The sequence below is a fragment of the Kitasatospora sp. NPDC057015 genome (assembly GCF_042673745.1).
Taxonomy (GTDB): Bacteria; Actinomycetota; Actinomycetes; order Streptomycetales; family Streptomycetaceae; genus Kitasatospora.
In genome coordinates, this window is record NZ_JBHUSG010000001.1 from 259759 (window position 1) to 316094 (window position 56336).

Here is a 56336-nt window from a genome sequence, read left to right on the forward strand (position 1 = left end):
TCCACCGGGTCCAGCACCCAGTCGAGCCGGCACTCCAGCCCACCGGCGGCGGGCCGGACGCCCAGCGGGAACCGGACCAGGCGGGGCTGCTCCGGGTCCGCCAGTCCGACGAGCTCCTCCCGGCGCCCGCCCGGTTCGGCGGGCGGGCGGCTCAGGGAGGTGATCCGGGCGGAGAACAGCCGCAACGCCAGCACGGGCGCGGGAGCAGTCCCCGGCAGCGCTGCGACGCCCCCGCCCGGCAGGAGGACGAGGGCGTGCCCCCGCAGGACGCCGGCCCGCAGTCGGGGCTGGAAGCTCAGGGTGAGCGCGGCGGATCCGGCACCGCTCATCGCGGACGTCCCTTCGGAGGGCGGCGGAGCTGCAGAGGGGGCGGGCCACTCCCGTCGCCGGACGGCCGGACGCGGACCGGCCGGTGTCGGGAGGCGCCCGTCACCGCACGCGGCGCGGTACCGTGCGGCGGCCGAGCAGCCAGCCGAGCAGGGCGAGGAACCCGGCGAGCGGGCCCAGGAAGGGGGCCGGCGTGGTGCGGAAGACGGTGCTGCCGAGCACACCGAAGAGCTGCCAGGCGCAGCCGAGCACCGCCGGCAGGGCCAGCCAGTGCCAGCGGTCCTCGCGCACCACCGCGAACGGCAGCACCAGCACGGCGATGGTCTGGAGGAGGTAGCCGTACCGGAACCAGCTGATGTAGACGACGTCCGACCACGGCGCCCCCGGGTTCGCCCCGTGCGCGTACTCCTGGCGGAACTCCAGGAAGGTCCGATCGGAGCCGAAGGACCACCACGGCCACACGTAGAGGCCGACCAGGGTGAGGACGACTGCCACGACGGCCAGCCAGACGGCGGGCGCCTTGCTGGGCGGTGCGGGTTCGATCAAGGGCATGCGGGTCCGGTCCTCACCTCGGCGACGTCTGACGGACCGACAGCACGGTTGCCTGCCAGGCCCGGTGGCGCCCGTCAATGATCGGGCCGGGGCGGAGCCCGCGGAAGGGATTCGGCACAATTCCCGGCCGACCGTCGGCCGCCGAAGGGGCGACGGTCGGCCGGTACGACCCGGGCCGCCGGCAGCCGGGCTCAGCGGCCGTTGCGGGGGTGCCGGGCCGCGGTGCGCTCGTTGCCGCGCTTGTAGTTGCCCGTCCAGCGGGCCATCACCAGCTGCGGGTCACCGGCGGCGCTCTCGTCCAGGAACCGCGCCGCGCGCGGACCGCGCAGCCGGGCGGCGGCCTTGCCGTGGTGCCACACCACGACGGTGCCGTCGGGTCGCAGGTCGTAGCTGAATCCGGACGGGCTGGGCATGTGGTCCTCTCGGTGGACGGCGGGGCCTCCACCCTGGCAGCGGCCGGCGGGGCGACGCAACGGATTTGGCCCCACGACGGCCGGCGCCGACGCACGTAGGGTGGTGGGCATGGACTCCGGCACCGCATGGCAGGTCGCCCCCGCACCGGGCGCGTTCGTCCAACCGGTCTGCGGGCACCTGGACGAGCCCCGCGGAGGGCTGCCGCCCGCCGGGCGGCGCGGCTGCGAGGACTGCCTGCGCGTCGGCGGCACCTGGGTCAACCTGCTCCAGTGCCTGGTCTGCGGACACCTGGGCTGCTGCGACAGTTCGAAGGGGAAGCACGCGTACGCCCACGCGCACGCCGAGTCCGGCCACGACCTCGCCCGCTCCCTGAAGCGGGGCGAGGACTGGGCCTGGTGCTACGCCGACGAGGTCTTCCTCCGGCCGGCCGACTGAACCGCCGGGGCGGGCCGGCCCGGTGGTCGTTCGCCGGCCCCGGCAGGACGTGGGCGGGGCCCGCCTCCGACCGGCCGGCGGGCGGGGGATCCGTGCTCACCCTTCCGGGCGATCCCCGGCGTCGAAAGGGGCCCGCAGCCCGTGGCCGGACGTAGTCTTCGCAGATGAGCCCGGTCGAGAAGACACCGCTCCGCCGCCCCCCGGGGGCGAGGGTCCCGGATCGGGCCCGGCGGGGTCGCAGGCCGCCCGTGCGCCGGGCCGCACCGGCGGAGCGCGAGCGATGAGCGCGCCGGACCGGGCGCTGCGCGCGCAGTTGGACACCCTGGCCACCGAGGCGTACCGCCCGGAGCTCGCCGGGATCGACCGGCTCGGCACCCTGGAGATCGTCCGGCTGATGAACGCCGAGGACCGGACCGTCGCCGACGCGGTGGCCGGCCGCCTGCCGGAGATCGCCGCGGCGATCGACGCCGTCGTGGAGCGGCTCGCCCGGGGCGGGCGACTGGTCTACGCCGGCGCCGGCACCGCCGGACGGCTGGGCGCCCTGGACGCGGCCGAGTGTCCGCCCACCTTCCGCACGGACCCTGGCCAGGTGGTCGCCCTGATCGCCGGCGGCCCGGCCGCACTGGTCGGCGCCGTCGAGGGCGCCGAGGACAGCGCCGAGGCGGCCGGGCGGGACCTCGCCGCGCTCGGCCTGGGCCCGGACGACGTGCTCGTCGCCGTCTCGGCGTCCGGCCGCACGCCGTACGCGATCGGCGCGCTCGTCCACGCGCGCGCCGTCGGGGCGCTCACCGTCGGGCTGTCCTGCAACGAGGGCTCCGCCCTGGGCGAGGCCGCCGACCATCCGATCGAGGTCGAGGTCGGCCCCGAACTGATCACCGGCTCCACCCGGCTGAAGGCGGGCACGGCCCAGAAGCTCGTCCTCAACCTGCTGTCGACCGTCACCATGATCAGGCTGGGCAGGACGTACGGGAACCTGATGGTCGACGTCCGCGCCTCCAACGAGAAGCTGCGCGCGCGCTGCCGGCGGATCGTCGCACTGGCCACCGGCGCCGACGAGGACACCGTCGAGCAGGCCCTCGCCGCGACCGGCGGCGAGGCGAAGAACGCGATCCTCGTCATCCTCGGCGGGGTCGACGCGCCCACCGCCGCCCGGCTGCTGGAGGCGGCCCACGGCCACCTCCGCGAGGCGCTCGGCGCCGCCTGACGCTCGTCGGAGCATCCCCCCGCCCCTCTCCCGCAAGGCAGCAGCATGACGGATGACAGCAACCGCGCCATCGCCGCCTCGATCGTTCCGCTGGTCGGGGGCGCGGGCAACATCGCCTCCCTCGCCCACTGCATGACCCGGCTCCGGCTGCGCCTGCGCGACCCCGGCCTCGTCCGGGGCGCCGAACTGAGGGCGCTGCCGGCCGTGTTGGGGGTGGTCGAGGACGACACGTACCAGCTCGTACTGGGCCCGGGGGTGGTCGCCCGGGTCGACGCCGAGCTCCGGGCCCTGCTGGACGCCGGGCCCGCGTCCGTCCCCGGTGACGCCCCGGCCGGCGACCCGGCGGACGGCGACGGACCGGACGTCGACGGTCCGGCCGCCGCTCGGGGCGCCGAGATCAGGACCGCCCTGAAACGGCGCAACGCGACCCCCGGCAAGGTGCTGCTCCGCCGGATCGCCGACGTCTTCGTCCCGCTGATCCCCGCCCTGATCGGCTGCGGAATCATCGCCGGGCTCAACGGCCTGCTGGTCAACCTCGGGTGGGTGCCGGCGCTGGTGCCGGCGCTGACCGCGATCTCCGCCGGCTTCATGTCGCTGATCGCCGTCTTCGTCGGCTTCAACACGGCCAAGGAGTTCGGCGGCACCCCGATCCTCGGCGGCGCGGTCGCCGCCGTGATCGTCTACGCCGGGGTGGCCCGGGTCGAGGTCCTCGGCGAGCACCTCTCCCCCGGCCAGGGCGGGGTGCTCGGCGCGCTCGGCGCGGCCCTGCTCGCCGTCCGGGTGGAGCGCGGGTGCCGCCGCTGGGTGCCGCAGTCGCTGGACGTGCTGGTCACTCCCACAGTGACGGTGCTGGTGAGCGGGCTGGCCACGCTGTTCGCGCTGATGTTCCTGGCCGGCGAGGTGTCCGCCGCCATCGGTGCCTTCGCCACCTGGCTGCTCGCCCACGGCGGTGCTGCGGCCGGCCTCGTCCTCGGCGCCCTGTTCCTGCCGATGGTCATGCTCGGCCTGCACCAGGCACTCATCCCGATCCACACCACCCTGATCGAACAGCAGGGCCACACCGTGCTGCTGCCGATCCTGGCGATGGCCGGAGCCGGGCAGGTCGGCTGCGCCGCGGCCGTCTACCTGCGCCTGCGCACCAACGCCCCGATCCGGGCGACCATCAGGTCCGCCCTCCCCGCGGGGCTGCTGGGCGTCGGCGAACCGCTGATCTACGGGGTCTCGCTCCCGCTCGGCCGGCCGTTCGTCACGGCCTGCGTCGGCGGGGCCTTCGGCGGCGCCTTCGTGGGCCTCTGCAACCAGCTGGGCACGACCGTCGGCTCGACCGCGATCGGCCCGTCCGGCTGGGCGCTGGTCCCGCTGATCCAGGGCAGCCGGGGGTTCGTCGCCACCCTCGCCGTCTACACGGGCGGGCTGCTCGTCGGCTACCTGACCGGCTTCGCGGCCACCTGGTTCTTCGGCTTCAGCAGGGACATGCTGGCCGAACCGGACGGCGCGCCCGCGGCGGCGCCGACAGCCGATCCCGCGGACGAGCCGGCACCCGCCCGGTGAGCCGGTCGCGAAGCGTGACGGCCCGGTCGCGGCGGACGGCGGCGGCCGCGCGGCGGATCCCGTCCTCCCGGACGTCCGGCGGTGCACCGGTCCGGCCGGCTCCGCGGCGTCCGAACTGCTCCGCCCGGTCGCGTACCGGAGCCGCCTGCGCCACCGGCTCCTATCGTGGGACTACGGGACGGCGACGCCGAGGCGGGCAGCACAGATGACGGATGCGGCAATCGACTACGCGGCGGTGTTCCAGGCCATGCCCGGCATGGTGGCGCTGCTGACCCCGCAGCTGGTCTTCGCGGACACCAACGAGGAGTTCCTGCGGATGGCGGGACGCAGCCGCGAGCAGGTGGTGGGCCGCTACCTGTTCGACGTCTTCCCCGACAATCCGAACGACCCGCACGCCGACGGCATGCGCAACCTGGCGGCCTCGCTGCGGCGGGTGCTGGAGACCGGCGAGCGTGACGCCATGGCCCTGCAGCGCTACGACGTGGAGTCCGCGGAGCAGTCGGGCGAGTGGGAGGAGCGGTACTGGAGCCCGGTGAACACCGCGGTGCTCGGTCCGGACGGCGAAGCGGTCCTCCTGGTCCACCGGGTGGAGGAGGTCACCGAGCTGATCCGGGCCCGCGGCGGGTCGGACGGCAGCCGGACACGGGTGCTGGAGGCGGATCTGTACGCCCGGGCCAAGGAGCTGCAGGAGGTCAACGAGCGGCTGCGGCAGGCGCACGCCCGCGAGCGGGAGGTGGCGCTGGCACTGCAGCAGGCGTTGCTGCCTGCCCCGACCCCGGTCGGGCACCACCGGGTCGCCGTCCGCTACCAGCCCGCCGTCGACGCGCTGAACGTCTGCGGGGACTGGTACGACCTGGTCGACCTGCCCGGTGAGCAGCTGGGGGTGGCGGTCGGCGACGTGGTCGGGCACGGGCTGGCGGCGGCGTGCGTCATGGGCCAGCTGCGCAGCGCGCTCAGTGCCGCCTCGCGGGTGGCCGACGGTCCGGCCCAGGCGCTGGAGGTCCTCGGCCTGTACGCCCGGTCGGTCGCGGGCGCCGAGACGACCACGGCGGTGAGCACCCTGATCGACTGGGCGAGCGGTTCCATCACCTACAGCAGTGCCGGCCACCCCCCGCCGGCCCTGGTGCGCGCCGACGAGGTCGAGTTCCTGGACGCGGCCACCGACCCCCCGCTCGGTGCGCGTCCGGAGCACGTCCGGCGGCCGCAGGCGCGGACGGAGTTCGCGGACGGCGACACCCTGGTGCTCTACACCGACGGGCTGATCGAACGCCGTGGCGAGGACATCGACGCCGGGCTGGCCAGGCTCGCCGGCTCGCTCGCGGACCACCGGGGGGCCGAGCCCGAGGCGCTCGCCGACGCGGTGCTGGCCGAGTTGCTGGCGCCGGGCGGCACCACCGACGACACCGCGCTGGTGATCGTGCGGCTGTGAGCCGGCGGCCGGCCGGTCGCCACGTCCGGGAGCCGGCGCGGGCGGACGACCGGTGCGGCGGCGCGGAGGATTCTCCGAAAGAATTTCCCGAGGGCTGTCGATCCGGCCCTCCACCGTTCGACGCAAGGGTGATGAGGCGGGGAGACGCCCCGCCCGACCGACCGAGGAGTCACCATGCCGCGCTTCCTGTCAATGATCCGCATCGACGAGCAGAACGCCACCGTCCAGCAGCCCAGCCCCGAGTTCGAGGAGCGGATGGGCGCGCTGTTCAAGGAGATCACCGAGGCCGGGGTCATGGTGGACACCGCGGGGCTCGCCCCCACCTCCGAGGGCACCCGCCTGACCTGGTCGGACGGCAACCTCAGCAGCATCGACGGGCCCTTCGCCGAGGGCAAGGAGGTCGTCGGCGGCTACGCCATCATCCAGACGAAGGACAAGGCCGAGGCCCTGGAGTGGACCAGGCGCTTCCTGGAGGTCCACGACTCCTACATGACGGTCACCGCCGAGCTCCGGCAGATCGCCGAGGCCTGAGCGCCCGGCCGGTCGGCCCGAACGCCCGCCCCCGGTACGGGCGCCCGCCCCCTCGCGGGTTCCGCGTGCGGGGGCGGGCGTTCGGCCGCTCGCCTCAGGCGGACAGCTTCCGCATCAGGCGCACGCCCTGGGCCGCGGTGAGGTGCGGCAGGTAGGCCTTGCCGATGGCACGGGTGATGCTCGCCAGGGCCGCCGGATCCGGGTAGACCATGTAGAGCGGCCGGTACTCGGGCTGGAACTTGGCCTTGAACGCGAGCAGCGAGCGGAAGCCGTACACCGGCTCCAGGACCTTGCCCATCCAGTCGAGCATCCGCTGCAGCGAGGTCGGGTCCTGACCGCGGTCGGCGCGGGCCAGCGGGGCACCCGACAGCGACACGAAGCGGGCGCCCTCCTCCTTGAAGCCGAGGGCGGCGGAGGCGATCAGGAACTCCATCACGCCGCGGAACCCGTCGGAGCCGCGGCGCATGAAGTCGAGGGTCCAGCCGACCGGTCGGCCGTCCTCGTACACCGGCATCCAGCTGGTCAGCCCGTGCACCCGGCGCTCCGGGTCTACGGCGACCAGCACCCGGACCGCCGGGTCCTCCAGCTCCTCCAGGCCGCCCAGGGTGAAGCCCATCTCCGGCAGGCCCTTGTCACTGACCCACTCCTCGGAGATGGAGCGGATCTGGTCCCGGATCGCGGCGGGCGCCTCGCGGTAGGTCCACCACTCGGCGACGATGCCCTGCTTGCCGGCCTTGTTCAACGAGGTCCTGATGTCCTGCCACTTCTTGCCGGTGAAGGCCAGCTCGGGCAGCGCCACCACGGTGTCCTCGGCGACCTGCAGGGACCGCCAGCCCAGGTCGACGGCGGCCGCCCGGACCTCGGGGGTGACGCTGTAGAAGCACGGGGTCCAGCCGCGCGCGTCGCAGTGGCGCGCGAACCCCGCCACCGCCCGCAGGCGCGCCTCCGGCTCGCCGAAGGGGTCGCCCGTGGTCAGCGCGACCGTGGACAGCACCCGGTAGGGCACCGCCGCCTCGCCGGCCTCGTCGAACCAGTAGTGGTTGCCGTCCCAGGTGCTGATGAAGGACAGCGTGCTCCCGCCGTGCGCCGTGAGCAGCGCCCGGGCCCGGGCGGCGTCCTCGGCGTCCACGTGCACCACCGGCCGGCGCAGGGCCACCAGCAGCGCGGACAGCGTCACCGTCCAGAACAGCAGGCCGCAGTAGGTGACCAGCAGCCGGGCCACCGGGCCGGTGGCGATCGGGTAGTCGGCGAGCAGTTCGCCGTAGGCGGGCGGCAGGTAGGCCGCGGGCAGGCCCGCCACCAGCCGGCCCACGCCGATCTGCGGCTCGTACTGCTCGCGGACCAGGGCGCCCACGCCGACGTAGGCGGTGGCGGTGAGCAGCAGGGTGCCGGTGACCACGGCGGCCAGCCGGCGCACCACCCGGCGTCCCATCCGCAGCTGGAAGCGGTGGCGGGTGCGGACCAGCAGCGCCGTGGTCAGGACGGGCAGCAGCAGGGCCTCGACGAAGAACTCGACGACGGCGGCGGTGTCCGCCGGGTCCTCCAGCATCGCGAGGTCGTCGGCCAGCAGGCGCCCGAGCAGGCAGATCCAGATCAGCTCGGTGAGGACGGTGATCCGCCAGGCGGCCCGCAGCCCCCGGCGCAGGCCCTCGGCGAGGACCAGCAGCAGGGCGGGGACGGCGGCGGCCATCAGGCGGCCGGGCGAGTCGAAGAAGTTCTGCACGGCGTGCGCGCGGGCGCACTCGTGGACGGAGATCGAGCAGAGGTCGGCGATCTCCTCCGGCGCGTAGGAGCGCGAGAGGTAGAGGTCGGACAGGCTGTTGAAGGGGCCGATCGCGTTGTCGTACAGCGAGGCGACGAGCGGCCCGACGGCCGCCGCGACCAGGCACAGCGCCACCAGGACCCGGGTCTCGTTGTGGGAGGACCCGTAGCGGCGCCGCAACCGCCAGCCGCGGCGGCGCGGCGCCTCGGGGAGCCCGGAGCCGGCGGCGCGGGGCGGGCCCTCGCGCTGGAGCAGGGCGCCGGCGGCCAGGCCCGCCAGGGCGGCGGCGAAGCGCTGCACGCCCTGGAGGTGACCGATGTACAGGGTGGAGACCAGCGGCACCAGCACCACGAGCAGGTGCATCCGCCGCCGCCACAGGATGGTCAGGCGGTGGCTCAGGACGGCGGCGAGCGCGAACAGACCCACGCCGGGGCCGGTGGTGACCTGGTCGGAGATGTCCAGGGTCCAGCCCTCGCCGGCGGCGATGCCCAGGCGCACCAGGGCGGTGCCGAGCAGTGTCCCGACGACCTGCCCGGTGACCAGCACCAGCACGCTGCGGCGGCGGCCCAGCCGGCGTTCGGCGGTCGGCACCACCAGCAGGATCAGCACGCTGGTGAACACGTACGAGCTGAGGCCGGAGCACCAGAGCAGGGAGGTGAGGGGCGTCCACCAGCGGCCGGCGTCCAGGGTGGGCAGGCCCACGCCGATCCGGTCCAGGAGCTGGCCGGGCGGGCCGCCGCGCAGGCTGCCGGTGGCCGCGCCGATGATCCACAGCGCGGCCAGCAGTCCGAGGGTCAGTGGTGCGGCGCGCAGCCGGCGGGCCGCGTGCAGCCAGCGGGAGCGGGCCGGTTCGGGTGCCGGCGCCGTGCGGCCCTCGCCCGGTACCGGGACCGGTGCGTCCGGGCCGTCGGCGGCGGCCGGCGCGGGGGCGGGGACGGCGGGTGCGGGGACGGCGGGCGTGGGGTTGCCGGTCGCGGCAGGAGTGCCGGTCGCGGCGTGGGTCTCGGCGGGGCCGTCGGCGGGGGTGGTGGCCGCGGCGCTCATCCGATCAGACCCATGCGCTTGGTGAGCCAGGTCAGGTTGTCGCTGATGGCCGCCCGGAACACCGTCCAGTCGTGCCAACCCGGCTTCACCTGGAGCTCCACCGCCGCGTCCGCCCGGACGGCGGCCGCGTACATCTTCTCCTGCTGCGGGCGGAACTCCTGGTCGTTGGAGCCGACCACGAAGATCCCGGCGGTGTCCGGGAACTTCTTCCGCGCCAGCATGTGCATCGGGTCGACGGCCTCGAAGGCCGCCTCGTTGCCGCCGAAGGCCTCCTTGACGCTCTTCCCGTGGCTGCCGAGGGTGGGTTCCTGCTGGCCCGAGATGTTGATGAAGGAGCCGAAGACCTCGGGGGCGTTCAGGGCCAGCTGCAGCGAGCAGGTACCGCCGAAGGACAGGCCCGCCACCGCCCAGGACTTGCGGCCCGAGGCGGTCTGCAGGGTGTCGCGCACCCAGGCCGGGACGTCGTGGGCGAGGTAGGTCTGCGCCTTGGCGAGCCGGGAGTCCATGCAGAGCTGGTTCACCCAGGGGGAGCCGGTGGGGTCGGCGACGACCACGATCGGCGCCAGGCCCCGGTGGGCGGCGGCGAAGGTGTCCATGATGTCCCGCAGCCCGCCGGAGTTCACCCAGTCCTCGGGCGCGCCCGGCTGGCCCGGCAGCAGGACCAGCACCGGCAGCAGCGGCCGGGGCGTCGCCTCGTAGGCGGGCGGCAGGTAGACGAAGCCCTTGCGGGTCTTGAAGGCCGAGCGCGGGCCGGGGATCCGCACCGTGGCCAGGGTCCCCTTCTGGGGGAGGTCGGCGGGCGGCGTCCACACCTCCTCCATGGTCTTGCCCGGCGGTGCGGTGATCGTCCGGTCGGCCTGGCTGGTGCTCAGCGTCCCGGTGTCACTGATCCACGGCGCGAGCAGCACCCGCGCCGTCGGGTACTGGTCGAACTGCCGGTTGACCTGCGAGGACGCCATCAGGACGGCCAGCGCCGCGGCCAGCGCCGCCAGCGCCCGCCCGGGCCACCAGGTCAGCCTGGGCATCCGGAAGCCGGCCAGGCAGAGGCCCAGGATCGCCGCGCCGATCCAGACCGTCACCTCGTTCGGCAGACCCTCCGGGAACGGCTGCCACCAGTCGTCGACGACGACGTCCAGCAGCACGGTGAGGACCACGGCCAGTCCCACGGCGAGGGGCAGCCGCCGCCCCGCCCAACGCGGCCCGCGGTCCACCGCGAGCAGCAGTACCGCGACCCAGCCCACCGCCAGTACGGCGTAGGCAACGGGCCCGTGCGTCAGCGGCCAGTCCAGCGGGTTCCAGGTGGCGAGCGCCCGGATCATCATGCTCCTTGCTTCGCGATGCAGATGTGCACCGCACTGTCACTACGTCACGGCTTGTGGCCGTGACCGTCCTCCGCCCCCCGCGAGCGGGTGCTCCGGCGCGGGGTCCACGGCCCCGGGCCCGCGCGTCCGCGCGGCATCGGCCGCCACGGACCCCCGTCCACCCGAACCACCCGCCCCGCACCCGCCCCGCCGAACCCCCCTGCTCTGCCCCCGCGGCAGCCGCCGCGGGAACGCGGGGCGATTCCCCGTCTGCTTGTTGACGTGTCCCGCCCACCGGCGGTTGCATCCCCGATCCCCCGAACCCCGACCTCCCCGCCCCGGACCTCCCCGTCCCGGCGGCCCCCGTTCTACCAGCCCCGTTTCTACCAGCCCCCACCGCGGACCCCCGCGACCGGGGGTCACCCGGACCCCTCCGGACGCGCACCGGCCCCGGTCGGGGTGCGGTCCGGCCCGCGCGCCGGCCCGCGGTCCGGCTCACCGCGGTGGTGCCGGCCGCCGAGCCACTCGACGGCGGGAGCCTCGGTGCATAGGGTCGTGGGCGCGGCATCGCGTGTCGGTCACCGACCGGGTGAGGCATGGAGGTGGCCGCGAGTGCCTTACGGAGGCATGTCACCCATGTCAGTCGAGTTGAACCACACCATCGTCCATGCCCGGGACAACCGGGAGTCCGCCGAGTTCCTGGCGGGGATCCTGGGCCTTGAGGTCGGGGACGAGTGGGGTCCGTTCGTTCCCGTCGCCACCGGCAACGGCGTCACGTTGGACTTCGCCGCCGTCCCGGCCGGGTCGATCACCATGCAGCACTACGCCTTCCTCGTCTCCGAGGAGGAGTTCGACGCGGCCTGGGAGCGGATCCGGCGGGCCCGGATCACCTTCTACGCCGACCCGCACATGAAGCAGCCGGAAGAGATCAACCGTCACCACGGCGGACGGGGGCTGTACTTCCTGGACCCGGCCGGACACGGCATGGAGATCATCACCCGCCCCTACGGCAGCCACCCCACGCCGCCGCGGCGCTGAGGCGAGCACCCGGTAGGAGCACCGGGAGGGGCGGCCGCGCGGTGCCGGGTGCACCGGGCGGCCGCCCCGCGGACACGGACCGTCACGGCGCAGGCGCGCAGGCCCGGGTGCCCGCCCACGGGCGGCCGGCGCCGGGCACGGCGTGAGCGCACCGCTGCCGGGCCGGTCAGCCGGCCGGATCCGCCCTCCACTCGCGGCCGAGCATCGCGTAGACGTACTCGCTGCCCCAGCGTTCGCCGTCGAGGTCGTTCTCCACGAGATGTGCCTCCCGCCGCATGCCGAGGCGCTCACAGACGCCCACCGACCCGGTGTTGAGCACGTCGAGGCGGGCGAAGAGCCGGTGGACACCCAGCCCGTCGAAGGCCAGCGCGGCCGTCGCGCGCGCCGCCTCGGTGGCGTAACCACGCCCGCCGTGCTCGGGGTTGAAGACCCAGCCGATCTCGGCCTGGCGGGCCCGCGCGCTCGCCAGCTTCAGCACGACCTCGCCGACGACACCCGCCTCGCCGGCCCGGCAGACCGCGAGCACCAGGTCGTCCCCGTCCTCGGCCCACGCCGTGGCCGCGACGCGCCGCTCCAGGGTCCGAACGCACTGCTCACGGGTGAGCGGCTGCCGGTAGAGGTACCGGGCGACCTCGGGGCGGCCCTGGTAGGCGTACAGGTCGTCGAGGTCGTCCGGCGTGAACCGGCGCATGACCAGCCGCTCGGTGGTGACGGGCAGCGAAAGCGTGGTCATCGGTCGGGTACTCCCCTCCTGTGGGTGGCCGCCAGGGTATCCGGCGTCCGGCACGGCCTCTGATGCGACGTCGGGCAGTCCCCCCCCCCCCCCCCCCCCCCCCCCCGGCGCCGGGGGGGGGGGGGGGCCCCCCCGCCCCCCCCCCCCCGGTGGGGGGGCGCCCGGGTTTCCGGGGGCCGGCCCGGCCTCTGTTGGGCCGGCGGGCCGGCCCCCCCCCCCCCCCCCCCGGAGCCGGCGCTCCGGTCGGGCCCACCCAGCCGTTCCCGAACGGCGGGGTGGGCCCCGGGGGCCGGGTCAGGACGCCGACTGGCCCAGGCGGTCGCGGACGCCGGTGAGGACCTCGGCGACGTCCGCCAGGTCGGGCCCGGCGCAGCGCCCGATGGCCGCGGTGAGACGCCGGCGGGCGGCATCGGTACGGCCGAGGGTGCCGCCCTCGACCAGGGCCGCCACCCGGACCGCCTCGGCCCGGGGGCGTTCGCCGTCCGGGCCGCCCGCCTCGTAGGCGGTGATCGCCAGTTCGGCCGCGGCGAGCGCCTCCTCCGGCCGCTCGGCGACCGCGTAGGCACGGGCGCGCTCGTAGTGCCCGGCGCCGGTCAGGTACCAGGCGGTCACCGGGTGGCCGCCGGCCTCGGCGCGCTCCCGCAGGGTGTCGGCCTCCGCCAGCCGCTCCAGCGCGGAGTCGAGGCCCGCGGGGCCCTCGGCCGCCATGGTGAGGCGCGCGATGTCCCGCAGCATGTCCGCGACCTGGTCGGGGCGGGGCGCCCGCCGGTGGGCGGCGAGGGTCCGCTCGCGGGCGTCGTGGGCGGCCTCCCAGCTGCCGGCCTCCGCCAGTGCGAGGGTGGCTTCGCACGCCACCATCGTGTACGTGTCCCCGTCCTCCCACCCGGCGGTCTCCTCGGCGAGGTGCAGGAACTCCTCGGCCGCCTGCCGGTGTTCGCCGAGGCCCGCCAGGCCGCGGGCCAGGTTCAGCCGCACCTGGGCGACGAACCGCGGGTCGAGCGCCGCCTCGGCGCCCGGCTGCAGCACCGACTCCAGCACCGCGACCGCGTCCGCCGGCTGCCCGCTCCGCTCCAGGACGTCGGCGAGCTGGAGGCGGGCGTCGGCCGCCTCGGTGGCGTCGCCGGCGCGGTCGTACCGGGCGGCGGCCTCGGACAGCGCGCGGACGGCGCCGCCGTGGTCGCCGGAGTGGGCGCACGCGTGCCCGAGCATGGCGTACGTCGCCGCGACCGGGAAGTCGTCGTCGCCCCAGCGGGCCGTCTCCGCCAGCGCCCGGTGGAACAGCGGGACGGCGTCGGCGGGTTCGCCCTGGAACAGCTTGATCTGGCCGAGCAGTCCGAGGGCGCGCGGCGCCCGCCAGGGGCGGCCGCTCCGGTCGAACAGGTCCAAGGCGAGCGCCAGTTCGCTCTCGGCCTGCTCGAACCGGCCCTGGCGGGCCGCCAGGTCGGCGCTGAACTGGAGGGAGCCGGCGACCCGGTGCGGGTGCCCGTAGTCCTCGGCGGTCTTCCGCAGGACGGCGACCTCGGCTTCGAAGCGCGCCGCGCACTCCTGGAGCCGCTCGGCCCCGGCCGCCGACGGCTCACCCGAGGGTCCGGCCTCGGGGAGGGCGGACGACACCTCGTGGTGCCGGCCGAAGACCCGGATCTGCAGGACGGTCAGGTGGTCGTCGGGGTCCAGCCGGCCGTCGGCGAGCAGCTCCTCGGCCTGCCGCAGGTACGCGTCCAGCAGCGCCCAGTCCACCCGCCGCCGGTCGCCACCGTCCTCGCCACCGTCCTCGGTACCGGACTCGGTACCGGACTCGGTACCGACCTCGGTTCCGTCCTCCGGGCCGTTCTCGGTACGGTCGTCGCCACCGCGGCTGCCCAGGTGGGCGACGGCCTCGCGGGTGCGTGCGGCCAGCGCCCGGCCGGGCAGGCCCTCCTCCTCGAACAGCCGGGCGGCGGTCCCCAGGGCGCTGCGGAGCGCCGCGACGTCCTCGCCGTCGGAGTCCACGGCCGCGTGGTCGGCGAGCTCCGCCCGGATCAGGCGCTCGCTCCCCGCCCCGGCGGCGTCGGGGCTCTCGCCGGCCGCCAGCCGCTCCTCGACCCGTCGCCACAGTCCGGCGGCGTGCGGGTGGCCCTGCCGGGTCAGTTCCCGGACCCGGGCGAGCAGGTCGCCGAACCCCTCCGGCTCGGGTTCCGTCGCCCGGTGGGCCGCGGCCTCGCCGGCCGGCGCCGGACCGGGCCCGGCGGTGGCGGTGGCGGGGCCGGTGGCGCGTACCCCGAGGGCGAGCGGCTCGGTGAGCAGCGGCAGCCGGGCGAGGCGGGCCCGGCGGCGCGCGCCGACGGCGTCGGTGCCGTTGCGGGCGTCGAAGCGGGCGGCCAGGGCGTCGCCCTCGGCGCGGACGTGGGCGAGCAGGGCGTCCGCGGTCCAGGCGGTTCCGGGCGGTCCGCCGACGGCGAGCCCGCCGTGGCCGAGCTCGACGAGCCGGGCGGCGAGGATCTGCACGCCGGTCAGGAACTGCAGTCGGGCGTACGGGTCGCCCTGCCCGTCGAACAGGTCCCGGTTGTCGGCGAGGACCTCCAGGCCGCGCGGCTCGTTGCCGGACAGCGCGCAGAACTCCAGGTGCAGGCCGATCTGGGTCGCGGTGCTGCTCTTGCCGCGGGCCCAGCGGTAGCCGGTCAGGTGGGCGGAGCGCGCCTCGTCGGCGCGGCCCTCGCGGAGCAGCGGCAGCAGGGCGTGGGCCTGGCTGGTGTAGGGCTCCTCGCTGCACGAGCTGCGGCCCTCGAAGACCGGCTGCCAGACCTCCAGCGCCCGGGCGTCGTCCCCCGAGCGGATGTGGTGCAGCGCCTGGGCGCGGATCTCGCAGGCCGCGCAGTCGCTGAGCCGGCTGCGCGGCCGGGTCGCCCAGAGGTCGAACTCCTGGTCGGCGCCCAGGCCGGTGTGCGCGGCCAGGTGGTGGCGCTGCGCGTAGTACGGCTGGAGGTCGAACTCGGCGGCGCGGTAACGGTCGCGCATCTCGGTGTGCCAGCGGTGGATCGCCGTCAGCGGCACGTCGGGGGTGCCGCGCAGGGCGGCGGCGACCCACTTGAAGCGCCAGAAGACCTGGTGGCGCGCCCAGTCGCTGAAGACGTCGGGGTGGGTGTCCCAGAGCTTGAGGACGCGGGCGAAGACGACGGGTGACTTGCGGGCCTCGCCGTCGTACTCGTAGGCCTCCATCAGCTCCAGCAGGGCCGTCGCGGACAGGCCCGGGTCGTCGAACTGGTCGGCGGCCTCGACGAGTTCCTCGGCGGTCACGGTCCGCTGCCGGCCGTAGGGGAGGCCGTCGTTCTCGCGCAGGGCCTCGGTGACGGCCTCCTTGCTGTCCAGCATTACGCGTCCTTCCCCGGAGCGGCCGTCTCGTGGCCGAGCATGGCGTGGTCGAGCAGGCTGATGAACGACCGGTTGATCAGGGCGCTCTCGCTGGCCAGCAGCGGGCGGCGGGTGAGCAGCACGGCCTGGCCGTAGAGCGCCTCGACGGCCGTCACCACGAGGTCCCGGTGGGTGATCGAGGAGGCGCGGCGCACCAGCGGGTTCAGGTGGTTGAGCACGAGTTGCGCGCGCGGTGCCTCGGCGCGCAGCGAGCCGAGGATGTCGGCCCACAGGCCGTCCGCCTCGTCGGCGAGCCGGGCGCGGGTGCGTTCGTGGCGCGCCTCCCGGTTGTCGAGCAGCAGGGCCGGGGCGCTGGTGGGGTGGAAGCTGCGCAGGGCGACGTCGCAGTCGAAGCGGCCCACCACCTCGCGGGCGACGGTGAGGAAGGCGGCGGCGGCGAGTTCGGCGGCGGGGTCGACGGTGTCGAGGTGGGCGGTGACGGTGCCCGGGTCGAGGTCGGCGACGGAGCTGCCGGGGCGTATCTCGGGCAGGCGGTGGACGAGGTCCCGGTCGTAGGTGTAGCCGCCGTTGACGACGCCGAGGCCCGCGGCGCCGGCGATCGGTGCGACCTGGCGGAACTCCTCCACCGTGCGGGCCACCAGGATCACCGGGTGGGAGCGGGCGAACTCGTCGAGGGTGACGTTGCCGTCGGTGGTCTCGAACGGGAGCCACGGGAGCAGCATCCGCAGCAGCTCGTCGTCGTAGCGGGCGAGCGCCTTGACCGCGAGGTGGTGCACGCCGAGGAACCGGTGGAGCAGCGCCGGGTCGCTGGCGGACAGGCCGGTGAGCCAGTCGCGGATGCGGACGCCGAGGGCGTCGCGGACGGCGGCGAGGGTCTCGTCGGCGTACAGGGCCTCGCGGGAGGCGGTCGGGCGCAGGCCGTCCGTGTCGACCACGCAGCGGACGAAGAACGCCCATTCGGGCAGGAGTTCGTCGGCCTGCTCGGAGAGCAGCATGCCCTTGAGGTGCACCCGGTGGCCGGCCCGGCGGGACGTCGGGGCGGCGTCCGGCAGCACGTAGGCGACGCCGCGCAGGCCCACCAGCGGCAGGTCGAGCTCGATGCTGTCCAGCGGGGTGAAGTCGAAGGTGCTGCGGCAGTGGTCGGCGAGGGCCTCGCGGCGGGCCTGCGGGGAGGCGTGTCGCTGCTCCCACGGCGGGGTGGCGTTGACCCTGGTCCGGTTGCCGGCGGCGTCGACCACGGTCACCTCGTGGCGCAGCAGGCTGCCGTAGTTGCGGGCCAGTTCGAGGACCTGGCCGGCGCGGGTCCACTCGGCGGCGTCCGCGCGGGGTGTCAGCGTGACGGTGGTGCCGGGCTCGGGCTTCGCCGCGGCGGGCAGCGTCCTGATGGTGTAGCGCCCGTCGGAGCCGCCGCGCCATTCGATGACGGGCGCCCCGGGGGTGGCGGCGGAGCGGGTGACGACGGTGATCTCGTCCGCCACGACGAAGCAGGCGAGCAGGCCGATGCCGAACTGTCCGATGAAGTCGCCGCGGGCGGCGGCCAGGCCGGTGCCGTCCAGGCGGCCGTCGGCGTCGCGCTTGGAGCTGCGGCCGATGGTGGCGAGGAAGGTGTGGACGTCGGCCTCGGTGAGCCCGACGCCGGTGTCGGTGACGGTGAGTTCGTCGTCGGCGTGGACGGTGATGGCCGCCGGCGCGGTCGGGTCGAGTGCCCGGCGGGCGGAGATCGCGTCCACCGAGTTCTGCAGGAGTTCCCGCAGGTAGACCCGCGGGCTGGAGTAGAGGTGGTGGGAGAGCAGGTCGACCAGGCCGCGGAGGTCGACCTGGAAGGTGTGTGCGCTCGTCGTGGGGTCGGGTTCGGACACCGTGGATTCTTTCGCTACGAGGGGTACGGGGTGGCGGGCGCGGGCCGGCCGCGGGGCGCCGGACGGTCGGGCACCGGACGATCCGGCGCCGGACGGTCGGACGCGGATCGCTCCGGGGCCGGGTCGGCCGGGTGCAGGTCAGCGGGCGCAGGCGTCCCGGGCGGTCCGGTACGCCTGCACCGGATCCCGGTCCAGGTAGTGCCACGGCGCCTCGGTGACGGTGCCGCCGAGTTCGCGGAACAGCAGGTCGGCCGCCTTCGGCTGCCCGGCGACGTAGAACGCCATCGCGAAGGTGTTGTAGGCCGACTTCCAGCCGCGCGGGCGCTGGTAGTCCGGGTGGCGGATCGAGCGGTCGGCCGCCTCGTGCAGCTGATCGCGCACGGCCTGGCCGGCCATGTGGGCGCGGTCGGCCCCGGAGTCCAGGTCGAGCCAGTGCTCCAGGTGGGCCAGCGCGACGAGCTCGCCCAGGGGGCTGCCCTCCGGGGCGGAGAGCATGGCCGTACGGGCGAAGTCGTGCATCTGCTCGTGCGATCCGCCCCACTTGGCACACACCTGCTGGAGCCGCTGGCGGTGCGAGCCGAGGTGTCCGGGCCGGCGGCGCACCGCCGCGTCGAAGCGGTAGCGGCCGACGTCGGGTCCGAGCGAGGCACCACGGGCGCTGATCTGGAGGAAGTACCAGGGGGCCAGCCACTGCGGCTCCCGCTCGGCCACCTCGTACAGCTGCTCCTCGGCCACCGCCAGCCGCTCCCCGAAGGTCTTCCACTGCTCCTCGGACACGTACTTGGCCCGTGCCCCCGTACGCGCCTCCCAGGCCCAGGCGATCTGGCGGGCGCCGGAGAGCAGCAGGGGCAGCGCCGAGTCGGGTTCGGCGGCGACCGCGTCGGGGATCCACCGCTCGATGCCGGGCACCTCGGAGAGGACGGCGAGGAGCCAGGTGAGGTCGGCCTCGTCGGGCACCTCGGACAGTCCGTCACGGACGGCCGCCCAGTCGCCCACCGCCGCCCGGGCGCGCAGCCCGGCCAGCTCCTGGTCGCCGTACGCCGGGTCGAGCGCGGACGCGTCGGATCCGGCCCGTCCGCGGAACAGGCCGCGGAGTCCGCCGTCACCGCCGGCGGACTCGCCGTCGGTTCGGCGTCGGAACAGCGGCATCGGGGCCCCCAGGGTGTCGGTACGTCAACCGGCCGTGTCGACGGTCGCTCGAACGCAGTACTTATCACGGACGCGAGCCGCCGCCTGCGCCGCCCCCGGGTGTTCGTGTGCCGAACGCCCCTGCTGAGAGGGGCAAAAGCGGCATCCCCGGCCACGACCGACCGTCAGCCGGCACCCACCGCGGCCGGCGTTCACTACCCGAGGAGTTCAGCGAAGCGGTCCAGCGCACGATCGGTGCGGTGGCGGTCGCCGGTCGCTGTGAGATCGAACAGCAGACCCCGGACGACGGCCATGACCAACGTGGGCGTGACGGTGTCCTCGGGGCCGGTGGAGACGTCGCGGAAGGTGGCACCGAGAGTGTCGAACCAGTCGGTGATCGCCTGCCCCTGGTCGGGGTAGTGCTCGGGGTGGACCAGGCCGTCGGCGTGCACCTCGAAGAACAGCCGGACGAACGGCGCACGTTCGTCCGCGCTCATCCATGACCAGATGCCACGCAGTCGCTCCTGCACGGAGCCCGTCGCCGCCGGACGGTGCCCGGCCAGGCGCTCGGCACCTCGGCGGCGGGCCTCGGCGAGGACCGCCGCGACCAACTCCTGTTTGCTGCCGAAGTCGTAGAGCAGCATCCGTGGGCTGCTGTCGAGGGCCGCCGCCAGTGGTCGCAGGCTCAGCCCGGCCAGGCCGTGCGCCAGCACGTAGTCGGTCGCCAGCGCCAGTGTGCGCTCGCGACGGGCCGGATCGGCGGGTCGCCCCACGGTGGATCTCCTCTCAGCAGGCCGGAGTTGAACCAGCATGAGCGAGTTTATGGTACGACTGTTTCAATAACGAGGGGAGACCGCTTTGCACACCTTCGACCGAGCACTCGTCCTGGGTCCGGGGGGTCACGTCGGCACCGCCTGGACGGCGGGACTGGCCCACGGACTGCGCCGCGACGGCGTGGATCTGGGCGAAGCCGACCTGATCGTCGGCACGTCCGCCGGCGCGATCGTCGGGGCCCTGCTCGCCACCGGGCAGGACCCGGGGCGGCTCGCGACGTCGGCCCGCCAGCCGGCCCACCGGGTCAGGGCGGACCCCTCGCGGATGGGCCAGGTGTTCGCCGTGCTGGGCGACCGCGGCCTGGAACCGGGCGAGGCCAGGCGCCGCGTCGGCCGGCTCGCGCTCGACACCACCGACCCCGAAGCCGAGCAGGCGCTGATCGCGGGACGCGCCGCCCTGATCGGTGCGGACGCGTGGCCGGAGCGACGACTGCTGATCACGGCCGTGGACGCGACCACCGGTGAGCCCGTGGTGTGGGACGGCGACAGCGATGTGCCGTTGGTGCACGCGGTCGCGGCGAGCAGCGCCTTCCCCGGGGCCGCGCCGCCGGTTGCCATCGACGGCCGGCGCTACCTGGACGGAGCGCTGCGGGCGGGCACCAACGCCGACCTGGCGGCCGGAGCCCGCGTGCTGGTCGTGGTCGAGCCGATGGCGCACCTGTTTCCCCGTGAGCCGCTCGACCGGCAGCTGGAGGCCGTGGGGGCGGACACCGTGGTGACCATCGGCCCCGATCCCGCCTCGGTACGGGCCTTCGGCTCGGACCCGGGCGACCTGGCGGCCTGGGAACCGGCCTACCGGGCGGGGCTTCGCCAGGCCGGCGACGTCATCGCACGGCTCCGCTCCGCGTGGAGGGCGGAGGCCGACGCGGGCTGACCGCCGATCAGGCTCGGCCGGCCGCCCACGCAGCCCGGCGCCGAGTCGACCTCAGGACGGTTCGGTCGGCCAGGACGGCAGGGCAGGCACAGGCCTCCCCGGTGATCACGGAGTGTCGCGCCTCTGTCATCACCGCGAGCTGGGCCCGCCCTGCCCCCCGGGGTGCCGTCGCCGTGGCCCGTCCGCGCGAGCGCTTAGCCCGATCGGGCCGTCCGGCGGGCGGGTGCGGTGGGCGGCTGCGATCTTCGGAGCAGGTGGCCGTGCCCGCGGTCGCCGTGGTTCTGACGCCCGGAGGCCCGGATGTGGGACGCTCCCCCTGACGCTTCACCGGTCCCGGCCGAGTTCCTGCCGGTGCTGGACATGCCCGAGCCCGGCGAGCAGAACCGACTGACCGTGTTCTTCCGCCTGCTGCTGCTGATCCCCCAGTTCATCGTGGTCTGGGTGCTGTCGGTGGTGGCCTTCTTCGTGGCCGTGATCGGCTGGTTCGGAGCACTGGTGCTCGGGCGGCTGCCGGACTTCGCCGCGACGTACCTGGCGGGCTACGTGGGGTACGAGACCCGGGTCAGCGCGTACGCCATGCTCACCCACGACAGCTACCCGCCCTTCGCGTTCCACCCGGCCGACCATCCGGTGAGGGTCGTCCTGAAGCCGGGGGAGCTGAACCGGCTGGCCGTGTTCTTCCGGTTGATCCTGGCCATCCCCGCGGCGATCATCCAGAGCGTGCTGGTCACCGGCTGGTGGACGGTGTCCTTCATCAGCTGGCTGGTGGTGCTGGTGCTCGGCCGGATGCCGCGACCGCTGTTCGAGGCGACGGCCGCGATCGTGCGCTACCGGATGCGGTTCGAGGCCTACCTGCTGATGCTCACCGCCGCCTACCCCAAGGAGCTCTTCGGCGAGGAGCCGCAGAGGGCGCCCGAGGGCCCGGTGCCGGCCGCGTCCGCGACCCGCCCGCTGGTGCTCGGCAGCGCGGGGCGCGGACTGCTGGTGGCCTTCATCCTGATCGGCATCGTCGCTTCGGCCACCTCCTCCCTGACGGGGACGTTCACCTCGGACGATGACGACGACGACCACGCCCGCGCCCGCGTCACCGGCCCGCGCACCCCGGGGGCGGCCCTCGCGGACCGCCCCTGATCGATCCGCGAGGCCCTGACCGGCGCCGGCGCCGGGTCGGCCCGCGGGTCGGCTGCCTGGCGGCTCCGGGTCAGCTCCCGACTGCGGGAGCGACCGGGTGGCGCCAGAGCCCCCGGGTGGCGAGCAGCGGGAGGACGCCCTCGCCGACCTGGTAGGCCTCCTCCAGGTGCGGGGTACCGGACAGGATGAACTCGTCGACGCCCACCCGGTGGTACTCCTCGATCAGGTCGGCCACCTCGCGGTGGCTGCCCACCAGCGCGGTGCCGGCGCCGCCGCGGACGAGCCCGATGCCGGCCCACAGGCCCGGGTGGACCTCCAGCCGGTCGGCGGCGCCGCCGTGCAGCTCCCGCATCCGGCGCTGGCCGTCGGACTCGCTGCGGGCCAGCGCCGCCTGGGTGGTGCGGATCCGCTCCTCGCTCATGCCGGCGAGCAGCCGTTCGGTCTCCGCCCAGGCCTGTTCGGAGGTGTCCCTGGCGATGACGTGCAGCCTGACTCCGAAGCGCGGCTTCCGGCCGTGCTCCGCGGCGAGGCGCCGGATCCACTCGATCTTCTCGCCGACCTGGGCCGGCGGCTCACCCCAGGTGAGGTAGACGTCCGAGTGCCGGGCGGCCACGGCGCCGGCCGCCGTCGAGGACCCCCCGAAGTAGATCTCCGGGACCAGCTCCGGCGGCTGGGTCAGCGCGGCGTCCTCCACCCGGAGATGGGCTCCCCGGTGGTCGACCCGCTCACCCGCCCACAGCCGGCGGACGATGTCGAGGAACTCGTCCGCGCGGGCGTAGCGGCCGTCCTTGTCGAGGAAGTCCCCGTACGCGCGCTGCTCGGGCGACTCGCCGCCCGTCACCACGTTGAGCAGCAGCCGGCCGTGCGACTGGCGCTGGTAGCTGGCCGCCATCTGGGCCGCCAGGGTGGGGCTGATCTGCCCGGGGCGGAAGGCCACCAGGAACTTGAGCCGCTCGGTGACCTGGGTGAGCATCGCGGTGGTCAGCCAGGCGTCCTCGCACCACACACCGGTCGGGGTCAGCGCCCCGGTGAAGCCGAGCTGTTCGGCCGTCCGGGCGATCTGGCCCAGGTAGGCGACGGTGGGCGGCCGGTCGACCACGCCGGGGGTCGAGCCGTGGCCGCCGCCGACCACCTGGCGGCTGTCGCCGGTGGTGGGCAGGAACCAGTGGAAGGTCAGGGTCATGCGGGGACTCCTGGGGACGGACCGGGCGGGCGCCGCGAGCCGGGCGGCGGGAGCGGGGAACAGCGAGCGGGAGCGGGGAGCAGCGAGCGGAGCCGAGTGCGGGGAGCGGCGAGCGGGTGCGGGCCCGCGGAGGGCCGCGGGCGGTCAGTCGTCGTGGCCGGCGCCCGCCGCGGGGGTGAAGCCGCCGAAGGCTCCGTCATGGTAGACCAGCGGACCGACACCGGGCCGGGCGAAGGTGTCGATCACCTCGCCGACCACCAGCAGGTGGTCGCCGACCTCCTGGAGCAGCACCGGACGCGCCGTCAGCCAGGCGGCGACGCCGGACAGGACGGGCGTGCCCAGCTCGTCCGGGGCCCAGTCGGTACCGGCGAAGCGGTCGGTCCCGCTGCGGGCGAAGCGCGCCGCCAGCTCCTCCTGGCCCCGGCCGAGGATGTGCACGGCGAAGCCGCCGGCCGCCCGGACGGCCGGCGCGGCCGAGGCGGTGGCCGACACGTAGAAGGACACCAGCGCCGGATCCAGGCTGACCGAGGTGAAGGAGGTCGCGGTGAAACCGGCCGGGCCCGGCACGGTGATCACGGTGACGCCGGCCGCCTGCCGGCGCAGGGTGCGGCGCAGCCGGTCGGCCACGGGGGCGCGGTCGGCGGCCGGGTCGCCGGCGACGGGGAGGAGCGGCGTGGTGGGGAGCAGGTTCGTGGTGGGGAGGTCCTGGACGAGGGACACGGGGGATTCCTTCCGGGGTGGTGACGCAGGGCGGAGATCGGTGGCGGCGCCGCCCCCGCGCGCGGGGCGGGGGCGGGGGCGGCGCCGCCCCCGCGCGCGGGGCGGGGGCGGCGGGACGTCAGCGGGGCAGCTCCTCGACGGTGAGGACGGGCGGCAGGTCAGGGCCGCCGCGCAGGCGCTCCAGCCACTGGACGGCCTGGGCGGCCACGCTGCGGTGCGCGGCGTCGTTGAGCACGTCGTGCCGGCCGTCCTCGACCAGCACCAGGACGGCCGCGGGCAGCCCGGCCACGAACCGGCGGACGGCCTCGGGCGGCGCCACCGGGTCGGCCGCGCCGTGCAGGGCCAGCACCGGTGGCAGTCGCCGTCCGGGCTGCTGCCGCTCCCCCGCCGGGCCGAGCGCGGAGGTGAGCAGCGTGTCGGGGACGGGCCCGGCGAAGCCGCCGCGGGCGAAGTCCGGGTCGGCGGTGAGCACACCGCGGTGCGCCGGGCAGGACGTCCGGGCCGCCAGTTCCTCGTCCCAGTCGGCGGGCGCGGGGTCGCCGTCCGCCAGGGGCAGGGCCGCGAGCAGCAGGCCGTCCGGTCCGGCGCCGGCCTCCCGGACGGCGGCGAGGGCCAGCAGGGCGCCGGTGTCCGAGCCGGCCAGCACCACGGGCGCCGGGGCCCGCTCGGCGATCGCGGCGAAGGCCGCCGCCACCGCCTCGGTACGCCGCGACGGCTCCGAGCCGGGCGCCGGGTCCGTACCGGGCGCCGGGTCCACGGCCGGGGCGAGCGCGTGCACCAGGTACCCGTCGGCCGCGAGCCGGCGACCGAAGCGCTGGTAGACGGCGGGGTTCTCGCCGCGTCCGGGCAGCAGGACCACGGTGCCCCGGCGGGCCGCGCCCTCGGCCGGGAGCCAGCTGCGGGCCCCGGCCGGAACGCCGTCGACGGCGGTCGCGGCGGTCGCCGGCGTCTGGGGTCCGACGGCCGCGAGCGGCGCGGGTGCGGTGGCGGCGCTCATCGGGCGCTTCCCGCGGTCACCGGGGCGGCCAGGCGGGCGGCGGCGTCCCGGGCGGCGTCCGCGCGGTCGCGGCGGGCCACCTCCTGGCGGACCAGCGGCAGCAGGTGGCGGCCGTAGTCCAGCGCGTCCTCCAGCGGGTCGTACCCGCGGATCAGCAGGGTGCTGACGCCGATGTCCACGTAGTCCAGCAGCGCCTGCGCGACCGTCTCCGGAGTGCCCACCAGCGCGGTCGAGTTGCCCGCCGCACCGGTGGCGGCGGCCGGCGCCGTCCACAGGGCGCGGTCGTGCCGGTCCGCCTTCGCGGCGGCGGCCAGCAGCCGCTGGGAGCCGGCGTTCTGCGGCCGGGCCTCGGGGCCGACCGGGAGGATCGCCCGCTGGCCGACGAAGGAGCCGCCGCCCCGGCCCCGGTTCCGGATGGTGTCCAGGATCCGGTGGGCCCGCTCCCAGGCCTCCTCCTCGGTACGGCCGAGGATCGGGCGGAACGAGACGCTGATCCGCGGCGGGGTGCTGCGTCCGGCGGCTTCGGCGCCCGCCCGGACGGCGGCGATCTGCTCGGCGGTCTCGGCCAGCGGCTCGCCCCAGAGGGCGAACACGTCGGCGTGCTTGCCGCCGACCCGGTACGCGGCCTCCGAGGAGCCGCCGAAGTAGAGCGGGATGCGCGGCTGCTGGACGGGCCTGACCTCGGCGTGGAAGTCCTCCAGCCGGTAGTACGGGCCGGTGTGGTCGAAGGGCCCCTCGCTGGTCCAGGCCTTGGTGAGGACGTCCAGGTAGTCGTCGCTGCGGGCGTAGCGCTCGTCCTTGGGCAGGTAGTCGCCGTCCCGGCGCTGCTCGGCGTCGTGGCCGCCGGTGATGATGTGGACGGCCACCCGGCCGCCGGAGAACTGGTCCAGGGTCGCGAAGGTCCGCGCCGCCAGGGTCGGGGCGACGAAGCCCGGCCGGTGGGCGACCAGCAGGCCGAGGCGTTCGGTGTGCGCGGCCACGTGGGCGGCGACCTGGCTGCCGTCCGGGCTGGAGGAGCCGTAGCCGATCAGGATCCGGTCGAAGCCGGCCTCCTCGTGCGCCTTGGCGAAGCGCCGGGTGAAGTCGGCGTCGACGACCGGGCCGCTGGCGGGACGGGTCTCGGAGACGTCGGTGGTGCCGATCATGCCGATGAACTCGACGGGCATGGTGTCAGTGGCCTTTCGTGCGGTGGCGGCGGGAAATCGCCGGTCGTGCGGGGACTCGGTGGTCGTTCGGGGGTTCGCTGATGGTTCGGGGAGTTGTCGGGCGTTCGGGGGCTCGGCGGTCGCGCGGACCCGGTGGTCGCCGTCGGGCGGCCGCGGGCGGTCAGGGGCGGGTCCGCAGCAGGGCGCGCTGCCCGGCGGCGAGCAGCACGGTGTCGTCCTGCGGGGTGTGGATCCGGGCGCAGAGCACGTTGCGCAGGTGGCGCTGGAGCGGGTTGTCGTAGGTCAGCGCGTTGTTGCCGATCAGGGCGACGGCCTGTTCGACCGCGCCGATCGCGGCCCGGGTGCCGAGCACCTTGGCCCCGGCGGCCTGTTCGGCGGCGGCCGGCTCGCCCGCGTCGACGGCCTGTGCCAGGGCGGTGACCAGCCGCTCGGCGCCGTCCAGCGCCACCTCGATCTCGCCGACGGCGTTCTGGAAGCGCGGCAGGCTCGCGAGCGGCGCACCGAGCGCGGTGGGCACGCGCTCGTGCAGGAACCCGGTCAGCCACTCCAGCGCCGTCCGGGCCACCCCGAGGTAGAGGGCGGTGAGTCCGAGCGAGTTCCAGGCCCCGGCCGCCGGGTCGCGCCCGCCGTCCGCACCCGGCCGGGCGAGCCCGAGGACGTGGCCCTCGGGGACGCGGACGGCGTCCAGCAGGACGTCGTCACTGCGGCTGGCGCGCAGGCCGAGGTGGTTCCAGGTCCGTTCGACGGTCAGGCCGGCGCTGCCGGAGCCGACCAGGAAGCTCCCGACCCGGGGCTCCGGCTCGTCGGTGCGGGCCCAGACCAGCATCCAGCGCAGCGCCTCCGCGCCGGTGGAGAAGATCTTCCGGCCGGTCAGCTCCCAGTGCCCGTCGCGCAGGCGGGCCACGGTGGCCGGCAGCCCGCCGCGGACCGGGGTGCCGAGGTCGGGCTCCACCCGCAGGGCGTTGACCAGGGCCGGGCGCGCGGCGGACTCGGCCAGCAGCTCCGCGTACGCTCCGGCGGGCCAGTGCGGGGTGCGCGCCTCCAGGGCGTGCGTGAACAGGGTCATCGCCGAGACCAGGGCGACCGCCGGATCCCCCGCGCCGAGGGCGCCGAGGATGCGTACGGTGTCGGCGAGTCCGCCCCCCGGGCCGCCCGCGTGGGTGCCGACGGTGGCGGTGAGCAGACCGGCGCGGTGCACCTCCTCGATGCCCTCGTAGGGGAAGGAGGCGTCGCGGTCGTGCTCCTCGGCACGGGCCGCCAGGGCGGCCGTGACGACGGGCAACCGGTCGAGGTCCGGCGGAGCGAGGGCGGGCGGGTGCAGTTGCTGGGTCATCGGGGTTCGTCCGTCTCGATGGTGGTCGCGGTGTGCTGGATGTGGCCGGTGGTGAAGGCGGGCGGGGTGCGGACGGTCACCGGGGGCGGCTCGTCGCCGGACCACCCCTCGATCTGGACCAGGGCGTGTTGGCCCACACAGCCCTGGGAGAGGCGGGAGCTCGGCAGGTCCGCGGTCAGCACGTTGGGGTTGCCGTGGGCGCAGAGCGGGGGCTCCACGCCGGGCACCGGGTCGAACCAGGCGCCGGTGGGCAGCCGCACCACTCCTGGCCGGACCCGATCGGTGACGACCGCGCCGGCCAGGCAGGCACCCCGGTCGTTGAAGATCCGGACCAACTCCCCGGTGCTGATGCCGCGTTCGGCGGCGTCGGTGGGGTGCAGCTGCACGGCCTCGCGGCCCGCCACCTTGGCGGCCAGGCTGACAGCCCCGGTGTCGAGCTGGCTGTGCAGCCGGGTGGCGGGCTGGTTGGCGATCAGCAGCAGCGGGTGCCGGTCGGCGGCCGGGGAGCCCAGCCGTTCCTCCGGTTGGAGCCAGCTCGGATGGCCGGGGCAGTCCGGCAGCTCCATCGCCGCGATGGTGGCGCTGGCGAGCTCGATCCGCCCGCTGGGGGTGCGCAGCGGGTGCCGCGCCGGGTCGGCCCTGAAGTCCTCGAACAGGGTGAACTCGTTCGGCCCGCCCGGAAGTTGCCACTCCCCCGCCGACCAGAAGTCAGCGAAGGCCGGCGGCCGTGCCCGGCCGGTGGCGGCCAACTCCTCGGCCCACTCGCCGTACAGGTGCTCCAGCCACTGGCGCGGGGTGCGGCCCTGCGTGAACTGCTCGCCGAAGCCGAGGCGTTCGGCGAGGCCGGCCAGCACCGCGTGGTCGTCGCGGGCCTCGCCGCGCGGTGCGACGGCTCGGTGCATCGCGATCAGGTGGGTGTCCCGGCGGCCGCCGCCGAAGTCCTCGCGTTCCAGCGCGGTGGTGACGGGCAGGACGATGTCCGCGTGCCGGGCGGTGGCGGTCCAGTGCGGCTCGTGGACGATGACGGTGTCGGGGCGGGCGAAGGCGCGGCGCAGCCGGCCGAGGTCCTGGTGGTGGTGGAAGGGGTTGCCGCCGGCCCAGTGGACGAGGCGGATGTCGGGGTAGGTGAGGCGGGCGCCGTCGTAGTCGAACTCCTCCCCCGGGTGGAGCAGCAGATCGGCGATCCGGGCGCACGGGATGAAGTCGGCCACCGGGTTGGCCCCCTGCGGGAGGAAGGGCAGCCGCAGCTGCGGGCCGGTGTCGCCCACGTCCCCCATCGAGCCGTAGCCGTGCCCGAACCCGCCGCCCGGCAGCCCGATCTGGCCGAGGGCGGCGGCCAGCGCGAGGGCGGCCCAGACGGGCTGCTCGCCGTATCGGGCGCGCTGCAGCGACCAGGTGACGGTGACCAGTGTCCTGGTGCCGGCCATCCGCCGGGCCAGCCCGCGGATCCGGTCGGCGGGGATGCCGCAGATCCCCGCCGCCCAGTCGGCGTCCTTGACGATGCCGTCCGGCCGCCCGTGCAGGTAGTCGGCGAAGGTGTCGAAACCGACCGTGCAGGCGTCGAGGAAGGCGCGGTCGTGCAGGCCCTCGGTGATCAGGGTGTGGGTGAGGGCGAGCATCAACGCGGTGTCGGTGGCCGGGGAGATCGCGAACCAGTCGGTGGCGGGCCCGTCGGGGAGGTCGTCCCGCAGCGGGCTGACCAGGGCCACCTCGACGCCCTGCGCGGCGAGTTCGGCCAGGTGGCCGGGCGTGCCGTGGCGGGTGACACCGCCCGGGGTGACGTACACGTTCTTGGCCGGAATGCCGCCGAAGGCCACGATCAGGCGGGTGTGCCGGGTGATGGTGGGCCAGGAGGAGGCGGCCCGCAGCACCCCCTCGGCGTCGCCGACCAGGTGCGGCAGCAGGACCAGCGAGGTACCCAGACTGTACGAGTTGCGCGAGCCGGTGAATCCGCCGAACTGGTTCAGGAACCGGTGGAGTTGGCTCTGCGCGTGGTGGAACCGGCCCGCACTGGCCCACCCGTAGGAGCCGCCGAACACGGCCTGGTTTCCGTGGTCGCGGCGGACCCGGTCGAGCTCCGCGGCCACCAGGTCCAGCGCGTGCTCCCACTCCACCTCGACGAACGGCTCGGCGCCGCGCGCCGCCGAGGGCCCGGGGCCGTGCTCCAGCCAGCCCTGCCGGACCGCCGGACGGCGGACCCGGGTCGGGTGGTCGAGGGCGCCGGCCACTCCGCCGAGCAGCGGGGAGGGCGCCGGGTCCTCCGGGTGCGGCAGGACCTCGACACCGCCCCGCGCGTCGGAGCGGACACCGAAGGCGCCCCAGTGCGAGGTGCTGGGCGAGCCGTGGAGTGGGAGCTTCGCGGTGGTCATGCGCGGACGGCTCCCGCGAGGACCGGAGTGTCGGAGTCACCGGCGGTGGGGGCGACGTCGCCCGCGCCGGCGTCGACCTGGTCGCGGACCAGGGTGACCAGCTTGCCGTAGTCGCGGGCGTCCGCGAGCGGGTCGAAGCCGCGGATCAGCAGCGTGCCGACGCCCAGCGCGGTGTAGTCCAGCAGCGACTCCGCCACCTGCTCGTACGAGCCCACCAGCGCCGTGGAGTTGCCCGCCGCGCCGGTGGCCTTGGCCACCGCCGTCCAGAGCCGCTTGTCGTGCACGTCGCCCTCGGCCGCGGCCGCCAGCAGGCGCTGCGAGCCCTCCTGCGCGGAGTGGTCGAGGTTGAAGGCCTTGCGCAGGTCGCCCACCTTCTCCCGGGTGAGCCGCAGGATCTCGGCGGCCCGCTCCCAGGCCGCCGCCTCGGTCTCGGCCGGGATCGGCCGCAGGCTGACGCTGAACTCCGGTGCCCGGCCGTACGGTCGGGCGGCCTCGCGGACCTGGCGGATCCGCTCGGCGATGCCGGCCAGCGGCTCGCCCCAGAAGGCGTAGACGTCGGCGTGCCGGCCACCGACCCGGACGGCGTCCGCGGACGCGCCGCCGAAGTACACCGGGATCGGGCGTTCCGGCCGGACGGCGGACAGCGCGCCCTTGACGGAGTAGAACTCGCCCTCGTGGTCGAAGGGTTCGGCGGACTCCCAGGTGCGTCGGACGATCTGGAGGAAGTCGTCGGTCCGGCGGTAGCGGGTCTCCTTGTCGCTGAAGTCGCCGTCCCTGGCCTGGTCGGCGTCGTCCCCGCCGGTGATCACGTGAAGGGCGATCCGGCCCGGGTGGAAGGCGTCCAGGGTGGCGTACTTGCGGGCGGCCAGGGTGGGCGAGACGAAGCCCGGCCGGTGTGCCAGCAGGACGCCCAGGCGGGTGGTGTGGGTGAGGACCTGGTCGGCGACGGTGAACCCGTCGGGGCTGGCCGAGGAGTGCGCGACCAGCACCCGGTCGAAGCCGGACTCCTCGTGGGCCAGGGCCAGTTCGCGCAGGTAGCCGGGCTGGACGATCGGGCCGGTGTCCTGGGTGTCGGTCTCGCTGAAGGGCTTGGTGGCGGCGATGCCGATGAACTCGACGGGCATGGCGGTACTCCAGACGTGGATCGGTGACGATCGGTGAGGGGGGGTGGGAGGGGCCCCGGGCGAGGGCGGAGGCCCCGGGCGTCAGCGCGACGCGGTGGCGAGGCTCTCGCGCCAGTCGTCGGCGCGGTGGCAGGCGACGGCGCGGTCGCGGCCCTGCTCGGCGACGGCCGGTGCCTGCCGGCAGTCCTCGCCGGCGAACGGGCAGCGGTGGGCGAACGCGCAGGCTGCGGCGGCGGGTTCGATGGTCCAACCGGGTCGGGGGTCGCGCGGGCGCAGCTCGGCCGCCGTGATCCGGTGCTCGCGCCGGACGCTGGGCGCGGAGGCGGTGAGCAGCGCGGTGTACGGGTGCAGGGGGTTGGTCAGGACGTCCTCGGCGGGCCCCTGCTCGACCAGTCGGCCCCGGTAGAGGACGGCGATCCGGTCGGCGATCCCGGCGAGCGAGCTGAGGTCGTGCGAGATGATCACCACCGCGAGGCCGAGGCTGCGGCGCAGTTCGTCGAGCAGCAGCAGCACGTGGTTGCGGTTGGAGGCGTCCAGGGCGCTGACCGGTTCGTCCGCGAGCAGCAGTCGCGGGCGGGTGACCACCGCGCGGGCCAGCGCGACCCGCTGGCGCTGGCCACCGGACAGCCGTCCGGGCGTGCGTTCGGCGAACTCGGCCGGCAGGCCGACGAGTTCCAGCGCCTCCAGGACGCGGGCCGGCCGCTCGGCGCGGGGCACCGCGGTGCCCACGGTGAGCGGTTCGCCGACCAGCTCACCGACGGTGAGATCGGGGTCGAGGGAGCGCAGCGGGTCCTGGAACATGTACTGGATCCGGCCGCTTCGGCGCAGCGCGCGCAGCCGGCGCCCGCGCAGGCCGGTCACCTCCTCGCCGTCGACGGTGATCCGGCCCCCGACCACCGGGGCCAGGCCCACGACGGCGCGGGCGAGGGTGGTCTTCCCGGATCCGGTCTCGCCGATGACGCCGAGGATCTCACCGGCCCGGGCGTCGAGCGAGACGTCGTCGAGGACGCGTTCGGCCGCCCGGCCGGGGCGGCGGCCGTAGGCGACGCCCAGTCCGCTGATCCGCAGCAGCGGGTCGGCGGCGGTGGTGACCGGGGCCGCGGCGGGAGCGCCGGTGGCGACCGGGGCGGGCGTGGTGGCCCGGCCGGCCGCGGCGGGCGGGGCGGCGCCGTCCACGCCCGGGAGGGCGGTGGTGCCGGCAGTGGTGGTGGTCGGGCTCATGCGGTCACCTCCTGGAGGGCTCGGTCGGCTTGGTCGGACACGGTGGCGGGAGCGGTCACGGTGGCGGGGTCCGTCACCGTGGCGGGAGCGGCGAAGGCTCCGCTCAGGGCCAGTTCGTCGGCCCGGGTGCAGCGCACCCGGCGGCCGTCCGCCCGTACGGTCAGCGGGACGGGCCCGTCGGTGCAGGCGGCGGTGGCGAACGCGCAGCGCTCGGCGAAGCGGCAGCCGGCCGGGGCCGCTCCCGCCTCCGGCGGGCGGCCGGGGATCACCGCGAGGTCGCGGCGCCGCCAGTCGCCGATCGAGGCGACCCGCAGCAGGGCCTCGGTGTAGGGGTGGGCGGGCGCGGCGACGACCTCGGCGGTCGGGCCGTCCTCGACGATCTCCCCGGCGTAGAAGACCAGGATCCGGTCGCAGACCTCGGCGACCACCGCCAGGTCGTGGGTCACCAGCAGCAGGGCGAGTCCGCGTTCGGTCCGCAGCCGGGCCAGCAGTTCGAGCACCTCGGCCTGGACCACCGTGTCCAGTGCGGTGGTGGCCTCGTCGGCGACCAGCAGCTCGGGCTCGCCGGCCACCGCGATGGCGATCAGGACGCGCTGGAGCATGCCGCCGGACAGCTCGTGCGGGTACCGGTGGTAGACCTCCTCCGGCCGGTGCAGGCCGACGGAGGCGAACAGTTCGACCGCCCGTTCGCGGGCCGCGGCGCGGTTCAGTCCGAGCCGTACCCGCAGGGGTTCGGCCAGCTGGCGGCCGACGGTGATCGAGGGGTTGAGGTAGGAGGCCGGGTCCTGGAAGACCGCGCCGAGCCGGCTGCCGCGCACCTGCTCCCACGCGCGGGCGGACAGCGCGGTGAGCTCGGTGCCGGCCAGGTCGATCCGGCCGGCGGAGACCGCCACACCCGGGGCGCCGACCCCGAGCACCGACCGGCAGGTGAGGGTCTTGCCGCTGCCGGACTCGCCGACCAGCCCGACGGCCTCCCCGGCCCGGACCCGGAAGGAGACGTCGCGGACGGCCTCGGCCCGGCCGGAGCCGACGGTGATGTGCAGCCCCTCCACGGTCAGGACGGGTGCGCCGGGGCTGGCGGCGGCGGTGTTCGGCTCAGACGGTGAGAGCGGCATCGGCCTGCTCCTTCGGTGCGGGCCGCTCGGCCTGGCCGGGGCGGCGCGGCGGTTCCACGGCGGCGGACGCGCCGGCGGCGGCCCGTGCCCGGACGGGCTCCGTACCGGCCGCTCCGGCGTCGCGGACGGCGTCGGCGAGGAGGTTGAGCGCACCGACCGTGATCATGATCAGGGCGGCCGGCAGCACCGGTGCCCAGGGCTGCTGGGCGAGGTAGCCCAGATCGCTGGCGAGCATGCCGCCCCAGGTCGGGGCCGGCGGCTGGACCCCCACCCCGAGGAAGGTCAGCGAGGTGACCGTCAGCAGGGCGGTGGCCAGGGCGTGGGCGGTGGTGACGGCCACGGTCGGCAGCACCTTCGACCACAGGTGGGTGCGCAGGATCCACCGGCGCGAGGCTCCCATCAGCTCCGCCGCCTGGACGTACTGGGCCTGGGTGAAGCCGAGCGCCGCGGCCCGGGTGACCCGGAAGAACAGCGGCGAGAGCAGCACGCCCAGCGCCAGCATCGCCTGGTGCAGGCCGTTGCCGAAGACCCCGACCGCGGCGATCGCGAACAGCGTGAACGGCAGGGTCATCAGCGCGTCGACGGCCCGCAGCGACACCCACTCGAAGGCGCGGCCGAGCCAGATCGAGGCGATCCCCGGGACGATCCCGAGCAGCATCGCCGCCGCGACCGCCTCCAGGGCGCCCGCCACCGAGTCGGTGGTGCCGGCCAGCAGCCGGCTGAGCACGTCACGGCCCAGGTAGTCGGTGCCGAGCAGGTGCCCGCCGCCGGGGGCCCGGAGCAGGTTCGCGGTGTCCTGGGCCAGCGGGTCCTGCGGGGCGAGCGCGCCGCCGAACAGCGCGAGCAGGGCGATCGCCGCGAGCACCGGAAGGGCGATCCGGGCGGTGCGCAGCCGAAGCGTCCGACGCAGCGTCCTCATGCCGTACTCCCCTGCTCGGGCCGGGACTTGGCGGCGCGGCGGGCGGCCGGATTGAGGGCGAGCAGGCCGCCGTCGACGGCGAGGTTGGCGATCAGCACCACGGCGACGGTGACCAGCAGCGTGCCCTGGATGACCGGCACGTCGTGCTGCTGGGCCGCCTGCAGGGAGAGCTGGGCGATGCCGGGCAGGTTGAAGATGCGTTCGGTGACGACCGCGCCGCCGATCAGCATCGGCACGCTCATCCCGAGCACCGTGACGGCCGGCCCGGCGGCGTTGCGCAGCACGTGGCCGAAGAGCACCCGGCGGCCGGGCAGTCCGCGCATCACGGCGCCGGTGACGTAGTTCTCCCGCAGCGCGCCGACCAGGGAGGTGCGCAGCTGCCGGGCGATGCCCGCCGCCGCGTCCAGGCTGAGCGCCAGTGCCGGCAGGACGGCGAACCGCAGCCACTCGCCCGGGTCCTGGCCGAACGGCACGTACCCGCCGGAGGGCAGCAGCCCAGCCTGCACCGAGAGGACGGCGATCAGGCCGATCGCCACCACGAAGGCCGGCAGCGTGCCGAGCACCGAGCAGACGCCGGTGATCGCCAGGTCGAGCCGGCCGCCGTTGCTGCGGGCGGCGGCGATGCCGGCGGCGCCGCCGAGCAGCACCGCGAAGAGCAGCGCGAGGCCCGCGATGGACAGGTCGACCGGCAGCGCGGCGGCGATGCTGTCGGCCACCGGGAGGGTGGTGAACCAGGAGTGCCCCAGGTCGCCGGTGAGCGCGTGCCCGAGCCAGCCCGTGAACTGGTCGGTCAGCGGCCGGTCGAGGCCGAACTCGTGGTTCATCCGGGCGATGTCGGCCGGGGTCGCGGTCTCCCCGAGGACGGCGGCGCCGGGGTTGGCCTCGGAGAGCGCGCCGAGCCCGAAGGTGATGAGCGAGGAGATCAGGAAGACGGTCGCGGTGGTGAGCAGGGCCCGGGCCGGGCCGCGCGGCGCGCGCGCGGCCCGTCGGGCGAGCAGCCGGCCCCGCCCGGCCTGACGGGCGGGAGCCGGTGCGAGGAGCACCGTCACGGCGCGGTCACCCCCTCGAAGCGCTGCACCACGGTGAACGGGGGGATGGCCGAGACGCCCTTCTGCCGGGCGAGGATGCGCGGCACGCTGTACAGGAAGACGTTGGGCATGGTGCGCACGGCCAGTGCGGTGGCCGCCTGGAGGTTCTTCGGGTAGTCGGGCGAGTCCAGCGGGGTACGGGAGACCAGGTCGACGGCCGCCTTCAGCTCGGGGGGCGTGCTGCGGCCGGGGTTCATCAGGCCCTGCTCGCCGAAGAGCACCTGGAAGGCCTGCGGGGCGGAGTCCCGGCCGGCGAACTGGTCGGTGAACAGGGCGCGGGAGTGCTGGATGTAGATGATCTGGGTCGCCTGGGCCGCCGGGATCACCTCGATGGTCGTCTTGATCCCCACCTCCTTGAGCTGGGCCTGGAGTTGCTCGGGCAGGCCCTGCGCGGAGGTGGTGGTGATGGTCAGCTCGACCCCGTCCGGGTGCCCGGCCTGCGCCAGCAGCTCCTTGGCCTTGGCCGGGTCGTGCGGGAAGAGGTCGGCGGAGCCGGCGTCGTAGCCGACGTAGCCCTTCGGGAACGGCTGGTAGCTGACGTCCCCGAAGCCGAACTGCTGGGTCTTGAGCAGGGCTTCGCGGTCGATGGCGTACTTCAGGGCCTGCACCACGAGCGGGTTGTCGAACGGTGCCTTGGTGGGGTTGACGTCGAGCACGGCGACCACCAGCGACGGGATGACCTGAACCTCCAGGCCGGCGGCTTTGGCGGCGGCCACCTGGCTGCCGGGGATCTGGGCCACGTTGTACTGGCCGGACTGGAGGGCGGCCACCACGGTGGAGGCGTCCGGCAGCGGGTAGATCTCGAAGTTGTCCAGCTTGATGTTCGCCGCGTCCCAATAGGCGGGGTTGCGCTTCAGGACGGCCTTGGCGTTCTGGGTGTAGGAGTCGAGGGTGAACGGGCCCGCGCCGACCGGGCGGGAGGCCAGGCCGGCCGCGTCCCCCTCGAAGGCCTTCGGGCTGACGATCATCCCGGTCTTGCCGGCGAGCAGGTTCGGCAGCTGGTAGTCGGCCTGGGTGAGGGTCAGCACCACGGTCTGCGGGTCCGGTGCGGTGACCTCCTTGACGTGCACCAGCTGCGGCGCGATCAGGGACTTGGGGTCGGTGCGACCGCGGTCGAGGCTCTTCTTGACGGCCGTCGCGTCCAGGGGGGTGCCGTCGCTGAAGGTGAGACCGCTGCGGAGCTTGAAGGTGACGGCGGTGCCGTCCGGGCTGTACGTCCAACCGGTGGAGAGCGCCGGGACTGCGGCGCCCTTCTCGTCGAGCTTGGTGAGGCCCGAGTAGACCAGCGAGAGGTCGTGGACGTCCCAGCCGGCCGAGGAGAACACCGGGTCCCAGGAGGTGGGCAGGGCCCAGCCCCACTTGACGGTGCCGCCGGCCGCCCCACCGGCCGTGACGGGGGTGCCTGAGCCGCAGGCGGTGAGGGCGAGGGCCGCGGCGGTACCGAGCCCGAGGCCGAGGAAGGATCGTCTGGCGAGAGTCGAACGGGTGCGGAGGGGGGCGTTCATGATGGTGCGTCACCTTTCGGGTGCATGCCGGACCGACCCTCGGCGGGGCGGGCGGGCAGTGCAGGGGGGCGCCACGTCGGGGCGGGCCGACGGCGCTGGACGGCAGTACGGGGGAAGGGCGGGGAGGTCGACGGAAGGCGGGGAGGACGCCGGGACCGAGCCGTGGCGCGGTGGGCGGGGACCGGTCGTGCCGGGGCGTCCGGGCGTGGCAGGGCCACTGGTCCGGGATGCCCGGCGAAGGGGGGGTCGGCCCGGCACGATGGCGACGGGCGCGGCCGCTCAGGCCTGACGGGGTGCGGCCGGGGCGACGGTCAGGCCGTCGGGGGCCGTGGATCGGCAGGTGTGGTGGCGGCCGGGGGGCGCTTGGTCAGCGACAGAGAGCGCTGCTGGTGCGCCGGAGGTCCACGAAGCGGCACACCACACCGGGGTGCGTCGAAAGCATGCGCTCATCCTGGCGGCGGCGCGCCGCGCTGTCAATGGACACCAAACGGTGTCTCATTCGTCGGACCGTCAGGTGCACGGCGAACGCGCCGGTCAGCGCCCCGCACCGGTGGCCGCACCAGGCCGGGGCCCGGGGGCGGAGGGGCTCAGGCCGGCTCCTCGGCCGCCCCCGCACCCCAGCAGGCCGGCCCGCGGTCACCGCCGGGACGGCCGCCCGGCGGCCAGGGCGGGATGCCCCTCGGCGTAGGCCGAGGCGAACCAGAGCGGGCCGTTGCCGCTCTCCACCAGGACGGCCCGGGTGGGCGGGCGCCGATCCACGACGAGGAGCTCCAGGTCGGCGCGGGTCAGGCTCAGATGCCGCTCCAGCGCCGCGTCCGCGTCCGGCAGCAGCCCGCCCTCGGGGTCGATCCGCAGATCCGGTGCCACCGCGCGGACGGCGTCGAGATACTCCCCCAGCGGACGCCAGCCGGGCACCACCCGGCGACCGGCCGGGCCGGTGAGCAGCAGCGTCGGCAGGGCGTACCGGTACCCGTCGCCGGCCTCCCGGGCCGCTCCCGGGTGCGGCCCGGGGCCGTGCAGTCCCAGCACCTCGCGCACCGGGGACCGGGTCTCGGCTCGATCGGCCGCCAGCCGGTCGATCGTCCGACGCTCCGTCATGTCTCTTTCCAGCAGGGCCTCGTCGAGGCCGCGCAGTCCGGCGACCGCGGCCAGCACCCGCTGCGGGGTGTCGGCCGGCTCTCCCAGGACGAAGGCGCTCTCCCGCAGCCGGCGCAGGACCGCCGCCGACACCCGCACCCCCTGCCGGTCCGCCGCCAGCGCGGCCAGCGAGGCGGGTCGGCTGCTGGCGGCCACCCAGCCGAGCCGGGCGGCGCGCGGCGCACCTGTGTGCGCGGTGATGTCCGCGACGTAGCCGGCGTACCAGGCGGTCTCGGCCGCCGGGTCGGGCGCCGGGTCGTCCTCCTCCTCGTCGAAGAGCACCCCGTACACCGTCCGCCAGGCGGCCCGGCCGGCCAGCAGGGCGCGCAGCCTGCGGAGTCTGGGTTCGGAGCCCCAGGCCCAGGGACAGACCGGGTCGGTGTACTCCACCACCTCCAGCCCGCCGGGCGGCGCCTCGGCGGCCGGTACGGGAGTGGCGGCCGGCGCTGCGGGGGCGCCCGGCAGGGCTGGCGTGGCCGCGGGGAGGCCCGGCACGGCCGGAGTGGCCGCGGGCGGAGCGGGTTCGGCCGGTTCCGGGGGGGCAGCTGTCATACCAGGACGTCCGTCCGCTCCGGAACGGCCGTCGCCGCGGGGGCGGGCGCGTCGACCAGGGTGGAGATGGTGACCCGGCCGAGGATCTCGGCGGCGCTGTCCTCGACCGCGCGCCAGACGCCGGGGAGGCCCTGCGCCGGTGCGGGGTAGTGGAGTTCGGCCAGCGGCTCGCCGCGCAGGGTGATCAGCCCGCCGTCCACCGCGCGCATCACGTCGAGCAGGCTGATCTGCTCGGCCGGCCGGCCGAGCCAGTAGCCGCCCTCACAGCCGCGCTGACTGCGCACCAGCCCCGCCCGGCGCAGGTCGCCGACCACGGACTTCAGGAAGCGGAACGGAATTCCCTGGGAGGAGGCGATGCTCTCACAGGTGAGCGGACGGGCCGTGTCGCGGGCGAGTTCGACCAGGGCCCGCGCGGCGTAGTCCGCCTTCGCGGAAATATGCATGTGCACCATTATCCCCACTCGGGCCGCCATCACCAGGCCTTTCGGCCACGGACGACCGCCGAAGCGGAACGATCGGCAGAATGGACACCTCTTGACATCCTTTTCTCCGCAGCTCTAGCGTCCTGTCCATGCCCCGCCGTGTCCAGCCCCGCGCCGCGACCCGCGCCGACCGCACGTCGGTGCCGTCCGCACGCTGTCGCGCCAGCTGACCGACCCCGGCTCCCGCCCTGCCGTCGCCGCACCCGCACGGCCCGGGCACCCCCGAACCCACACGACTCCGCGCCGCGCCGCGCCCGCACCCGGGCCCCGCGACCACGCACGGCAACTCACGGCACCTCACGCGCAAGGAACGTCATGACCTCAGCAGCGCACCCGCACACCCACAGCGCCCAGCCGCACACCGGCGCGGACACCGGCACCGAAACCGGGACGGCCGGCGGCAGCGCCGACGGCCCGCGGCCGGCCACCGAGGCCGGCACCGGCTTCCACCCGCACCTGCCGGACCGTCCCGCCCGGAACGCCGGCCTGGCGTCCAGGTTGCACCACGTCCGCGCGGGCGAACTGGACGGCGACACCGCCCAGACCGGTGGCATGCGGCGGTTCGCGGCCGTCAGCGGCCAGACGGTCGGCTCGGAGAAGCTCTGGATGGGCCAGACCCACGTCGCGCCCGCCACCTCCTCCGCGGACCACCACCACGGGGAGTCCGAGACGGCGATCTACGTGGTGAGCGGACGTCCGGTCTTCGTCTTCGCCGACGACGCCTCCGGGGAGCTGGAGGAGGTCCGCCTGGAGACCGGCCCGGGGGACTACGTCTTCGTCCCGCCGTACGTCCCGCACCGCGAGGAGAACCCCGACCCGGACGAGGAGGCCGTGGTGGTGATCGCCCGCAGCACCCAGGAGGCCATCGTGGTCAACCTGCCCGGTCTGCACCCCCTCGACCGGGGCTGAGGATCCGCGGCCCGGCTCGCCGTATGGGTGACGATGTGTCAGACCTCCCGCGAGACAGCCTCCTTGGCCGGGTCCGGCGCGGCCGTCCGCCGGTAGAGTCGGCGGGATGAGCGAGGAACTTCCCGCCGGTGGCGTCGAGATCGGCGAGGCGGAGGCCGCGGTCCGGTGGACGGACGCCTGGACGCCCGCCCAGGTGGCCGCCCGCCTGGCGGGCGTGTCCGCACCCTGGTGCGTGGCCGGGGGCTGGGCCCTGGACCTGTTCAGAGGTGAGCGGTCCAGGGACCACAGTGACATCGAGATCGCCGTCCCGGCCGGATCGTTCGCCGAGATCCGCGCGCGCTTCCCCGAGTTCGCCTTCGACGCGGTGGGCCCCGGGCGGGTCTGGGACACCCTCACCCCCGAGGTGATGGAGGCCACCCACCAGACCTGGTTGCGCGATCCGGCGACCGGCCGCTACCTGCTCGACGTGTTCCGCGAACCGCACGAGGGACCGACCTGGATCTGCCGCCGCGACCCCTCGATCCGGCTGCCGTACGAGGCCGTCGTCCGGCACAACCGGGACGGGATTCCCTACCTCGCCCCGGAGTTGGCCCTGCTGTTCAAGGCCAAGGCACTCCGTCCCAAGGACCGGCAGGACTTCGCCGGAGCGCTCCCGCTGCTGGACGCCGCCGGGCGCCGCACCCTCGCCGACCTCCTCGGTCGGGTGCATCCCGGGCACGGCTGGCTGGCCGCCCTCTAGGCGGGCGGCGACGAACCGAACGACGACGGACTCGGCGGCGACGTCCGGCTTGCCGTCCGGTTCGCCATCCGGTTCGCCTTCCGGCTTGCCGTCCCGGTCCCACCGCTCGGGGCCGCCACTCGGGGCCCCGGCGATCTATGCTGCTTCCATGCATGTGCATCCGATGCCCGACGGGCCGGAGACCGGCCCCGCGTCGCCGAGCGACGACCTGGAGGAGGTCGGACGCCTGCTGGGCGGGCGCGGTGTCGCCGTCCTGAGCGGCGCCGGCCTCTCCACCGAGTCGGGCATTCCCGACTACCGGGGGGCGACCGGCAGCCTCCGCCGCCACACGCCGATGACCTACCAGGAGTTCACCGCCGGCGAGGACGGCCGGCGGCGGTACTGGGCGCGCAGCCACATCGGCTGGCGGGCGATCGCGCGCGCCGAGCCCAACGCCGGCCACCGGGCCGTCGAGGGCCTGCGGCGCTCCGGCCACGTCTCGGCCGTGATCACCCAGAACGTGGACGGGCTGCACCGCGCGGCCGGCACCCTCGGCGCCGTCGAGCTGCACGGCGGTCTCGACCGGGTGGTCTGCCTGGACTGCGGGCGCACCAGCGGGCGCGCGGACCTCGACCGGCGCCTGGACGCCCTGAACGACGGCTTCCGCGCGGCGGCCACGGGCACCCGGCTCAACCCGGACGGGGACGTCCAGCTGCCGCCCGAGCTGGTCGACGCCTTCCGGATCGCGCCGTGCGAGGTCTGCGGCGGGATCCTCAAGCCCGACGTGGTCTTCTTCGGCGAGAGCGTCCCCAAGGCGCGGGTCCAGCAGTGCTACGACCTGGTGGACGCCGCCCGGGCCCTGCTCGTCCTCGGATCCTCCCTGACGGTCATGTCGGGCCTGCGCTTCGTCCGGCACGCGGCCCGGTCGGGCAAGCCGGTGGCGATCGTGAACCAGGGCGCCACCCGCGGCGACCCGTACGCGACGACCAGGGTGGCACTGCCCCTCGGCGCCGCACTGACCGGCCTGGCCGAACGGTTGGCGGGCTCGCCGCGCTGACCGGCCTGGCCGAACGGCCGGCCGGTCCGGGCCGGCCCTGCGGAACGGCCGGCGGGCCCGCCGCGCACCGGGTGTCGGCGGGCGCCCTACAGGGGATCCCCGAGCGGCCCGTGCTCCTCCACCAGGGCGTCGGCCCAGTGCGCCGCGAAGTCGGGACGGCTGCCGTCGGCGTCGGTGAACCCGTACTCCCGGTACAGGCCCCAGGTGGCCAGGGCCCGCCCGGTCCTGGCCATCACCGCCGGGTCTGCGGCGAGCGCGACGACCGCGCGGCCCAGGTACGCGGGTGACTCGGAGTGGGCGAAGTGGGGATCCTCGGCCACGCCGTCCCGCCAGTTGGCCTCGGTGACCCCGAAGTGGTCCAGCATGGCCTCCGAGCGCAGGAAGCCGGGCGTGAGGGCCACCGCGGCGACGCCGTGCGGCTTCAGTTCCGCGGCCTGGGCGACGGCCAGCCGGATCACCGAGGACTTCGCCAGGTCGTAGAAGAACGAGCCGCGGTAGCGGGCGGTGTTGCCGTCGGTGACCTCCACCACCAGCCCGCTGCCCCGGGCGACCATGAGCGGCAGCGCGTACCGGCTGGTGATCACGTGGGTCTCGACGGCCTGCCGGAGCAGGCGCAGGCCGGTCTCCAAGTCCTGCTCCCACAGGGGGTGTTCCCAGTCGGTCAGGGGGTCGCCGCCCCAGACGGAGTTGACCAGGACGTCGAGCCGCCCGTCCTGCTCGGCCGCGATCCGGTCGACCAGGGCGCGGACCTCCTCCGGCCTGCTGTGGTCCGTGCGGACGGGGATGCCCAGGCCGCCGGCGGCGGTGACCCGCTCGGCGGTCTCCTCGATGGTCTCGGCGCGGTCCAGGTCGGAGCGGCCGGCCGCACTGCTGCGGCCGGTGACGTAGACCGTCGCGCCGGCGGCACCGAGCTCGACGGCGACGCCCCGGCCACCGCCCCTGGTGCCGCCGGCCACCAGGGCCACCCTTCCGGCCAGTGCCTTGGCGTCGGTCGTCACGATTCCTCCGGATGGTCGTGGTGATGCTGGGACTGGTGGGGTTCGACGTGGTTGTCGGACCGGCCGGACCCGTGCAGCTCGACGTGGTCGTCGGACCGGCCCGACCCGTGCGGCTCGACGTGGTCGTCGGACCGGCCGGACCCGTGCGGCCGCCGGGGCTCCTCACGGGGCGCGAGGTGCGGGGCGACCGCCGTGGCGAGTTCCTGCCGCAGCCGCTGGGCGAGGGTGCCCCGGCGGTCGAGTGCCCAGGTCAGCCCCGCACCGGCGGTGACCGTCCGGACGGATCCGGCCAGCGCCCGGACATCCGTACCGGCGCTGAGTTCACCGGCCGCGACGGCCTCCGCGAGCAGTGCCTCGACGGCCCGGCCCTGTGCCCAGTGGACGGCCAGGGCCCGCTCGTGGAGCTCCGGATCCGTCAGGTCCAGGCACAGGAAGGCCAGGTGGTTGGCGAAGCTCTCGGGTGTGGCCATCGGAGCGGCCGACTCGACCGTCAGCGCGACCAGCGCGCCGAGCGGCGACGCGTGCTCCTGCCGCACGCGCGCGGCCAGGGCGTCCGCGTCCTCGACGGACCGGTCGGCGAGCGCGAGCAGGAGGCCCCGCTTGGACCCGAACCGCTGGACCAGCGTGCCGGGCACCAGTCCGACCTCGCGGGCGACGGCCGCCAGGGTCAGCCCCGCCGGGCCCACCCGTCCGATCACCTCGGTCGCCGCGCGCAGGATCACCACGTCGTCGATCCCCCGGGGACGTCCGGCCACCGCAGCCCACCTCCCGCCTTTAATAAATGCTCGTTCATTTATTAAAGCGCCCGGTCGGTGCCGAGGCAAGCCGGGACTCCGGCCACCCCCTCCCCTGCCGCACCGGAGCCTCCGAGCAGCAACAACCGCCTCCACCGGACGACGTGCCTACCCTGGATACGCCCGCCCCACCACGCACCCGCACGTCACCAGGACGTCCCACCGACACCACGCACCACCCCACGCAGCGCACCCCCCGACACGACACACCACCCCACCCACCGCCCCACACACCGCACGCACCACCCCACGTCGCAGCAAGGAGCTCACGGTGAACGACTACCGGGACTACCCGGCGGCCCTCGTCCGGGTCGACCACGTGGAGCCGGTCCCCCGGCGGATCCGGGCCGTGCTGGCCGGTGAGACCGTCCTCGACACGACCCGGGCCCGCTACGTCTGGGAGATCCCCCCGTATCCGCAGTACTACATCCCGCTGGCCGACGTCCGCGCCGACCTGCTGGTCCCGGAGGAGGGCGACGGACACGGCCCCGAGGAGGGCCCGCGCGGGCGCACGCACCCGTACGGGCTGCGCGTCGGATCGACCCACCGGCCGCACGCGGCGCGGGTGCTGCGCGAGTCGCCCGTCGCCGCCCTCGCCGACACCGCCCGCTTCACCTGGACGGCGCTCGACGCCTGGTACGAGGAGGACGAGCGGGTCTTCGTCCACCCGCGCAACCCGTACGCCCGGGTCGACGCGCTGCGCTCGACCAGGGCCGTACGGGTGGAGCGCGACGGCACCGTCCTCGCGGAGTCGGTCTCACCGGTCATGGTGTTCGAGACCGGCCTGCCGACCCGTTACTACCTCGACCGGACGGATGTCGACTTCAGCCGTCTGGTCCCCAGCGACACCGAGACCGCCTGCCCCTACAAGGGGGTCACCAGTGCGTACTGGTCGGCGCGGATCGGCGACCGGACCCACCCCGACCTCGCCTGGTGCTACGACTTCCCCACCCACCAGTTGGCGCCGATCGCCGGCCTGGTCGCCTTCTACAACGAGCGCACCGACATCTTCCTCGACGGCCGACCGCTCGACCGCCCCCGGACGGCGTTCTCGCGCGCCGGCCGCCCGCAGCAGGACTGAGCCCGGGACGGGCCGGGACGACGAGGTCGGCCGGCCCCGTCCACGGTCTCCCGCGCGCGGCCGGCCGACCTTCGGGTCACCCGGCGGGCTGAGGATCACTCACGGCCGGGGCCCCGGTCTCGCCGAAGACCACGGCGGACGGATCGGGGCAGGGGGCGCTGCCGGCCGCCGCCATCGTCCGGCGCACGGCCTCCAGGCAGGGCGCGCAGTAGCGGTCCGGAAGCCCGTCGGGGCCTCCCGGGCCGGACGACGGCGCGGGGGCGGCCGCCAGCAGGCTGCACCCGCAGAGGGACCGACCCCCGTCTTCCTTCGCGACCACATGCCACAGCAGACTGCGCCCGTGAGTACTGTGGTCGGCTTCGGCTCGCATCTCGTGCACGGGACCCTCCCAGGTCACTCGGGAATGGCTTGACTTCATGCAACCGCCGGGCCGCGCGGACGGCCAGCCGGCACGACCCGCCGGCGGCCGCCGGCGACCCGTCCTCCGGCCGCGTACGGACGGCCTGACCTGCCGTCCGTCCCCTCGGCGGTGGGCACCGGCGCCCGCGCGAACCGCGGTCCGCATTGCGCCGAAGGGGGGATCGGCCGGTGCCGGCGGGCACCCGGAGGTGCTCGGCCCGACGGGGCCGGACGGCTTACCTCCAGACGCGGACGTAGTCGGCGGCGAAGGTGATCGGCTGACCGTCGACGGGGGCCGGATGGTAGAGCCCGGCGCTGACGGACAGGTTGAGGATGAGGTAGGCCGACCACTGGCTGCCGACGCCCGTCCGGTCCGACCAGACCTTGAGGTTGTCGACGTACCAGTCGTTCGAGGTGGCGCCGCAGAGCACGCCGATCGTGACCCAGCCACCGGGGGTGACCGTCCGGGGGGCGGAGTAGTCGGTGTTGCCGCCGCGGACGTGGTTGGTGAGTTCGAGGAGGTTCGGGTGGTCCGGGTGGTACTCGAAGGCGTCCACCTCGTTGCCGCCGTCCTTCCAGGTCCACAGGGCCGGCCAGGCCCCCGTCCGGGTCGGCAGCTTCACCCTGGTCTCGATGTAGTCGCCGGTGCGGACCTTGAAGCCGCGCACCGAGCCCTCGGTGGTGAGCAGGCCCGTCGTCCAGGACCGGGCGCCGTTCTCCAGGGTCCGCGGGCCGGGCCTGGCGGTGAAGGTGGCGACTCCGTCGGCGACGGTGACGGCGTCCTGGGTGAGCCAGTCCAGCTTGTTGTCCTTCGGGTTGTGGTCGCCGTACTGGTAGGCGCTGGTGGTGCTGCCCACCCACGTCCCGCCCCAGTCGACCGGACGGCTGAAGTCCTCCAGGAAGACCGGCGACCTGCCGGCCAGCGGCGGGGCGGTCACCGCTGCACCGCCGACGGGCGCGGTCGCCGGCGTCCCGCCCGGTGACGGTGACGGTGACGGACCGGGGCTCGGCCCGGACGACGGCTTCGGGGTCGGCGATGGCGATGGCGACGGACTCGGGCTCGGGCTCGGGGTGGCCCCCGGGGTCGGGGTCGGCGTCGTGGTCGGGACCCCGCCGGCAGCAGGGCGCACCGTCAGCATGGAGCCGAACAGGTTGTGGTAGCCGCCGGCGTCCCGGTAGAAGCCGAACTGGAGGTAGCTACCGGCCGAGAAGCTGCGCGGCCCGGTGGTCAGGGTCACGCCGGAGGGGCAGATCCGGACGTCGGCGGCCGTACCCGGGTAGTCCAGATTGTGCCCGGCGGCGTCCCGGACACCGACCCCCAGCGAGCGGACCGTCAGACAGCGCGAGGAGAGCACCCGGAGCGTGGCCGTGACCGGAGCCCCGGCCGTGGCACTGCCCGGGGTGAGGCGCAGTTGCAGCACCACCGGCGCGGCGAACGCGGCCTGACCGGGCAGCACGGCGAGTGAGAGGACCAGAGCGGCCGAGACCGCCGCGACGGACCTACCTATGCTGATCATGGAAACCTTGCGGACCACGGATTCTTCCCTTCGTGGGGTCGAGCCCCTGGAAGACCGGGCCGCCGATTCGCGACGGCCCGCCGGGTCGGGGGGCGCGGCTCTTCACCACGTCGGACCTGCCGCCACCCAGGAAAGCTCAGCTGTACAAAAACGATCACACAGGACGGCACGGGGCTCCCGGGGTGCTGGGCCAACTGGTCCAACCCACCGTCAGGCCCCGGCCGGACCGTCCGTCAGGGACCCCCGCACTCCCGGTCGCCCGCGGGCGCCGGTGCACCTGACGGGGGTTCGGAAGCGTCCCGCGGGCGCCGGCCGGGCCCGCCGTACGGCCGGGGCGCCGCAGGGCCGATCGGGTGGCGTGGCTGCTCCGGGCGGGTGACCCGGCCCATCCGGGCCCGGCCCGGTCGCGAAGGCGCGGTGGAGTGCGGTCTTCGTCCCGCTCCGGCCCTCCCGGGGCCGGCGGGCATGCCGCACGCGAACCGGGCGACCCCCGTCGCCCCCAGCGGAAGCGAGAACGATGAACCCTGTGTTCGGGCGCGCCCGATCCACGTCCACCCTCCGCGCAGCGGCCGCCCTCGGCGCCATGGGCCTGGCCCTGGCCACCAGCGCCCTGGCCGGGCCCGGAGCCGGGGTCGGCGCGGCCTCCAGCCACCGCGAGGCACCGCTGACCGCCGCTGACCCGCAGGTCGACAACACCGACCTGTACGCCTTCACCAGCCCCGACAAGCAGGACACCGTCACCCTGGTCGCCAACTGGCTGCCCTTCCAGGAGCCCAACGGCGGTCCGAACTTCTACCCCTGGGCCGACGGCGCCCACTACGACATCAACATCGACTCCCAGGGCACCGGCAAGCCCGACCTCACCTACCGCTGGACCTTCCACACCGAGGACCAGCGCGGCACCAACACCTTCCTCTACAACAACGGGGTGGTGAACAACCTCACCGACCCCACCCTCCTCTTCCGCCAGTACTACACGCTCCAGGAGATCCGCTCCGGCTGCGAGCCCAGGACGCTGGTCGAGCACGGCACCGCCGCGCCCTCGAACACCGGCAAGGCCTCCATGCCGAACTACGGTCAGCTGCGCAGCCAGGCCACCGTCCAACTACCCAACGGCGGGCAGACCGTGGCCACCCAGGCGGCCGACCCGTTCTTCCTCGACCTGCGGGTCTTCGACCTCCTCTACGGCGGCAACCTCTCCGAGGTCGGCCAGAACACCCTCGCCGGATACAACGTCAACACCCTCTCCATCCAGGTCCCCAAGAGCGAACTCGCCTACAAGGGCGACGCCACCCGCAACCCCGTCATCGGCGTGTGGAGCAGCACCGAGAAGCGGACCATGAAGCTCAGCCCGGGCAAGGAGGAGCCGACCGGCAAGTACGTGCAGGTGTCGCGGCTCGGCAATCCGCTCGTCAACGAGGTCGTGGTGCCGGCCGGACTGAAGGACGCGTTCAACGCGCTGCCGCCGTCCGAGGACCACAACCAGCCCGCCGTGGTCGCCAAGGTGCTGGACCCCGAGGTCCCGAAGCTGGTGCAGGCGATCTACGGGCTGCCCGCCCCGGCGACGCCGCGCACCGACCTTCAGGAGATCTTCCTCACCGGCATCGCCAAGGCGACCGGCGGCCCGTTCGCGGTCGACCTCAACTCGCAGCTGATGAACCAGGACGTCAACCCGAAGCGGTTCGTCCCGGCCGAGGAGCTGCGACTCAACATGTCCACCCCCGTCACCGCCAACCCGAACCGGCTGGGCATCCTCGCCGGCGACTTCCAGGGGTTCCCGAACGGGCGGCGGCTCGGCGACGACGTCGTGGACATCGCACTCCAGGTGATGGAGGGCGCCACTCCCGGAAACCTGATCGGCGCGCTCGCCGCCGGTGACGGCGTCAACCAGGCCGACCAGCCGTTCGCCGCCGCGTTCCCGTACGTGGCCCTGCCCTATGCCAAGGCCGTCAACCGGGCGAACTAGCCGAACCGGCCGTGCGCGGCGGCGTGGACCCGGTCCGGGACGACCGGGCCCACGCCCCGCACGGCACCGCCCCCGCCTGCCCGACCGAAGGATCCCCCGATGCGCCGACTCCCCCTGCTGCTGACCACCGTGGCGCTCTGCGGCTCGCTGGCCGGGCTGGGAGCGCTGGGACGCGAAGGGCCACCCGCCGCCGCACCGCCCCGGGGCGCCGATCGGCACACCGCCGAGAACGCCCCCGGCGACAGCGCCCTCGGCCGGAGCATCTCGGCCGACCAACGCCGGTTGCACGCCGATCCGGGGGACGCCGCCGGGTGGGCCAGACTGGGCGCCGAGTACGTCGAGCAGGCCCGGCTGACCGCGGACTCCTCCTACTACCCCAAGGCCGACGAGGCGCTCAGCCGCTCCCTGAGCCTGCGGCCACAGGACAATCCCGACGCGCTGACCGGCCTCGGCGCACTCGCCAACGCACGCCATCTCTTCGCCGTGGCAAGGGATTTCGCGGACCGGGCGATCGCCATGGCACCGCTGCACTGGCAGGCCTACGCCGTCCTCGCCGACGCGCGCACCCAGCTCGGCGACGACACCGGCGCCACCGAGGCCGTCCAGGGCCTGCTGGACCGCCACCCCGGCACCGCCTCCTTCACCCGCGCCGCCTACGAGCTCGAACAGCACGGCCGCGTGGACGAGGCCCGCCAAGCACTCCAGCAGGCCCTCGACGGCTCCTTCGACCCGGCCGACCGCGCCTTCTGCCGGCACCAGATCGCCGAACTCGACCGCACCTCCGGCCACCCCGAGCTGGCGCTGGCCGGATACCGGCAGGCGCTGGCCGACGACCCCTCCTACACCCCGGCCCTCGCCGGCCAGGCCCGCGCCGAGGCGGCGCTCGGCGACACCGACGCCGCCGTACGCGACTACACCACCGCCATCGCCCGGGTGCCGCTGCCCCAGTACCTGCTGGAACTCGGCGAGCTCCACGAGTCGCTCGGCCGGCGCCCGGCCGCCGAGGAGCAGTACCGGCTGCTCGCCGCCGAACAGCAACTGGCCGCCGCCAACGGGGTGCTGGACGACCTCACCCTCGGCCAGTACCAGGCCGACCACGGTGACCCCGCCCAGGCCGTCGCCCTGCTGCGCGCCGAGTGGGAGCGCCGCAGGTCCGTGCTGGTCGCCGACGCCCTGGCCTGGGCCCTGCACCGGCAGGGGCACGACCGCGAAGCCCTTCCGCTCGCCGAGCAGGCCCAGCGACTCGGCTGGCACAACGCCCTCTTCTCCTATCACCGGGGCGAGATCGAACGCGCCCTCGGGCACGCGGACGCCGCCCGCGAACACCTCGGTGAGGCGCTGCGCACCGACGCCTGGTTCTCCCCGCTGCTGGCGCCGCAGGCCCGCCGCGCCCTCGCCGACCTCGGAGGCACCCCGTGACGACGACCCCCTTGCCGACTCCCTCGACCACGCGCTTGACCACTCCCTTGACGGTGACTCCCCCGGTGGCGACCCGTCACCTCGTGCGGGCCGGGGCCGCCGTAGCCGGCTGCGCGCTCTGGCTGCTCGGCGCCGGCGCGCCCGCCGCCCAGGCCCACCCGCTCGGCAACTTCTCGGTCAACCACTACACCGGGCTGACCGTGCACCCCGACCGGGTCGAGGTGCTGGCCGTCACGGACACCGCCGAGATCCCCACCCTGCAGGCCGCGCCCGGCGTCGACACCGACGGTGACGGAGTCCAGAGCGAGGGCGAGCGCGCGGCCTGGGCCACCACCCGCTGCGCCGACACCGCCGGCCGCCTCGTGGTCACCGCCCGGCAGACCGGCGGTGCGCGGGGGCTCGCCTGGACGGTCACCGGCGCCGGCTTCGAGTACCGGCCCGGACAGGCCTCGCTGCGGACGAGCCGCCTGGAGTGCCGGCTCCGGGCACCGCTGGACCTGACGGCCGGCCCGGCGGCGCTGCGCATCGACACCGGGGCCGACCCGGCCCGGGTCGGCTGGAACGAGATCACCGCCAGGGGTGAGGACGCGCACCTGCGGGACTCCCGGGTGCCCGAGAACTCCCCCTCCGACGAGCTCCGCGACTACCCCCGCGACCTGCTGGACGCCCCCCGCGGCGACACCAAAGCCGAGTTCACCGCCGTCGCGGGTGCGGCGGGCTCCGCCGGGACGGGCAGCGGCGTCGCCCGGCCGGGTACGGCGGCCGACAGCGGCCCTGCCGCCGGGATCGAGTCACTCTCGCGGCGGCTGACCGCGCTGGTGGGGGCGGACCGGCTGACCCTGCCGGTCGGACTGCTGGCCGTGCTACTGGCGGTCGTCCTCGGAGCCGGCCACGCGCTGCTGCCGGGCCACGGCAAGACCGTGATGGCCGCGTACCTGGCCGGCCGGCGCGGGCGCACCCGTGACGCCGTGACGGTCGGCGCCACCGTCACCCTCACCCACACCGCCGGAGTCCTGGTCGTCGGACTCGCCCTGACCGCCTTCTCCGCCCTCGCGGGGGACACCGTGCTCGCCTGGCTGGGCCTCGCCGGCGGGGCCCTGGTCGCCGCCGTCGGCGCGGGGCTGCTGCTCGACGCCCGGCGCCGGCGGCGAGCAACGCCGGCACACCCGGTGCCCGCCGAGGCGCCGGGTGCACCGACCGCTGCGGACCGGCAACCCGCCCTGGTCGGAGCCGCCGGGACCGGCGCGGACGCTCCACCGGCGGGCGCGACCACCCACCGCGCCGCACACGGGCACGGGCACGGGCACGGACACGGCGACGACCACCCGCACGGTCACGGTCACGACCACGACCACGACCACGACCACAGTCACGACCACGGTCATCCGCACGGAACCCACCGCCACGGCCTGTTCGGGCATCACCACTCCCACGGGCCGGTGCAGATCGAGGCGGCGCCCTTCACCACCCGGGGCCTGGTCGGCCTGGGGATCGCCGGCGGACTCGTCCCGAGCCCCTCGGCCCTGGTGGTGCTCCTCGGTGCCGTGGCACTCGGCCGGACGGTGTTCGGCGCGGGCCTGGTGGTGGCCTACGGACTCGGCATGGCCGCCACCCTCACCGCCGTCGGCCTCCTGCTCGTACGGATCGGGGACGGACTCGGCCGGCTCGCCGAGCGGCCGGCCTTCGCCCTGCTCCGGCGCCTCGCCCCGCACACCGCGCGCCTCACCGCGCTGCTCGTCCTCGTCGTCGGGCTCGGGCTGATGGCCCGCAGTCTGCCTCCCCTCCTCTGAATCCGGAGCCCCGCCGTGCGCCCACGCCCCGCCCTGCTCGCCGTCCTGATCGCGGCGGCCGCCCTCGGCGGCTGTGCCGCCTCCGACGAGGGTGCGCTCGACACCCAGGCCGGCACCGCCGCCCCGGACTGCCTGGTGCACCAGGCGAAGTCCCCCGGCAGTCGCTACACCGCCGGTACCGGCGCCGACACCGGCGCGGTGCTGGAGATGATGCGCTACTACACCGCGAACGGGACCAAGGGCTTCTGCGACGGCAAGCCGGCCACCGCTACCGACCGCCGCTGGACGGACCTCTACACCACCCTCGGCGGCGACCGCGCCCACCTGGCCGCGCCACCCCGCACCCCGTGACGGCCCGCATCGAGCCTCGACGGTCGTGCCGAGCCCCCCGCTGCCACACCGCACCGCACACGGCCGGACGGGCCAAGGCGGCGGACGGCGGACGGCGCGGCCCGCCCCCGGCAGCGGGGTTTTCTGGTGGGTCGGCCACCCGGCGGGCCCCGGAGGTGGCACGGTGGGGGCATGTGCGGTCGCTTCGTCACCACCTCCTCCGTCCAGGACCTCGTCGAGCTCTTCGGCCTGACGGTCCCGCCGCCCACCGAGGCCCTGGCCCCGCGCTGGAACGTGGCGCCGACGGACCCGATCACGGCGGCCGTGCAGCGGGTGGACCGGGAGACCGGTGAGCTCACCCGGCAGCTGCGGCAGATGCGGTGGGGCCTGGTGCCGTCCTGGTCCAAGGACCCCGGCGGCGGGGCGCGGATGATCAACGCCCGGGCGGAGACCGTCCACGAGAAGCCGGCCTTCCGCAAGGCGTTCGCGGCCCGCCGCTGCCTGATCCCGGCCGACGGCTACTACGAGTGGAAGCCGGTGCCCGCGGCGGACGGGCGCAAGGCCTACAAGCAGCCCTACTACCTGGCCCCGGCCTCCGGCGCCCTGCTGTCGATGGCCGGGCTGTACGAGTTCTGGCGCGATCCCGGCGTGCCGGAGGACGACCCGGCGGCCTGGCTCACCACGGCGACGATCATCACCACGGACGCCACCGACGCGGCCGGCCGGGTCCACGACCGGATGCCGCTGACCATCGCCGTGTCCGACTTCGAGGCCTGGCTCGACCCGGAGCTCACCGACCCGGTCGAGCTGCGCCGCCTCCTGCACACCCCCGCCGGGGACGAGCTGCGCGTGCGGCCGGTGTCGACGGCCGTGAACTCCGTCCGCAACGACGGCGCCCGGCTGCTGGAGGAGGTGCCGGACCCGCTGCCCGTCACCTGACACCACGGCCCGGCACCGGCCGGCGACACCGGGTGGCGACGGGCTCCAGACACCGGCCGTACACGGCCTCCCGACACCGGCCGCACAGGGGACGGACCGGGCCCGCGAGCCGGCCCGAGACCCGGCACGGCCGCCGGTGAGGCATCTCTCAGTACGGGCGGACGGTGTTTGATCGGGGACGAACGGGTCAGACGGGTGCGGTCAACGTTCCCGAACGAAGAGCGGACCCTTGAGCCCAGCGTCATCGAGTGCCGAACCGTCCACCCGCAGCGCCGCTGCCGGCGCCGCCGCGCCCGTAGGCCGTCCGGCCCACGGCCCGGCCGGCGGCCCGCCCCCCGGACCGGCCGGCGGCCTCGCGGTCGGGGACGTCACCGTCGTCGAGCCCGGGATGCTGCGCCGGGCGGTGTCCGCCGCAGCCCTCGGCAACGCCATGGAGTGGTTCGACTTCGGCGTCTACAGCTACCTCGCGGTGACCCTCGGCAAGGTCTTCTTCCCGACCGCCGACGGCACCACCCAGCTGCTCGCCACCTTCGGGACCTTCGCGGCGGCCTTCCTGATCCGACCGCTGGGCGGTCTGGTGTTCGGGCCGCTGGGCGACCGGATCGGCCGGCAGAAGGTCCTCGCGGCCACCATGATCATGATGGCGGCGGGCACCTTCGCGATCGGACTCATCCCCTCGTACGCCACCATCGGCGTCTGGGCGCCCGTCCTGCTGCTGTTCGCCCGCATGGTGCAGGGCTTCTCCACCGGCGGTGAGTACGGCGGCGCGACGACGTTCATCGCCGAGTACGCCCCCGACCGCCGCCGGGGCTTCCTCGGCAGCTGGCTGGAGTTCGGCACCCTGGTGGGCTACGTGGCGGGCGCCGGCCTGGTGACGCTGATGACCGCCGCGCTGGACGAGGGCAGCCTGCTCTCCTGGGGCTGGCGCCTGCCCTTCCTGATCGCCGGCCCGCTCGGCCTGATCGGCCTCTACCTGCGGATGCGGCTGGAGGAGACCCCGGCCTTCCGCAGGCTCCAGGACGAGGCCGAGTCCGCCGAGCGGCAGCGGCCGAAGAGCGGGCTGCGCGAACTGGTGACCACCCACCGGCGCGCCCTGCTGCTCTGCATGGCACTCGTCCTGGTCTACAACGTGACGGACTACATGCTGCTGTCGTACCTGCCCACCTACCTCACCGCCGAACTCGCCTTCGACGCCACGCACGGCCTGCTGGTGATCATCGCGGCGATGGTGCTGATGATGGCCGTCAACGGCCCGGTCGGGCACCTCTCGGACCGGATCGGCCGGCGGCCGGTGCTGATGGCCGGCTGCCTCGGGTTCCTGCTGCTCTCGGTGCCCGCACTGCTGCTGATCCGCGACGGCGAGCAGTGGGGCGTGCTGGTCGGCGTCGGCGCCCTCTGCCTGCTGCTGACCTGCTTCACCGGCACCATGCCGGCCGCACTGCCCGCGCTCTTCCCGACCCACATCCGCTACGGCGCGATGTCGGTGGGCTTCAACGTGTCGGTCTCGCTGTTCGGCGGCACCACTCCGCTGGTGGTCACCTCGCTGATCGACGCCACCGGGAACCGGATGACGCCCGCGTACTACATGATGGCCGCCGCGGTGGTCGGCGCGGTCGCGGTCCGGCTGATGCCGGAGAGCGCGGGGCGCCCGCTGCCCGGTTCGCCCCCGGCGGTCGCCTCACCCAAGGAGGCCCGAGAGCTCGTGGCCACCGCGCGCCGCCGGGCGGCCGGCGTACGCGGCGCACCGGCCGTGGCCCGGTAGCCCCGGCAGGACGCCCGCCCGGTGCCGTGAGGCTCCCCTCCGCCGTGGCGTTCCCCTCCGGGGGCGGGCCGGCCGCCCGCCCCCGGAGTCGGCCGTCAGTAGACCAGGATGTCCCAGTGGCTGCCCTCGTTGCAGTACAGGTTGCCGGAGGCGGCCTGCCACTGCGGGTAGCCGTCACCGCGGTACCCGATGTACGTGAAGCTGTTCTGGACGTACGCGTCGATGCAGGAGTTGCGCGAGATGTCGACCTTGTAGCCGTTGTAGTGGCTGTAGGTACCGGAGGCGTGTCCCACCTCGGTGCCGCCCGTGATGTTGATGGCGCAGCCGCTGGAGTTCTTCAGGGTGATGATCGTGCTCACGGTGCCGGAGTTGATCTGCTCGAACGAGGTGCACGTGGAGTTGGATCGCGTGGTGCAGTTGCCGCTCGAGCTCCAGGTGATGCCGGCGCTCCTGAACTGACTCGCGGCCGTCGACTGCGACACCTTGGTACCACTGGCGCCGGCCGTGGGCGCCGAGAGGGCGAGCCCGGCCATGGCCAGGGCGACGACGGTGACTGCGGTGCGGGGCTTCATCGGCTCTCCCGGTGAGGACGGTGGACCTCGGAATGGAGCAACCCGCGCCCTCACCGCCCCGCCGGCCCCCGACGTCGACCTGCCGGGCGGGCAGGCGGACTCCGGGACCGGCGGGGCCGACGGGCGGGGATCGTGAAATGGGTTCCGTACAGCGGTACTTCGGTACGGCGGCGGCACGTCGGTGGGACTGTGCTTCGGTACGGCAGTACGTCCGTACGGCAGTACGTCCGTACGGCAGTACGTCCGTCCGGCATGCGTCGGTGCGCGGGGGCGGAGGCCCGGGACGGACGATCCGCCCCGGTCCGCTCGTGCTGGCCGGCAGGGTGCCCGGTACGCCGGTGAGAGGGCCCCGCCGACCGGGACGGTGACGGGGTGACAGGCGGTCCGGGGCCGGGCTGGCCCTGCCGACACGGGGGGAAGAAGAGTGCAACACGGGGGGAAGGGCGTCGGTGCGACTACGGGGAAGGGGTGCCGCACCAGGATGACCCGCGGGCGTCTATGCGGGTAGACCCCCGCCCGTGAATTTCGCGTGACCGTCATGTATCCGACAAGGGTAGAGACCGGCCGCCCGGCACGGCGACGGCCGTCCCGCCTCCGCTGGGACCCGTGCGGGCGGTGCTGGGCCGGATGCCTCGCCGGGCGGGTGAACCTGCCCCCGTCCGCGCGACGCCCGGCCCCACCGATGCCAAGACTGATGGGGAGGTGTCGCCACGGGCCGTCATCCGGCTGGTGGTGGCTTCTTCATGACCAGGCACCATCCCCTCAGGAATGGAGAAGACCGTGAAAGACCTCCGCAGGGCTCTCGTCCTCGCCGGCGCCGCTGCCGCGCTCGTACTCGGATCGGCCGGCGCCGCGAGCGCCTCGGCCAGCGCAGAGGGCGTCGCCTTCGGATCGCCGGGCATCCTGTCCGGCAACGTGATCCAGATTCCGATCCACATCCCGATCAACGTCTGCGGTAACAGCGTGAACGTGCTCGCCGCGCTCAACCCGGCGTTCGGGAACACCTGCATCAACGCGGGCTGACCCACCCCACACGTAGCGGGGCCGGCGGCCGCCACGGCCGCCGGCTCCGCGCCGTCCCGGGCCCGCCCGCCGCCGACAGCCGGGCCCCGCGCACCTGCCGACAGCCGGCCCGCACACTCGTACGACCGTCGGGCCCGGGTCACACCCCGACGTCGGCCACCGCCTCGCGGATCCGGCCCAGCAGCGCCCGCAGTTGATCGCGCTCCGCGGGCGCGAGCGCCCCGGTGGCGGTGGCGAGGGCGACCCGGTCCAGCTCCTCCGCCTCACGATGGCAGCGGGCCCCGAGCTCGGTCAGCGTCAGCAGGAAGGCCCGGCGGTCCGCCGGGTGGCGGACCCGCTCGACCAGGCCGTCGCGCTCCAGCCCGTCGACGATGGCGGTGGTGGTCCGCGGGGCGTTGCCGAGCAGGTCGCTGAGGTCCCGCATCCGCAGCGGCTCCCCCGTCCTGGCGAGTACCCGCAGGGCCCGCAGGCGGGCCACCGAGGCGCCGTGCTCGCGCAGTCGGCCGTCCACGAAGACGCGCAACCGGTGGGTGGTGGCGAAGAGTTCGTCCACCAGGATGTCACTGCTGCCGAAGCCCTGCTCGTCCGTCATCGCGCGCTTCTCCTCGTCCCCGCACTTTATGAGCACCATCATAGTGAGTATGCTCAGCTTCTATG

The 56336-nt window shown here is 75.0% G+C and carries 49 protein-coding genes (2 of these 49 only partly in view); 20 read left to right on the top strand and 29 right to left on the bottom strand.

Annotated elements, in window-relative coordinates; all coding sequences use genetic code 11:
* The 3 genes from ACFTWP_RS01145 to ACFTWP_RS01155 all read right to left on the bottom strand — a co-directional run.
* A protein-coding gene (locus ACFTWP_RS01145; RefSeq protein ID WP_380261284.1) for a hypothetical protein crosses the window boundary here: on the bottom strand, positions 1-329 show its 5' portion. Its footprint begins 193 nt before the window's first position; only the first 329 of its 522 coding nucleotides appear in the window; the start codon lies at positions 327-329; its stop codon lies beyond the left edge, outside the window.
* A gap of 100 nt (positions 330-429) precedes the next feature.
* Positions 430-879 (bottom strand): hypothetical protein, encoded by a 450-nt coding sequence (locus ACFTWP_RS01150; protein ID WP_380261286.1) that lies wholly within the window; start codon positions 877-879, stop codon positions 430-432.
* A gap of 191 nt (positions 880-1070) precedes the next feature.
* Positions 1071-1292: a hypothetical protein gene (locus ACFTWP_RS01155; RefSeq protein WP_380261288.1), complete on the bottom strand. Its 222-nt coding sequence runs from the start codon at positions 1290-1292 to the stop codon at positions 1071-1073.
* A 109-nt stretch (positions 1293-1401) separates the two neighbouring features.
* On the opposite strand from ACFTWP_RS01155, the gene ACFTWP_RS01160 reads away from it, so the two are divergent.
* The 5 genes from ACFTWP_RS01160 (at position 1402) to ACFTWP_RS01180 (ending at position 6443) form a co-directional block, all read left to right on the top strand.
* Positions 1402-1728, top strand: coding sequence for a UBP-type zinc finger domain-containing protein (locus ACFTWP_RS01160; RefSeq protein WP_380261290.1), 327 nt, complete (start codon positions 1402-1404; stop codon positions 1726-1728).
* A gap of 280 nt (positions 1729-2008) precedes the next feature.
* Positions 2009-2932, top strand: coding sequence for an N-acetylmuramic acid 6-phosphate etherase (gene murQ, locus ACFTWP_RS01165; RefSeq protein ID WP_380261292.1), 924 nt, complete (start codon positions 2009-2011; stop codon positions 2930-2932).
* A 45-nt stretch (positions 2933-2977) separates the two neighbouring features.
* Positions 2978-4483 carry a PTS transporter subunit EIIC gene (locus tag ACFTWP_RS01170; protein ID WP_380261294.1) on the top strand — a complete coding sequence of 502 codons (1506 nt, stop codon included), beginning with the start codon at positions 2978-2980 and terminating at the stop codon, positions 4481-4483.
* 205 nt (positions 4484-4688) lie between these two features.
* Complete coding sequence (locus ACFTWP_RS01175; protein ID WP_380261296.1) at positions 4689-5912, top strand: PP2C family protein-serine/threonine phosphatase; 1224 nt, start codon at positions 4689-4691, stop codon at positions 5910-5912.
* Positions 5913-6086: 174 nt separating this feature from the next.
* Positions 6087-6443 carry a YciI family protein gene (locus ACFTWP_RS01180; RefSeq protein ID WP_380261298.1) on the top strand — a complete coding sequence of 119 codons (357 nt, stop codon included), beginning with the start codon at positions 6087-6089 and terminating at the stop codon, positions 6441-6443.
* 94 nt (positions 6444-6537) lie between these two features.
* On the opposite strand, the gene ACFTWP_RS01185 is transcribed toward ACFTWP_RS01180, so the two are convergent.
* Positions 6538-9249, bottom strand: a complete 2712-nt coding sequence (locus tag ACFTWP_RS01185) for a bifunctional lysylphosphatidylglycerol flippase/synthetase MprF (protein ID WP_380261300.1) — start codon at positions 9247-9249, stop codon at positions 6538-6540.
* A complete protein-coding gene (locus ACFTWP_RS01190; protein WP_380261302.1) occupies positions 9246-10571 on the bottom strand; it encodes an alpha/beta hydrolase in 1326 nt (441 codons plus the stop codon). Before ACFTWP_RS01190 ends, ACFTWP_RS01185 begins: the two co-directional genes overlap by 4 nt.
* Before the next feature lie 615 nt (positions 10572-11186).
* Between ACFTWP_RS01190 and ACFTWP_RS01195 the strand changes: the two genes are divergently transcribed.
* Positions 11187-11588 (top strand): VOC family protein, encoded by a 402-nt coding sequence (locus tag ACFTWP_RS01195; RefSeq protein ID WP_380261304.1) that lies wholly within the window; start codon positions 11187-11189, stop codon positions 11586-11588.
* Between the two features lie 166 nt (positions 11589-11754).
* Here ACFTWP_RS01195 and ACFTWP_RS01200 read toward each other — a convergent pair whose 3' ends face one another.
* From ACFTWP_RS01200 to ACFTWP_RS01220, 5 genes are all read right to left on the bottom strand, one after another.
* Positions 11755-12321, bottom strand: coding sequence for a GNAT family N-acetyltransferase (locus ACFTWP_RS01200; RefSeq protein WP_380261306.1), 567 nt, complete (start codon positions 12319-12321; stop codon positions 11755-11757).
* 294 nt (positions 12322-12615) lie between these two features.
* Positions 12616-15669, bottom strand: coding sequence for a hypothetical protein (locus ACFTWP_RS01205; RefSeq protein ID WP_380261308.1), 3054 nt, complete (start codon positions 15667-15669; stop codon positions 12616-12618).
* Positions 15669-17528, bottom strand: a complete 1860-nt coding sequence (locus ACFTWP_RS01210) for an HSP90 family protein (protein WP_380261310.1) — start codon at positions 17526-17528, stop codon at positions 15669-15671. The genes ACFTWP_RS01205 and ACFTWP_RS01210 overlap by 1 nt, the downstream gene beginning before the upstream one ends.
* 138 nt (positions 17529-17666) lie before the next feature.
* Positions 17667-18677 (bottom strand): hypothetical protein, encoded by a 1011-nt coding sequence (locus ACFTWP_RS01215; protein ID WP_380261312.1) that lies wholly within the window; start codon positions 18675-18677, stop codon positions 17667-17669.
* Between the two features lie 194 nt (positions 18678-18871).
* Positions 18872-19429: a TetR/AcrR family transcriptional regulator gene (locus tag ACFTWP_RS01220; protein WP_380261314.1), complete on the bottom strand. Its 558-nt coding sequence runs from the start codon at positions 19427-19429 to the stop codon at positions 18872-18874.
* A gap of 85 nt (positions 19430-19514) precedes the next feature.
* On the opposite strand from ACFTWP_RS01220, the gene ACFTWP_RS01225 reads away from it, so the two are divergent.
* Together ACFTWP_RS01225 and ACFTWP_RS01230 are read left to right on the top strand one after the other, a co-directional pair.
* On the top strand, positions 19515-20363 hold the full coding sequence (locus tag ACFTWP_RS01225) for a patatin-like phospholipase family protein (RefSeq protein WP_380261316.1): 849 nt from the start codon (positions 19515-19517) through the stop codon (positions 20361-20363).
* A 300-nt stretch (positions 20364-20663) separates the two neighbouring features.
* Positions 20664-21494 (top strand): DUF4389 domain-containing protein, encoded by an 831-nt coding sequence (locus ACFTWP_RS01230; protein ID WP_380261318.1) that lies wholly within the window; start codon positions 20664-20666, stop codon positions 21492-21494.
* 70 nt (positions 21495-21564) lie between these two features.
* On the opposite strand, the gene ACFTWP_RS01235 is transcribed toward ACFTWP_RS01230, so the two are convergent.
* The 14 genes from ACFTWP_RS01235 to ACFTWP_RS01300 form a co-directional block, all read right to left on the bottom strand.
* Entirely contained in the window at positions 21565-22677 is a 1113-nt protein-coding gene (locus tag ACFTWP_RS01235) for an LLM class flavin-dependent oxidoreductase (protein ID WP_380261320.1), read from the bottom strand.
* A 144-nt stretch (positions 22678-22821) separates the two neighbouring features.
* Positions 22822-23397 (bottom strand): flavin reductase family protein, encoded by a 576-nt coding sequence (locus ACFTWP_RS01240; protein WP_380261322.1) that lies wholly within the window; start codon positions 23395-23397, stop codon positions 22822-22824.
* Between the two features lie 118 nt (positions 23398-23515).
* Positions 23516-24394 (bottom strand): alpha/beta hydrolase, encoded by an 879-nt coding sequence (locus ACFTWP_RS01245; RefSeq protein WP_380261324.1) that lies wholly within the window; start codon positions 24392-24394, stop codon positions 23516-23518.
* Positions 24391-25560, bottom strand: coding sequence for an LLM class flavin-dependent oxidoreductase (locus ACFTWP_RS01250; protein ID WP_380261326.1), 1170 nt, complete (start codon positions 25558-25560; stop codon positions 24391-24393). The genes ACFTWP_RS01245 and ACFTWP_RS01250 overlap by 4 nt, the downstream gene beginning before the upstream one ends.
* 160 nt (positions 25561-25720) lie before the next feature.
* A complete protein-coding gene (locus ACFTWP_RS01255; protein WP_380261328.1) occupies positions 25721-26893 on the bottom strand; it encodes an acyl-CoA dehydrogenase family protein in 1173 nt (390 codons plus the stop codon).
* Positions 26890-29262: a molybdopterin-dependent oxidoreductase gene (locus ACFTWP_RS01260; RefSeq protein ID WP_380261330.1), complete on the bottom strand. Its 2373-nt coding sequence runs from the start codon at positions 29260-29262 to the stop codon at positions 26890-26892. Before ACFTWP_RS01260 ends, ACFTWP_RS01255 begins: the two co-directional genes overlap by 4 nt.
* Positions 29259-30386 carry an LLM class flavin-dependent oxidoreductase gene (locus ACFTWP_RS01265; protein ID WP_380261332.1) on the bottom strand — a complete coding sequence of 376 codons (1128 nt, stop codon included), beginning with the start codon at positions 30384-30386 and terminating at the stop codon, positions 29259-29261. Before ACFTWP_RS01265 ends, ACFTWP_RS01260 begins: the two co-directional genes overlap by 4 nt.
* A gap of 81 nt (positions 30387-30467) precedes the next feature.
* Complete coding sequence (locus ACFTWP_RS01270; RefSeq protein ID WP_380261334.1) at positions 30468-31607, bottom strand: ABC transporter ATP-binding protein; 1140 nt, start codon at positions 31605-31607, stop codon at positions 30468-30470.
* Positions 31604-32722 (bottom strand): ABC transporter ATP-binding protein, encoded by a 1119-nt coding sequence (locus tag ACFTWP_RS01275; RefSeq protein WP_380261336.1) that lies wholly within the window; start codon positions 32720-32722, stop codon positions 31604-31606. The genes ACFTWP_RS01270 and ACFTWP_RS01275 overlap by 4 nt, the downstream gene beginning before the upstream one ends.
* Complete coding sequence (locus tag ACFTWP_RS01280) at positions 32703-33641, bottom strand: ABC transporter permease (RefSeq protein WP_380261338.1); 939 nt, start codon at positions 33639-33641, stop codon at positions 32703-32705. The genes ACFTWP_RS01275 and ACFTWP_RS01280 overlap by 20 nt, the downstream gene beginning before the upstream one ends.
* Entirely contained in the window at positions 33638-34690 is a 1053-nt protein-coding gene (locus ACFTWP_RS01285; RefSeq protein ID WP_380261340.1) for an ABC transporter permease, read from the bottom strand. The genes ACFTWP_RS01280 and ACFTWP_RS01285 overlap by 4 nt, the downstream gene beginning before the upstream one ends.
* The gene (locus tag ACFTWP_RS01290) at positions 34687-36234 is read right to left on the bottom strand and encodes an ABC transporter substrate-binding protein (RefSeq protein WP_380261341.1); all 1548 of its coding nucleotides are present in this window, start codon (positions 36232-36234) and stop codon (positions 34687-34689) included. Before ACFTWP_RS01290 ends, ACFTWP_RS01285 begins: the two co-directional genes overlap by 4 nt.
* A 636-nt stretch (positions 36235-36870) precedes the next feature.
* Positions 36871-37923 (bottom strand): DsbA family protein, encoded by a 1053-nt coding sequence (locus ACFTWP_RS01295; RefSeq protein WP_380261343.1) that lies wholly within the window; start codon positions 37921-37923, stop codon positions 36871-36873.
* Positions 37920-38366, bottom strand: a complete 447-nt coding sequence (locus ACFTWP_RS01300) for an RrF2 family transcriptional regulator (RefSeq protein ID WP_380261345.1) — start codon at positions 38364-38366, stop codon at positions 37920-37922. The genes ACFTWP_RS01295 and ACFTWP_RS01300 overlap by 4 nt, the downstream gene beginning before the upstream one ends.
* A 354-nt stretch (positions 38367-38720) precedes the next feature.
* On the opposite strand from ACFTWP_RS01300, the gene ACFTWP_RS01305 reads away from it, so the two are divergent.
* The 3 genes from ACFTWP_RS01305 to ACFTWP_RS01315 all read left to right on the top strand — a co-directional run bounded on the left by ACFTWP_RS01305 (position 38721) and on the right by ACFTWP_RS01315 (position 41089).
* On the top strand, positions 38721-39314 hold the full coding sequence (locus ACFTWP_RS01305) for a cupin domain-containing protein (protein ID WP_380261347.1): 594 nt from the start codon (positions 38721-38723) through the stop codon (positions 39312-39314).
* Between the two features lie 106 nt (positions 39315-39420).
* On the top strand, positions 39421-40053 hold the full coding sequence (locus ACFTWP_RS01310; protein WP_380261349.1) for a nucleotidyltransferase domain-containing protein: 633 nt from the start codon (positions 39421-39423) through the stop codon (positions 40051-40053).
* 148 nt (positions 40054-40201) lie between these two features.
* Complete coding sequence (locus ACFTWP_RS01315; protein ID WP_380261351.1) at positions 40202-41089, top strand: NAD-dependent protein deacetylase; 888 nt, start codon at positions 40202-40204, stop codon at positions 41087-41089.
* An 86-nt stretch (positions 41090-41175) separates the two neighbouring features.
* Here ACFTWP_RS01315 and ACFTWP_RS01320 read toward each other — a convergent pair whose 3' ends face one another.
* Positions 41176-42087, bottom strand: a complete 912-nt coding sequence (locus ACFTWP_RS01320; protein WP_380261353.1) for an SDR family oxidoreductase — start codon at positions 42085-42087, stop codon at positions 41176-41178.
* The gene (locus ACFTWP_RS01325) at positions 42084-42842 is read right to left on the bottom strand and encodes a TetR/AcrR family transcriptional regulator (RefSeq protein WP_380261355.1); all 759 of its coding nucleotides are present in this window, start codon (positions 42840-42842) and stop codon (positions 42084-42086) included. Before ACFTWP_RS01325 ends, ACFTWP_RS01320 begins: the two co-directional genes overlap by 4 nt.
* 310 nt (positions 42843-43152) lie before the next feature.
* On the opposite strand from ACFTWP_RS01325, the gene ACFTWP_RS01330 reads away from it, so the two are divergent.
* The gene (locus ACFTWP_RS01330) at positions 43153-43962 is read left to right on the top strand and encodes a DUF427 domain-containing protein (protein ID WP_380261357.1); all 810 of its coding nucleotides are present in this window, start codon (positions 43153-43155) and stop codon (positions 43960-43962) included.
* 635 nt (positions 43963-44597) lie between these two features.
* Here the strand turns inward: ACFTWP_RS01330 and ACFTWP_RS01335 are convergent.
* Positions 44598-45878 (bottom strand): hypothetical protein, encoded by a 1281-nt coding sequence (locus ACFTWP_RS01335; protein WP_380261359.1) that lies wholly within the window; start codon positions 45876-45878, stop codon positions 44598-44600.
* Positions 45879-46395: 517 nt separating this feature from the next.
* Between ACFTWP_RS01335 and ACFTWP_RS01340 the strand changes: the two genes are divergently transcribed.
* The 6 genes from ACFTWP_RS01340 (at position 46396) to proP (ending at position 54084) form a co-directional block, all read left to right on the top strand.
* Entirely contained in the window at positions 46396-47844 is a 1449-nt protein-coding gene (locus ACFTWP_RS01340; protein WP_380261361.1) for a DUF4331 domain-containing protein, read from the top strand.
* 99 nt (positions 47845-47943) lie between these two features.
* Entirely contained in the window at positions 47944-49263 is a 1320-nt protein-coding gene (locus ACFTWP_RS01345) for a tetratricopeptide repeat protein (protein WP_380261363.1), read from the top strand.
* Between the two features lie 65 nt (positions 49264-49328).
* The gene (locus ACFTWP_RS01350) at positions 49329-51053 is read left to right on the top strand and encodes a high frequency lysogenization protein HflD (protein WP_380261365.1); all 1725 of its coding nucleotides are present in this window, start codon (positions 49329-49331) and stop codon (positions 51051-51053) included.
* Between the two features lie 15 nt (positions 51054-51068).
* A complete protein-coding gene (locus tag ACFTWP_RS01355) occupies positions 51069-51404 on the top strand; it encodes a hypothetical protein (RefSeq protein WP_380261367.1) in 336 nt (111 codons plus the stop codon).
* Positions 51405-51575: 171 nt separating this feature from the next.
* Positions 51576-52322, top strand: coding sequence for an SOS response-associated peptidase (locus ACFTWP_RS01360; RefSeq protein ID WP_380261369.1), 747 nt, complete (start codon positions 51576-51578; stop codon positions 52320-52322).
* A gap of 229 nt (positions 52323-52551) precedes the next feature.
* Positions 52552-54084, top strand: a complete 1533-nt coding sequence (gene proP / locus ACFTWP_RS01365) for a glycine betaine/L-proline transporter ProP (protein WP_380261371.1) — start codon at positions 52552-52554, stop codon at positions 54082-54084.
* Between the two features lie 95 nt (positions 54085-54179).
* Here proP and ACFTWP_RS01370 read toward each other — a convergent pair whose 3' ends face one another.
* On the bottom strand, positions 54180-54656 hold the full coding sequence (locus ACFTWP_RS01370; RefSeq protein ID WP_380261373.1) for a hypothetical protein: 477 nt from the start codon (positions 54654-54656) through the stop codon (positions 54180-54182).
* Positions 54657-55424: 768 nt separating this feature from the next.
* On the opposite strand from ACFTWP_RS01370, the gene ACFTWP_RS01375 reads away from it, so the two are divergent.
* Positions 55425-55679 (top strand): chaplin, encoded by a 255-nt coding sequence (locus tag ACFTWP_RS01375; RefSeq protein ID WP_380261375.1) that lies wholly within the window; start codon positions 55425-55427, stop codon positions 55677-55679.
* A 139-nt stretch (positions 55680-55818) separates the two neighbouring features.
* Here the strand turns inward: ACFTWP_RS01375 and ACFTWP_RS01380 are convergent, their stop codons facing one another.
* Positions 55819-56310, bottom strand: a complete 492-nt coding sequence (locus ACFTWP_RS01380) for a MarR family winged helix-turn-helix transcriptional regulator (protein ID WP_380261602.1) — start codon at positions 56308-56310, stop codon at positions 55819-55821.
* 23 nt (positions 56311-56333) lie between these two features.
* On the opposite strand from ACFTWP_RS01380, the gene ACFTWP_RS01385 reads away from it, so the two are divergent.
* Positions 56334-56336: the 5' portion of a DHA2 family efflux MFS transporter permease subunit gene (locus ACFTWP_RS01385; RefSeq protein WP_380261377.1), read on the top strand. 1536 nt of this gene lie beyond the right edge of the window; 3 of the gene's 1539 nt are visible here — the first part of the coding sequence; it begins with the start codon at positions 56334-56336; the stop codon falls past the right edge of the window.

What these genes read in the sequence shown, in the direction of transcription:
- ACFTWP_RS01310 (WP_380261349.1), top strand. Translation starts at nt 39,421, where the DNA reads ATGAGCGAGGAACTTCCCGCCGGTGGCGTCGAGATCGGCGAGGCGGAG.
- ACFTWP_RS01360 (WP_380261369.1), top strand. Translation starts at nt 51,576, where the DNA reads ATGTGCGGTCGCTTCGTCACCACCTCCTCCGTCCAGGACCTCGTCGAG.
- ACFTWP_RS01375 (WP_380261375.1), top strand. Translation starts at nt 55,425, where the DNA reads ATGGAGAAGACCGTGAAAGACCTCCGCAGGGCTCTCGTCCTCGCCGGC.
- ACFTWP_RS01335 (WP_380261359.1), bottom strand. Translation starts at nt 45,878, where the DNA reads ATGATCAGCATAGGTAGGTCCGTCGCGGCGGTCTCGGCCGCTCTGGTC.
- ACFTWP_RS01150 (WP_380261286.1), bottom strand. Translation starts at nt 879, where the DNA reads ATGCCCTTGATCGAACCCGCACCGCCCAGCAAGGCGCCCGCCGTCTGG.
- ACFTWP_RS01305 (WP_380261347.1), top strand. Translation starts at nt 38,721, where the DNA reads ATGACCTCAGCAGCGCACCCGCACACCCACAGCGCCCAGCCGCACACC.
- ACFTWP_RS01195 (WP_380261304.1), top strand. Translation starts at nt 11,187, where the DNA reads ATGTCAGTCGAGTTGAACCACACCATCGTCCATGCCCGGGACAACCGG.
- ACFTWP_RS01235 (WP_380261320.1), bottom strand. Translation starts at nt 22,677, where the DNA reads ATGACCCTGACCTTCCACTGGTTCCTGCCCACCACCGGCGACAGCCGC.
- ACFTWP_RS01370 (WP_380261373.1), bottom strand. Translation starts at nt 54,656, where the DNA reads ATGAAGCCCCGCACCGCAGTCACCGTCGTCGCCCTGGCCATGGCCGGG.
- ACFTWP_RS01190 (WP_380261302.1), bottom strand. Translation starts at nt 10,571, where the DNA reads ATGATGATCCGGGCGCTCGCCACCTGGAACCCGCTGGACTGGCCGCTG.
- ACFTWP_RS01295 (WP_380261343.1), bottom strand. Translation starts at nt 37,923, where the DNA reads ATGACAGCTGCCCCCCCGGAACCGGCCGAACCCGCTCCGCCCGCGGCC.
- ACFTWP_RS01185 (WP_380261300.1), bottom strand. Translation starts at nt 9,249, where the DNA reads ATGAGCGCCGCGGCCACCACCCCCGCCGACGGCCCCGCCGAGACCCAC.
- ACFTWP_RS01290 (WP_380261341.1), bottom strand. Translation starts at nt 36,234, where the DNA reads ATGAACGCCCCCCTCCGCACCCGTTCGACTCTCGCCAGACGATCCTTC.
- ACFTWP_RS01215 (WP_380261312.1), bottom strand. Translation starts at nt 18,677, where the DNA reads ATGCCGCTGTTCCGACGCCGAACCGACGGCGAGTCCGCCGGCGGTGAC.
- ACFTWP_RS01300 (WP_380261345.1), bottom strand. Translation starts at nt 38,366, where the DNA reads ATGCATATTTCCGCGAAGGCGGACTACGCCGCGCGGGCCCTGGTCGAA.
- ACFTWP_RS01270 (WP_380261334.1), bottom strand. Translation starts at nt 31,607, where the DNA reads ATGAGCCCGACCACCACCACTGCCGGCACCACCGCCCTCCCGGGCGTG.
- murQ (WP_380261292.1), top strand. Translation starts at nt 2,009, where the DNA reads ATGAGCGCGCCGGACCGGGCGCTGCGCGCGCAGTTGGACACCCTGGCC.
- ACFTWP_RS01155 (WP_380261288.1), bottom strand. Translation starts at nt 1,292, where the DNA reads ATGCCCAGCCCGTCCGGATTCAGCTACGACCTGCGACCCGACGGCACC.
- ACFTWP_RS01160 (WP_380261290.1), top strand. Translation starts at nt 1,402, where the DNA reads ATGGACTCCGGCACCGCATGGCAGGTCGCCCCCGCACCGGGCGCGTTC.
- ACFTWP_RS01180 (WP_380261298.1), top strand. Translation starts at nt 6,087, where the DNA reads ATGCCGCGCTTCCTGTCAATGATCCGCATCGACGAGCAGAACGCCACC.
- ACFTWP_RS01175 (WP_380261296.1), top strand. Translation starts at nt 4,689, where the DNA reads ATGACGGATGCGGCAATCGACTACGCGGCGGTGTTCCAGGCCATGCCC.
- ACFTWP_RS01275 (WP_380261336.1), bottom strand. Translation starts at nt 32,722, where the DNA reads ATGCCGCTCTCACCGTCTGAGCCGAACACCGCCGCCGCCAGCCCCGGC.
- ACFTWP_RS01340 (WP_380261361.1), top strand. Translation starts at nt 46,396, where the DNA reads ATGAACCCTGTGTTCGGGCGCGCCCGATCCACGTCCACCCTCCGCGCA.
- ACFTWP_RS01315 (WP_380261351.1), top strand. Translation starts at nt 40,202, where the DNA reads ATGCATGTGCATCCGATGCCCGACGGGCCGGAGACCGGCCCCGCGTCG.
- ACFTWP_RS01345 (WP_380261363.1), top strand. Translation starts at nt 47,944, where the DNA reads ATGCGCCGACTCCCCCTGCTGCTGACCACCGTGGCGCTCTGCGGCTCG.
- ACFTWP_RS01280 (WP_380261338.1), bottom strand. Translation starts at nt 33,641, where the DNA reads ATGAGGACGCTGCGTCGGACGCTTCGGCTGCGCACCGCCCGGATCGCC.
- ACFTWP_RS01230 (WP_380261318.1), top strand. Translation starts at nt 20,664, where the DNA reads ATGTGGGACGCTCCCCCTGACGCTTCACCGGTCCCGGCCGAGTTCCTG.
- ACFTWP_RS01260 (WP_380261330.1), bottom strand. Translation starts at nt 29,262, where the DNA reads ATGACCACCGCGAAGCTCCCACTCCACGGCTCGCCCAGCACCTCGCAC.
- ACFTWP_RS01265 (WP_380261332.1), bottom strand. Translation starts at nt 30,386, where the DNA reads ATGCCCGTCGAGTTCATCGGCATCGCCGCCACCAAGCCCTTCAGCGAG.
- ACFTWP_RS01250 (WP_380261326.1), bottom strand. Translation starts at nt 25,560, where the DNA reads ATGCCCGTCGAGTTCATCGGCATGATCGGCACCACCGACGTCTCCGAG.
- ACFTWP_RS01255 (WP_380261328.1), bottom strand. Translation starts at nt 26,893, where the DNA reads ATGACCCAGCAACTGCACCCGCCCGCCCTCGCTCCGCCGGACCTCGAC.
- ACFTWP_RS01200 (WP_380261306.1), bottom strand. Translation starts at nt 12,321, where the DNA reads ATGACCACGCTTTCGCTGCCCGTCACCACCGAGCGGCTGGTCATGCGC.
- ACFTWP_RS01205 (WP_380261308.1), bottom strand. Translation starts at nt 15,669, where the DNA reads ATGCTGGACAGCAAGGAGGCCGTCACCGAGGCCCTGCGCGAGAACGAC.
- ACFTWP_RS01245 (WP_380261324.1), bottom strand. Translation starts at nt 24,394, where the DNA reads ATGAGCGCCGCCACCGCACCCGCGCCGCTCGCGGCCGTCGGACCCCAG.
- ACFTWP_RS01380 (WP_380261602.1), bottom strand. Translation starts at nt 56,310, where the DNA reads ATGGTGCTCATAAAGTGCGGGGACGAGGAGAAGCGCGCGATGACGGAC.
- ACFTWP_RS01170 (WP_380261294.1), top strand. Translation starts at nt 2,978, where the DNA reads ATGACGGATGACAGCAACCGCGCCATCGCCGCCTCGATCGTTCCGCTG.